The sequence below is a fragment of the Chryseobacterium paridis genome (assembly GCF_016595215.1).
In the GTDB taxonomy this organism is placed as follows: domain Bacteria; phylum Bacteroidota; class Bacteroidia; order Flavobacteriales; family Weeksellaceae; genus Chryseobacterium; species Chryseobacterium paridis.
Genome location: NZ_JAENHK010000010.1, coordinates 634,386 through 692,056, shown reverse-complemented (window position 1 = coordinate 692,056; position 57,671 = coordinate 634,386). Strand labels below are relative to the sequence as shown.

At 35.4% G+C, this 57,671-nt stretch carries 52 protein-coding genes (2 of these 52 cut by a window edge); 18 read left to right on the top strand and 34 right to left on the bottom strand.

All coding sequences use genetic code 11. From position 1 onward, the window contains the following. The 5 genes from bioA to JHL15_RS12585 all read right to left on the bottom strand — a co-directional run. Positions 1-1,168, bottom strand: partial view of an adenosylmethionine--8-amino-7-oxononanoate transaminase gene (bioA, locus tag JHL15_RS12605; protein ID WP_200246207.1) — the 5' portion only. Its footprint begins 116 nt before the window's first position; 1,168 of the gene's 1,284 nt are visible here — the first part of the coding sequence; it begins with the start codon at positions 1,166-1,168; its stop codon lies off the left edge, out of view. 161 nt (positions 1,169-1,329) lie between these two features. Then, positions 1,330-2,325 (bottom strand): biotin synthase BioB, encoded by a 996-nt coding sequence (bioB, locus tag JHL15_RS12600; RefSeq protein ID WP_200246205.1) that lies wholly within the window; start codon positions 2,323-2,325, stop codon positions 1,330-1,332. A gap of 2 nt (positions 2,326-2,327) precedes the next feature. Further along, positions 2,328-2,933 carry a dethiobiotin synthase gene (gene bioD / locus JHL15_RS12595; RefSeq protein WP_200246203.1) on the bottom strand — a complete coding sequence of 202 codons (606 nt, stop codon included), beginning with the start codon at positions 2,931-2,933 and terminating at the stop codon, positions 2,328-2,330. 326 nt (positions 2,934-3,259) lie between these two features. Next, positions 3,260-4,381 (bottom strand): aminotransferase class I/II-fold pyridoxal phosphate-dependent enzyme, encoded by a 1,122-nt coding sequence (locus JHL15_RS12590; RefSeq protein WP_234047763.1) that lies wholly within the window; start codon positions 4,379-4,381, stop codon positions 3,260-3,262. Then, the gene (locus JHL15_RS12585; protein WP_200246201.1) at positions 4,382-4,999 is read right to left on the bottom strand and encodes a hypothetical protein; all 618 of its coding nucleotides are present in this window, start codon (positions 4,997-4,999) and stop codon (positions 4,382-4,384) included. 65 nt (positions 5,000-5,064) lie between these two features. On the opposite strand from JHL15_RS12585, the gene JHL15_RS12580 reads away from it, so the two are divergent. Then, positions 5,065-6,552 carry an aminotransferase-like domain-containing protein gene (locus JHL15_RS12580; protein WP_200246199.1) on the top strand — a complete coding sequence of 496 codons (1,488 nt, stop codon included), beginning with the start codon at positions 5,065-5,067 and terminating at the stop codon, positions 6,550-6,552. A gap of 150 nt (positions 6,553-6,702) precedes the next feature. On the opposite strand, the gene JHL15_RS12575 is transcribed toward JHL15_RS12580, so the two are convergent. From JHL15_RS12575 to JHL15_RS12535, 9 genes are read right to left on the bottom strand one after another with little or no spacing between them, the layout of a single operon-like run. Further along, a complete protein-coding gene (locus JHL15_RS12575; RefSeq protein WP_200246197.1) occupies positions 6,703-7,899 on the bottom strand; it encodes a PepSY-associated TM helix domain-containing protein in 1,197 nt (398 codons plus the stop codon). 2 nt (positions 7,900-7,901) lie between these two features. Next, entirely contained in the window at positions 7,902-10,340 is a 2,439-nt protein-coding gene (locus JHL15_RS12570) for a TonB-dependent receptor (RefSeq protein ID WP_200246195.1), read from the bottom strand. Beyond that, on the bottom strand, positions 10,327-11,715 hold the full coding sequence (locus tag JHL15_RS12565; RefSeq protein WP_200246192.1) for an AMP-binding protein: 1,389 nt from the start codon (positions 11,713-11,715) through the stop codon (positions 10,327-10,329). Before JHL15_RS12565 ends, JHL15_RS12570 begins: the two co-directional genes overlap by 14 nt. A 4-nt stretch (positions 11,716-11,719) precedes the next feature. Then, complete coding sequence (locus JHL15_RS12560; RefSeq protein ID WP_200246190.1) at positions 11,720-11,965, bottom strand: acyl carrier protein; 246 nt, start codon at positions 11,963-11,965, stop codon at positions 11,720-11,722. A 1-nt stretch (position 11,966) separates the two neighbouring features. Further along, positions 11,967-13,370, bottom strand: a complete 1,404-nt coding sequence (locus JHL15_RS12555) for an MATE family efflux transporter (protein ID WP_200246188.1) — start codon at positions 13,368-13,370, stop codon at positions 11,967-11,969. After that, a complete protein-coding gene (locus JHL15_RS12550; RefSeq protein ID WP_200246186.1) occupies positions 13,367-15,184 on the bottom strand; it encodes an IucA/IucC family protein in 1,818 nt (605 codons plus the stop codon). Before JHL15_RS12550 ends, JHL15_RS12555 begins: the two co-directional genes overlap by 4 nt. A gap of 9 nt (positions 15,185-15,193) precedes the next feature. Beyond that, a complete protein-coding gene (locus JHL15_RS12545) occupies positions 15,194-16,513 on the bottom strand; it encodes a lysine N(6)-hydroxylase/L-ornithine N(5)-oxygenase family protein (protein WP_200246184.1) in 1,320 nt (439 codons plus the stop codon). Continuing rightward, on the bottom strand, positions 16,506-18,932 hold the full coding sequence (locus JHL15_RS12540; protein WP_200246182.1) for a GNAT family N-acetyltransferase: 2,427 nt from the start codon (positions 18,930-18,932) through the stop codon (positions 16,506-16,508). The genes JHL15_RS12545 and JHL15_RS12540 overlap by 8 nt, the downstream gene beginning before the upstream one ends. Beyond that, positions 18,904-20,427, bottom strand: a complete 1,524-nt coding sequence (locus JHL15_RS12535; RefSeq protein ID WP_200246180.1) for a pyridoxal phosphate-dependent decarboxylase family protein — start codon at positions 20,425-20,427, stop codon at positions 18,904-18,906. The genes JHL15_RS12540 and JHL15_RS12535 overlap by 29 nt, the downstream gene beginning before the upstream one ends. Before the next feature lie 213 nt (positions 20,428-20,640). Here JHL15_RS12535 and JHL15_RS12530 point away from each other — a divergent pair, with 213 nt between their 5' ends. After that, complete coding sequence (locus tag JHL15_RS12530; protein ID WP_200246178.1) at positions 20,641-21,738, top strand: Fe(II)-2OG oxygenase family protein; 1,098 nt, start codon at positions 20,641-20,643, stop codon at positions 21,736-21,738. A gap of 138 nt (positions 21,739-21,876) precedes the next feature. Here JHL15_RS12530 and JHL15_RS12525 read toward each other — a convergent pair whose 3' ends face one another. From JHL15_RS12525 to JHL15_RS12515, 3 genes are all read right to left on the bottom strand, one after another. Then, positions 21,877-22,875 (bottom strand): S41 family peptidase, encoded by a 999-nt coding sequence (locus JHL15_RS12525; RefSeq protein WP_200246176.1) that lies wholly within the window; start codon positions 22,873-22,875, stop codon positions 21,877-21,879. Between the two features lie 71 nt (positions 22,876-22,946). Next, on the bottom strand, positions 22,947-23,744 hold the full coding sequence (locus tag JHL15_RS12520) for a helix-turn-helix domain-containing protein (RefSeq protein WP_200246174.1): 798 nt from the start codon (positions 23,742-23,744) through the stop codon (positions 22,947-22,949). A 113-nt stretch (positions 23,745-23,857) separates the two neighbouring features. After that, positions 23,858-24,556, bottom strand: a complete 699-nt coding sequence (locus tag JHL15_RS12515) for a DsbA family oxidoreductase (RefSeq protein WP_200246172.1) — start codon at positions 24,554-24,556, stop codon at positions 23,858-23,860. Between the two features lie 542 nt (positions 24,557-25,098). Between JHL15_RS12515 and JHL15_RS12510 the strand changes: the two genes are divergently transcribed. Both JHL15_RS12510 and JHL15_RS12505 read left to right on the top strand, forming a co-directional pair. Next, positions 25,099-25,962 (top strand): alpha/beta hydrolase family protein, encoded by an 864-nt coding sequence (locus JHL15_RS12510; RefSeq protein WP_200246170.1) that lies wholly within the window; start codon positions 25,099-25,101, stop codon positions 25,960-25,962. A gap of 21 nt (positions 25,963-25,983) precedes the next feature. Next, positions 25,984-26,904, top strand: a complete 921-nt coding sequence (locus JHL15_RS12505; RefSeq protein WP_200246168.1) for a helix-turn-helix domain-containing protein — start codon at positions 25,984-25,986, stop codon at positions 26,902-26,904. A gap of 189 nt (positions 26,905-27,093) precedes the next feature. On the opposite strand, the gene JHL15_RS12500 is transcribed toward JHL15_RS12505, so the two are convergent. Then, positions 27,094-28,281: an MFS transporter gene (locus JHL15_RS12500; protein WP_200246166.1), complete on the bottom strand. Its 1,188-nt coding sequence runs from the start codon at positions 28,279-28,281 to the stop codon at positions 27,094-27,096. 155 nt (positions 28,282-28,436) lie between these two features. Further along, on the bottom strand, positions 28,437-29,063 hold the full coding sequence (locus tag JHL15_RS12495) for a chloramphenicol acetyltransferase (protein WP_200246164.1): 627 nt from the start codon (positions 29,061-29,063) through the stop codon (positions 28,437-28,439). 399 nt (positions 29,064-29,462) lie between these two features. Here JHL15_RS12495 and JHL15_RS12490 point away from each other — a divergent pair, with 399 nt between their 5' ends. Next, complete coding sequence (locus JHL15_RS12490; protein ID WP_200246162.1) at positions 29,463-30,308, top strand: NAD(P)-dependent oxidoreductase; 846 nt, start codon at positions 29,463-29,465, stop codon at positions 30,306-30,308. Positions 30,309-30,524: 216 nt separating this feature from the next. Further along, the gene (locus JHL15_RS12485; RefSeq protein WP_200246160.1) at positions 30,525-30,980 is read left to right on the top strand and encodes a PPC domain-containing DNA-binding protein; all 456 of its coding nucleotides are present in this window, start codon (positions 30,525-30,527) and stop codon (positions 30,978-30,980) included. A gap of 24 nt (positions 30,981-31,004) precedes the next feature. Here JHL15_RS12485 and JHL15_RS12480 read toward each other — a convergent pair whose 3' ends face one another. From JHL15_RS12480 to JHL15_RS12470, 3 genes are all read right to left on the bottom strand, one after another. Then, positions 31,005-31,808, bottom strand: a complete 804-nt coding sequence (locus JHL15_RS12480; RefSeq protein ID WP_200246158.1) for a helix-turn-helix domain-containing protein — start codon at positions 31,806-31,808, stop codon at positions 31,005-31,007. An 18-nt stretch (positions 31,809-31,826) separates the two neighbouring features. Further along, positions 31,827-32,228: a GlcG/HbpS family heme-binding protein gene (locus tag JHL15_RS12475; protein WP_200246156.1), complete on the bottom strand. Its 402-nt coding sequence runs from the start codon at positions 32,226-32,228 to the stop codon at positions 31,827-31,829. Between the two features lie 79 nt (positions 32,229-32,307). Then, a complete protein-coding gene (locus tag JHL15_RS12470) occupies positions 32,308-33,096 on the bottom strand; it encodes an SDR family oxidoreductase (protein ID WP_200246154.1) in 789 nt (262 codons plus the stop codon). A 215-nt stretch (positions 33,097-33,311) separates the two neighbouring features. Between JHL15_RS12470 and JHL15_RS12465 the strand changes: the two genes are divergently transcribed. From JHL15_RS12465 to pdeM, 4 genes are all read left to right on the top strand, one after another. Further along, a complete protein-coding gene (locus JHL15_RS12465) occupies positions 33,312-34,328 on the top strand; it encodes a ligase-associated DNA damage response exonuclease (RefSeq protein ID WP_200246152.1) in 1,017 nt (338 codons plus the stop codon). A 181-nt stretch (positions 34,329-34,509) separates the two neighbouring features. Continuing rightward, positions 34,510-36,090 carry an ATP-dependent DNA ligase gene (locus JHL15_RS12460; protein ID WP_200246150.1) on the top strand — a complete coding sequence of 527 codons (1,581 nt, stop codon included), beginning with the start codon at positions 34,510-34,512 and terminating at the stop codon, positions 36,088-36,090. Positions 36,091-36,139: 49 nt separating this feature from the next. Continuing rightward, on the top strand, positions 36,140-38,533 hold the full coding sequence (locus JHL15_RS12455) for a ligase-associated DNA damage response DEXH box helicase (protein WP_200249147.1): 2,394 nt from the start codon (positions 36,140-36,142) through the stop codon (positions 38,531-38,533). A gap of 280 nt (positions 38,534-38,813) precedes the next feature. Next, positions 38,814-39,458, top strand: a complete 645-nt coding sequence (pdeM, locus tag JHL15_RS12450) for a ligase-associated DNA damage response endonuclease PdeM (protein WP_200246149.1) — start codon at positions 38,814-38,816, stop codon at positions 39,456-39,458. A 6-nt stretch (positions 39,459-39,464) separates the two neighbouring features. Here the strand turns inward: pdeM and JHL15_RS12445 are convergent, their stop codons facing one another. Further along, entirely contained in the window at positions 39,465-39,986 is a 522-nt protein-coding gene (locus JHL15_RS12445; RefSeq protein ID WP_200246147.1) for a GNAT family N-acetyltransferase, read from the bottom strand. A gap of 156 nt (positions 39,987-40,142) precedes the next feature. Between JHL15_RS12445 and JHL15_RS12440 the strand changes: the two genes are divergently transcribed. Continuing rightward, the gene (locus tag JHL15_RS12440; protein WP_200246145.1) at positions 40,143-40,874 is read left to right on the top strand and encodes an MBL fold metallo-hydrolase; all 732 of its coding nucleotides are present in this window, start codon (positions 40,143-40,145) and stop codon (positions 40,872-40,874) included. 6 nt (positions 40,875-40,880) lie between these two features. Here the strand turns inward: JHL15_RS12440 and JHL15_RS12435 are convergent, their stop codons facing one another. Continuing rightward, the gene (locus tag JHL15_RS12435; protein WP_200246144.1) at positions 40,881-41,222 is read right to left on the bottom strand and encodes a helix-turn-helix transcriptional regulator; all 342 of its coding nucleotides are present in this window, start codon (positions 41,220-41,222) and stop codon (positions 40,881-40,883) included. Between the two features lie 577 nt (positions 41,223-41,799). Between JHL15_RS12435 and JHL15_RS12430 the strand changes: the two genes are divergently transcribed. Continuing rightward, entirely contained in the window at positions 41,800-42,393 is a 594-nt protein-coding gene (locus JHL15_RS12430; RefSeq protein ID WP_200246142.1) for a Crp/Fnr family transcriptional regulator, read from the top strand. A 21-nt stretch (positions 42,394-42,414) separates the two neighbouring features. Beyond that, positions 42,415-42,873, top strand: a complete 459-nt coding sequence (locus JHL15_RS12425) for a PPC domain-containing DNA-binding protein (RefSeq protein ID WP_200246140.1) — start codon at positions 42,415-42,417, stop codon at positions 42,871-42,873. 16 nt (positions 42,874-42,889) lie between these two features. Here the strand turns inward: JHL15_RS12425 and JHL15_RS12420 are convergent, their stop codons facing one another. The 3 genes from JHL15_RS12420 to JHL15_RS12410 form a co-directional block, all read right to left on the bottom strand. Further along, positions 42,890-43,786 (bottom strand): MBL fold metallo-hydrolase, encoded by an 897-nt coding sequence (locus JHL15_RS12420; RefSeq protein WP_200246139.1) that lies wholly within the window; start codon positions 43,784-43,786, stop codon positions 42,890-42,892. A 181-nt stretch (positions 43,787-43,967) separates the two neighbouring features. Further along, positions 43,968-44,546: a 5'-methylthioadenosine/S-adenosylhomocysteine nucleosidase family protein gene (locus tag JHL15_RS12415; RefSeq protein ID WP_200246137.1), complete on the bottom strand. Its 579-nt coding sequence runs from the start codon at positions 44,544-44,546 to the stop codon at positions 43,968-43,970. A 129-nt stretch (positions 44,547-44,675) separates the two neighbouring features. Further along, entirely contained in the window at positions 44,676-45,899 is a 1,224-nt protein-coding gene (locus tag JHL15_RS12410) for an MFS transporter (RefSeq protein WP_200246135.1), read from the bottom strand. A gap of 197 nt (positions 45,900-46,096) precedes the next feature. Here JHL15_RS12410 and JHL15_RS12405 point away from each other — a divergent pair, with 197 nt between their 5' ends. The 4 genes from JHL15_RS12405 (at position 46,097) to JHL15_RS12390 (ending at position 47,876) form a co-directional block, all read left to right on the top strand. Further along, complete coding sequence (locus tag JHL15_RS12405) at positions 46,097-46,690, top strand: TetR/AcrR family transcriptional regulator (protein WP_200246134.1); 594 nt, start codon at positions 46,097-46,099, stop codon at positions 46,688-46,690. Positions 46,691-46,759: 69 nt separating this feature from the next. Then, positions 46,760-47,218 carry a hypothetical protein gene (locus tag JHL15_RS12400; protein ID WP_200246132.1) on the top strand — a complete coding sequence of 153 codons (459 nt, stop codon included), beginning with the start codon at positions 46,760-46,762 and terminating at the stop codon, positions 47,216-47,218. A gap of 2 nt (positions 47,219-47,220) precedes the next feature. Next, positions 47,221-47,523: a DUF3817 domain-containing protein gene (locus JHL15_RS12395; protein WP_200246131.1), complete on the top strand. Its 303-nt coding sequence runs from the start codon at positions 47,221-47,223 to the stop codon at positions 47,521-47,523. Next, positions 47,520-47,876: a rhodanese-like domain-containing protein gene (locus JHL15_RS12390; protein WP_200246129.1), complete on the top strand. Its 357-nt coding sequence runs from the start codon at positions 47,520-47,522 to the stop codon at positions 47,874-47,876. The genes JHL15_RS12395 and JHL15_RS12390 overlap by 4 nt, the downstream gene beginning before the upstream one ends. A 191-nt stretch (positions 47,877-48,067) precedes the next feature. Here the strand turns inward: JHL15_RS12390 and JHL15_RS12385 are convergent, their stop codons facing one another. The 7 genes from JHL15_RS12385 to JHL15_RS12355 form a co-directional block, all read right to left on the bottom strand. Next, entirely contained in the window at positions 48,068-48,712 is a 645-nt protein-coding gene (locus JHL15_RS12385; RefSeq protein WP_200246127.1) for an NADPH-dependent F420 reductase, read from the bottom strand. Positions 48,713-48,804: 92 nt separating this feature from the next. After that, positions 48,805-49,413 (bottom strand): Crp/Fnr family transcriptional regulator, encoded by a 609-nt coding sequence (locus JHL15_RS12380; protein WP_200246125.1) that lies wholly within the window; start codon positions 49,411-49,413, stop codon positions 48,805-48,807. 88 nt (positions 49,414-49,501) lie between these two features. Further along, positions 49,502-50,923 (bottom strand): cysteate racemase, encoded by a 1,422-nt coding sequence (locus JHL15_RS12375; protein ID WP_200246122.1) that lies wholly within the window; start codon positions 50,921-50,923, stop codon positions 49,502-49,504. Between the two features lie 67 nt (positions 50,924-50,990). Then, positions 50,991-51,947, bottom strand: a complete 957-nt coding sequence (locus JHL15_RS12370; RefSeq protein WP_200246120.1) for a nitrilase family protein — start codon at positions 51,945-51,947, stop codon at positions 50,991-50,993. Positions 51,948-52,774: 827 nt separating this feature from the next. Continuing rightward, complete coding sequence (locus JHL15_RS12365; protein ID WP_200246118.1) at positions 52,775-53,569, bottom strand: AraC family transcriptional regulator; 795 nt, start codon at positions 53,567-53,569, stop codon at positions 52,775-52,777. Positions 53,570-53,650: 81 nt separating this feature from the next. Next, positions 53,651-54,478 carry a tyrosine-protein phosphatase gene (locus JHL15_RS12360; protein WP_200246116.1) on the bottom strand — a complete coding sequence of 276 codons (828 nt, stop codon included), beginning with the start codon at positions 54,476-54,478 and terminating at the stop codon, positions 53,651-53,653. Positions 54,479-54,494: 16 nt separating this feature from the next. Continuing rightward, positions 54,495-57,407 (bottom strand): TonB-dependent receptor, encoded by a 2,913-nt coding sequence (locus JHL15_RS12355; RefSeq protein ID WP_200246114.1) that lies wholly within the window; start codon positions 57,405-57,407, stop codon positions 54,495-54,497. 253 nt (positions 57,408-57,660) lie between these two features. Between JHL15_RS12355 and JHL15_RS12350 the strand changes: the two genes are divergently transcribed. After that, positions 57,661-57,671: the beginning of a helix-turn-helix domain-containing protein gene (locus JHL15_RS12350; protein ID WP_200246111.1), read on the top strand. Its footprint extends 1,147 nt past the window's final position; only the first 11 of its 1,158 coding nucleotides appear in the window; the start codon lies at positions 57,661-57,663; its stop codon lies beyond the right edge, outside the window.

The window sequence follows — 57,671 nt, the reverse complement described above, 5'->3', positions numbered from 1 at the left end:
GCATGATGATTCCACGAAGTAAAAACTCATCATACGTTTTCTTTCCTATTTCATTGAAATAAGAAGTCTGCGCCTCTGTTTTTAGTTCCCAGGCGATGATAGTACCCATTTGGCGTACATTTTTTACACCATGATGTTCACGGAGAATCTTTGTGAAATCGGAATGCTGCTCACTTATTCTTCGTATAGCAATCTGTGTATTTTCTTGTAATAAAAGTTCCATACTGGCCAATGCTGCAGTACAAGCTAAAGGATTAGCTGTAAATGAGTGACCATGAAACAATGTTTTATACTTATCATCCGATAAAAAAGCATTGAAAATTTCCTGAGAACAAGTGGTAATACCCATCGGCATCGTTCCACCTGTCAACCCTTTTGAAAAACACATAATGTCTGGTTTTTCCGTCAGGTGATCGGCTGCAAAAAGTTTTCCGGTTCTTCCGAATCCTGTGAAAACTTCATCCTGAATCATTACAATCTCTTTGCTTCTGCAAAATTTCATAAGCTCACTGAGATCTTCCGGTTGATACATCAACATTCCCGCAGCACCCTGTACAAGTGGTTCATAAATAAAACAGGCAATATCATCTGCAAACTGGCTGATTTCTGCTTTTAGAGCATCTATATTTTCAGAATTAGGAGTATCAATGAAAATAACTTCGAAGAGCATTTCTCCAAAAGGCTGAGTCCAGACACTTCTTCCACTAACTGACATTGCCCCGAAAGTGTCTCCATGATAAGCATCTTTAAAAGCCAGTATTTTTGTTTTTGCTTTTCCTTGATTATAAGCATATTGTATACACATCTTTAAAGCAACTTCTACAGCAGTAGATCCATTATCTGAATAGAAAACCTTTTCCTGATTTTCAGGAAGCAATTTTAATAAATTTTCAGAAAGCTGTATTGCCGGTTCGTGGGTAAACCCTGCAAAGATTACTTGCTCTAATGTATTTAACTGATTGAAAACGCGCTGGGCAATATGCGGATTGGCATGTCCATGTAGAGTAACCCACCATGAGGAAACAGCATCAATATATTTTTTACCTTCATTGTCATAAAGATACACCCCTTCCCCTCTGACAATCGGAATTGCATCATCCGCTGTTTTCATCTGCGTATACGGGTGCCAGTTTACAGCCCGGTCTCTTTTTTTTAATTCGTTGTTCATTTTTGTAAAATGTATTAATGAAGAATTGAAAATGGAAAGTTGAAAGTTGAAAGTTCCGGGTTTGAGAGTTTTAGGGGTATAGAGTTATAGCGTTTACTAAATCTTCTATTATCTGATTTCTCACTTCTCATTTTCCACTTTCCACTTTCAATTTTCAACTATTATAAACTGTTCATCCAAACTTCTTCTGCCCTTTTCTTTGGTCTCAGTCCGAGTGTAGTAAGCATTTGCATATCTTCTGAAACGCCTGGATTTGGGGTTACTAGTAAAGTTTCTCTTTCCCCTGTGAAGATAGAATTTGCTCCAGCCATAAAGCACCATGCCTGTTCTGTTTCGTCCATTTCAATTCTTCCGGCACTCAATCGAACCATTGATGAAGGCATTACAATTCTTGCAGTCGCAATCATTCTTACCATTTCCCAGGTGTCTACTTTTGGATTGTTTTCAAGCGGTGTTCCAGGTACTCTTGCTAATGCATTAATAGGAACAGATTCCGGATGTTTTGGCATCGTTGCTAACGTTAATAGCATAGAAATACGATCTCCATTTGTTTCCCCAAGTCCAATAATTCCTCCTGAACAAACGGTAATTCCTGCTTTCCGAACATTATTGATGGTATTGATTCTGTTATCGAATGTACGGGTGGAGATAATTTCCTCATAGTATTGTTCAGAGGTATCTAAGTTGTGATTATAAGCATATAACCCTGCTTCCTCAAGACGTATGGCCTGCTCTTCGGTTAACATACCCAATGTGCAACAAACTTCCAGTCCTAATTCATTTACACCTTTTACCATATCAATGACGCGATCAAAATCACGATTGTTACGTACTTCACGCCACGCTGCTGCCATACAGAATCTTGAAGAACCAGAGTCTTTTGCCTTTTGAGCATGTTCAATTACTTTTTCAGTAGGTAATAAGGCCTGTACCTTAATATTGGTGTGATAACGTGCAGCCTGCCCGCAATAAGAGCAGTCTTCAACACATCCTCCTGTTTTTATAGATAATAAAGTAGAAATCTGTATCTCTTCAGGATTATGCCATTCACGATGTACAGTAGCCGCCTGATAAATAAGACTCATTAAAGGCTGATTAAATATTTCTTCTATTTCCTGCTTGGTCCAATCATTCCTAAGTTTTGTTTTTTTATCCATTTTTAGTTTTTTAAATTGTTTGCAATAGCTTTTATTTTTTCTTTTGTAATTAAATCAATATCAGGTATCCTGATGATTTTTGTCTTTTCTTCAATGTAATTAAGAATGACACGTTCTGTATCTATAGGAAAAGTTCCATTAAGAATTAGGCATTCCAATAAAAGCCCTCTTTCTTTTAAGGCCATTATTGATAATAAAGTATGGTTGATGCAGCCAAGATAGTTCCTGACTACAAGAGCAACAGGAAGTTTTAACTTTTCTATAAGCTCGATCATAAATTCGGTATCAGATAAAGGAACCATTAATCCCCCCGCTCCTTCTACCATCAATGAATTTGAAGTTTCCGGTAATTGAAAATCATCCACTCTGATAAGCTTTCCCTCCTCTGCCGCTGATTGATGGGGTGATGCAGCCAATTGAAAACGGTGCGTTTCCGGATGACAATATACCTCATGATCAACCCAATCTTTAATTTTCATACTGTCAGAGTAATGAAGATCCCCTGATTGTACTGGTTTCCAATAATCTGCTTTAAAATATTGGGTTAAGATGGCTGAGCAAACAGTTTTTCCTATTTCGGTTCCTATTCCGGTGATAAATAATTTCATGTGTTTAATGTGTTAATGGCAAAAAGGCGAAATCGATGAATGGCGAAATCGCAAAATTGTGGATTTGTAAAATCGCTAAGGAGGTACAAGGTTTTTATTCACTGTTTCTTTCTTTCTTTCTTTCTTTCTTTCTTTCTTTCTTTATGGTTTTAAGCTGCTCACTTTTATATTTTGGGCATTAATTCTTTTTCTACGATTTCACGATTCTTCAATTTAGCGATTTCACCTTTATGCAATTTTGCAAATCAGCTATTTCGCCTTTTCGCCCTTTTGCCTTTCTGTCTTTCCTCCTTTCCGCAATTTTACAAATCACCGATTTCACGATTTTACATATAAATAGCCTCTTTAATCGTCCTAACCAGTTCCATAATCTCCTCTCCTGTATTAAAGCTATGAAGACAGATACGGAGTCTTTCCGTTCCTTCCTTTACGGTTGGACTGTAGATCGCATAGGTGAGTATGCCTTTTTCAGATAATGTTTGTTGTAATGCTTTCAATTGTTGATTATCAGGTATGAGAATAGCTTGTATTGGACTGTCCTCTGAGGAAGGAGTCTTAAGGCCCTGGGTTCTCAAAAAATTAATATTGTGTTTTAATTTTTCAGGTAATTGAGGATGGATCTTAAGGAAATCGTATCCGGTTTTTATAGACATCCATTGTACATCCTGAGCAGAGGTGGTGTAAATAAAAGGAGATGCAAAATTGATGAGATAATCTCTAACCAGATGACTGGTTAAAATTGCTGCTCCATGAGCTCCAAGCGCTTTTCCATAGGTAATGACAGTTGCAAAAATCTTATCCTGTAATTGATATTTTGCCACCAATCCGTATCCGAAAACTCCAAAAGCATGCGCTTCATCAACGATAAGATGAGCATCATATCGATAGGCCAATTCAGCTATTTCTTCTATTGGAGCAAAATCTCCTTCCATCGAATAAAGACTTTCTATACCAATATAACAGCCCCTTCCCTGTCTTTCAAGCTTTTCTTCTAAATCTTTAAGATTATTATGTTTGAATTTTATCTTTTTTGCATGGGATAAGGTGCAGGCATCATGTACTGATCTGTGAATCTGTTCATCCACTATAATTGTATCATTTCTTCCTGGTAGTGTCGAAAATAAAGCCAGATTTGCGTTATATCCGGAAGGAAAAAGCAACGCTGATGCATATTGATGTTGCCGTGCAATATATTCCTCCGTCTCGGTAGCTACAAAACTGTTTCCACTGATCAGTCTTGATCCGGTACTTCCGGATAATAGTGCGGGGTTATTTGTAATTTCTTGAAGTATCTTTTGCTGAAATTCCTTATTTCCTGATAAACCAAGGTAGTCATTGGAGTAAAAGTCAATCCCTTCAGATTTACTTCGTAAAGATCTGAAAGTCCCATTTTCTTTTCTCCTATCTAATGCCTTTTGCAAATGACTTAATTGACTGGAAGACATCATTTAGTTAAGCTGTGCTACTTCCTGTGAAATAGAAGTGATCCACTGATCGTGAAGTGCGTGCTCAATTTTCAGTATTTCATCAGCATGAAATTGCCAGTCCTCTGAAAATTCATTCAGCTGGTTGATCATCTCTTCTAAATGTCCTTCTTCTTCCAAGATAATAGATTTTACCATTATTTTAGAAGATTCTTTGGTCAGAATATCCTGATATACCGGATACAATTCATCTGCACGTACTTCAATAGCATACGTTACGAAAAGGTAAGCTGCATATTTAAGTTCCTCTTTGTTTAGGGTGAAGGCCATTTGTAAATACTTACACGCTTTAATGTCTAAAGAATGAAGATATTGCTTAGTTGCTAATGATGCTAACAGTTCCTCTTTTTCATACGTTTTACAAATATCAGGATTAAGCTTACCAATTTGTTTCTTCAGGTAATAGGCATGACGGTGTTCTTCTGCTGCATGTTTCAGTTGGATCTGGCTGACCTGTGTTGGATGCTCGCAGCTGGAGATTTTTCTGGCACCTGCGTTTTCCATAAAAGATAATGTATTCAGCCATTTTGCATGAGTTTCATTATTCTTTACAATGCTTTCTAAAAGATTATAGAATTCCATGTATTTTTATTTTGGATCAAATGTAGTATATTGCCGGATGGTTAAATGGTGCCAGTTTTAATATTATGGATAGTCCGGTTGAAATTCCTTATCAAAGTTTTGTAAAAATCAACAGAGCATCAGATGCTTCAATTTATATGCAGATCGCTAATCAGCTGATCAATGCCATTCAACGTGGCTTTCTTCCTTTTGGAACCAAACTTCCCGGTACAAGAGCTTTAAGTCAGACCCTTGAGGTACATCGGAACACCATTGTAGCGGTTTATGATGAGCTCTTTGCTCAGGGCTGGGTGGAAAGTATTCCGAATAAGGGAACTTTTATCATCGGAAAAAATCAGGATGAACCCCTGAAGTTTAAAAATTTTGAAACCAATGATCTTGATCATTATCCTAAAACAACTGGTTTTTCGTTTAAAATGTCTAATATCCTTGACAATCCTTTTGAGCATTCTGCCTGTGAATATCTTTTTAATGATGGAGTTCCGGATATCAGACTGACACAAATAGATCAACATTCGAAAATTTACAGCGCTATTCTTAAACGCAAAGGTCACCATAAAATGCTCGGACATTATAACCAGGATGGGAGTGAATTTTTTAAAAAGAACCTTTCCCGCTATCTTAATTTATCCCGAGGATTACCGATTTCTAAAAACAATCTCCTTATTACAAGGAGTACGGAGATGAGTATTTATATTGTTTCAGAAGTTTTATTATCACAAGGCGACACCGTATTGGTAGGTGCTTTAAGCTATTTTTCGGTCAATATGATTTTCCAAAAGGCGGGTGTTAATATCGTTTCTATGCCTATTGATGAAGAAGGTATCATCGTAGAAAATGTAAAAGAAGCTTGTAAAAAACAAAAGATACGCATGTTATATCTTACTCCTCACCACCACTATCCTACTACAGTAACATTAAGCGCACAGAGAAGGCTTGAATTGCTTAATCTGGCCAATGAATTTGGATTCATAATCCTCGAAGATGATTATGATTACGATTTCCATTATGATAAAAGTCCTATCCTGCCATTAGCAAGTGCTGATACCAATGGAATGGTTGTTTATATAGGTTCATTCGGGAAATCCTTAGCACCTGGATTTCGTACAGGTTTTATTGTAGCTCCGGAAAACCTTATGACTGAATTACGAAAATATTTAGGGATTATTGACCGACAAGGAGATATATTAATGGAACAGGTTCTAGGGGAGATGATTGCTGAAGGGGAAATTCATCGTTATCTTAAAAAATCTGTCAAAATTTATCAGGAAAGAAGGGATCAATTTGCCTTCTTGCTGGAGGAATATTTAGGAGATTATATCCGATTTCAGAAACCATCAGGAGGGTTAGCGATCTGGAGTGAATGGAATATTCCAATCAATTTGATGCAACTTAGCCGGAATTGTGCACAAAATAACCTGTTTATTCCTAAAACATTGCTTTATCAGACCAAAGATCTAACGGCAATGAGGTTAGGTTTTGGAAATTTTAGTTTTGAAGAAATGGAACAAAGTATAAAAATCTTATTTGAAAATGTAAAGCAATTGGTCTAGTAATATGTGTCATTTAAGGTGTTACTTCATATCCTATAAATAATTATTGTTCTGGTTATGCTTAAAGAAAATTCTCGCAGATTTTGCTGATCACGCGCCCACCCTATTGATAAATAATAAAGGTTACCCAAAAGGTAACCTTTATTATTTTTATTTTGACAGCGCATATCTTCTTTTATGAATTTTGGTATGCACTTTCTTTTTTGGCTTCTTCTTTTTTCTATTTAAATAAATAATAAATCCTGTGATGGGAAGAGAGGCAGCAATTATACCTGCAAAAAGATATAAGAATCTTCCAATTGTTCCAAAAATACTTCCGGTATGCAGATCATAATTTCTTTCTCGTAATGCTGTCCCATTTCCTATATTTTTGTCTTTGTAGGATTGATGTTTTAAAATTTTGCCAGAATATTGATCAAAATTAAACTGTTCGTTCTGATACTGTTTATTTCCGTAGGTTACTTCAGCATAATAGGTTCCTTCATCTGTCTTTGGAAAGTTGATAAGTGCAGATTCTTTATTGACCAGACTTTTTCCTACCGTATTTCCTACTAAATTTAAAATGTTTTTTTGATGTGTAAATTCTTCAGAAGGTATGGTGCTTTTAGCTTTTTCTGTTTTTACATTTCCGTTCAATGTTTTTTTTACCCATTTGTCAATATCTTCAAAACTCCATATTACTGCAGCATATGAAATAAGAAGCAGAGGGATGACTGCATAAAACCCCAGAACATTATGGCTATCATAATTTATTCTTTTCCAATTAGCCGATGTTTTAATGAAAAACATTCCCTTTGTTGCATTTTTATTGAGTTTGCGGGGAAACCAGATCACCAATCCTGAAAATAGCATAATTGCCAATATAATGGTTGAATATCCTGTAATGGTCTTCCCTATTTTTTCTCCTAATAATAATCTTCGGTGAAGATCCATAACAATTTCAAAAAACTCGGTTTTTGCATTTTCGACTTCAAGGACTTTTCCGGTGTAAGGATCTACATATACTCTATAATAATAAACATAAGAACCCCAGAAGGTCAATGCTTCATTATTCATTTTTAGGGAACGAAATGCATAGCTTCTGGAAAGATCAGAAGATATTTCTACTCTGCTTACTTTAAGGCTGTCTGGTAATGCCTGTTCTGCTTTTAGTTTAAGATCGGAAAGCTGAAGTTTTTCCTTTCCTATATTTTTTACAAAATACTTTTCCGAATAAAATGTGTGTTTTAACTCTTTTTCAAAGGCGAGAATACAACCTGTTACTGCCATTATTACAACTATAAGCCCGGACGTTAGTCCGAGCCATAGATGTATTTGATATATAATTTTTCTAAATCTGGAATTCATTATTAAAACTTAAGAGTAACCTCAGCAACAAAGTTACGAGGCATTTGAGCTACTACAACGCCCTGCCCAGAAAAATACTGAGCATTTCCTAAATTATTCATTTTAAATCCTAGTCTGTATCTTTCTTTTTCAAGAGAAACAGAAGCGTTGATTAAGGTATACGCCGGGAATATGAATTGTCCGGTAGTTGCATTATCTACTGTGATCTGTTCACCCACTCTATTAACTCCAAAACCTACACCTAATCCCTGAAGTCCATCGATTGGAAGGATATAGCTGATCCATGAATTGAATACATTAGCAGGACCAGAAGATGAAGGACGACGACCATCTACGGAAGCAGCAGCTTTTACAAACTTGCTGTCGTTGTAAGAATATCCGGCCATAATGTTCAACCCTTGAATAGGATTTAAAATCGTTTCAATTTCTAGTCCTTTACTTCTCTGTTCACCATCCTGGACAGTAATATTATAGTTTTGTCCATTAAGACTTACAACGTCTGCTCTTAACATATTATTAACTAAGATGTCATAATACCCTACTGTAAAATTGACTTTATTTCTCCAAAGATTTCCTTTGAATCCTACTTCCCACTGATTAGATCTCTGCGGTTTGAAATCTCCACTATAGTCTGCTAAAGGTTGTGCAACCGGAGCTGTATTACTGAAACCATTCATATAGTTACCGTATGCTGATAGATGATTTTTAAGGATCTGATATGATAAACCAAATTTTGGAGACAACGCATTCTGATTGAATGCTCCCGAATTAATATTTTTGTTCAGGTCAAGCTGTCCATTACTTTCATAATGATCAAAACGTAAACTTAACAAAGCAACCAAACGGTCTGTGATATAAACCGCATCTGAAACATATGCTCCATAAATGTTAGAGGATGCAGTATTTCTTACTAAAGGGGCTGTAGAAGTTTGAATTTTTTGTAATGCTAAATCTCTGGATATATTACCATATGTCCCTGTTACAGGTCCTCCTACTGGTGCATTAAGATTTTTGCCATCAATCCTGTCAAATACAACAATTGGAGAAAGGTTATTATTTAAAGATTGATTTAAATAATCTAACCCGACAAGAAGTTTATTTTTGATTTCTCCTATTTTAAATTCTCCATTAAAATTCTGTTGAAAGCTGGTAGAGGCTCCTTCACCATTCTGCCACTGTACATTACGCTCTAAAATGTTATCAGTATCTCCTCTCATAAACTGATACTGGTACAATCCTTCTGTTTTTCTGTAGTTTCTTGAAATCAAAGTTTGTGAACTCCAGTTATCAGAAATTTTGTAATTGATCTCAGCTTTTACGTTGATGGAAGGTGCTTTTAGACTCATATCGTTATTTGAATATGACTTTTTCCAGTCATATCCAAGCTCATCCGGAGTTCTTGAGGTAAATGCTCTGTTTCTTGGCAAAAAGATGATCGGCGTGTTAGTTCCTTCATAGGTATAAATTTGCGCACCAAGATTGAACTTTAATCGATCATTCACCTGATAGCTGAATGTTGGAGCTACAAACATTGATTTTCTGAATTCTGAATCCCTAAATCCGTTCTGGTATTGGTATGCCGCATTCAAACGGAATAAAGTTTTTCTTGAATCCGTGATCGGTCCATATACATCAGCTGTTACACGATTAAGGTTATAACTTCCCAAAAGATAAGAAGCTTCACCCCCAAAATAGTCTTTCGGCTTTTTCGTCACCACATTAATTAATCCTCCAAAGGAATTAACTGCACCACCGTATAGTGTACCGGAAGGGCCCTTGATTACATCAATACGCTCGATATCAGCAGGATCAATTTCCGAGTTGGTGGTAGCAGGAACACCATCTACCATAGAAATTCTGGTAGGAAATCCTCTTAAATTATAATAAAAACTTCCATCTCCAGCTCTTCCTGGGCTTCCCTGCATTTTTGCAACACCTGCAACGTTTTTCAATGCTTCAGAAACATCATAAACAAGTTGTTCTTTCAGTATTTGCTGATTAATGCTGGTGTACATCTGAGGATTTTCCAGATTCTTCAGTGGCATTTTCGCAACAGAGGTACTGTCTTTATCCAAAAATTTATTTCTGCTTACAGCATATACTGTAATTCCTTCAATGACGTTATTTTCTACTGCGGCATAAATAACTGGGATTTCATAAACATCTTTCTCAATACGGATGGTTTCACGTGTAAGTTCGATATCGTTCAAAACCACCTGAAGCGTATATTCTCCGGGTGGCACATTTTCAAAATAATATTCTCCTGAATTATTGGTTTTTGCCTGATACGGCGTATTCACTAATCTTAAAAGTGCATTTTTTACGGGCGCTTTATCAGACAGCATGATCTTACCATTTACACGTTCACTCTGCTGGGCAGAGACAATCATTGGAAAGCTAATAAGAAATAAAAGTAATATAAGGGTTCTAGATGTTTTCATGCTGTAAGTTTTGTAATAGCGGATAGTTTATTTTACCGTTTTGTGATAATGGAAATGATTCTATGTATTCGGTGCGAACGTATTGCGGATTGATACGCAGTTTATTCTTTATGGTTTCTGTAATAATCTGGGGATCGATTTCATTGTTGTCATAAAGAACAATGATCTTTTTGTCATTGGAATTCAAGCAGACAAACGTATTTCCTTCCAGTTCATTTTTAAGAATAAATTCAACTTCATCTAGATTAAGACGAATTCCGAAAAGCTTCATGATCCGTTTTATTCTTCCTGTAATGTAATATAATCCGTTCTCTCCTATCCTTCCAGTATCTCCTGTATGAAGAACTGAAGATTGTTCATAAGAAGAGAGATCTTCCAGTTTATTTGCATAGCCACCACAGATACTTGGATGTAAGAATAATAATTCATCTGTTTCCGGATCTATCTGAAAACTTCCGCCCTGTACAGGTGTACCGATAGAAGTTTCTTCTTCAAGAAGTCCTTCTGTGGTAAGATAAGCCATTCTTCCTCCTGCTTCTGTCTGTCCGTATTGGGCAAAGAATTGTTTTTCAAATTCATGACAGTAATTGAAGATTGTTTTTCTCAGCTCAGCATTGATCACTCCACCGGTATGGGTCATATATCTCAGGCTTTTGCTATCCTTTCTGAAGAATCCTATCCTATTCAGGTTTTCATAAAGATATGGAACACCTCCCAATGTGCTGTAACCGTGTTCTTCCATTTCATCCCAGAATGCTTTCTGCATAATGTCTTTATCTGTGCATACTATTTTACCAGCTTTCATACAGTTCGTGGTGAAAATAGAAAATCCGTACACGAAATTAATCGGTACGTTTAAAGGGACTACATCAGATTCCAGAATAGGCATGTACTGAAGGATGCTTATTGCATTTTGATAAAGACTTTCATCAGAAAGTTTCACAAGCTTCGGAACGCCTGTCGTCCCTGAAGTACTTAAGAGGATCTTAATCTCTGGATGAATGGTAACTTCAGGTTTGTAATCTTCTTTAACAAAGATGGAAACGGTTTCTGAGAATTCTTTTAAAAGATATCCAGGAACCTCATCTCTTGAAGGATCAAAGATATATTTTGGACGGTATTCAGCCTCAAGACGTTCTTTGAAATCTATATGCAGTTTTTGTCCTAAGACTGCAATAGCATGGGCTGTTCCATAGAAATTAAGAAGAACCTCAATACTTGACAACTGATTGTCATTGTATAAAAAGATCAGTCCTTTTTCTACAGGATTTAGGCCTAATGACCGGTACAGTGTTCCTATTGGTACACTTTTGCCGCTGGAAGCCTCTGTGAAAGAGAGGCTTCTGTTGGCAATTACATTTTCTAAAATTTTCATATACTTAGTTTTCTACGAGTACATCGTATTTTTTCATTTTTTCACGGATTTTACCGACTGTTCCCATTTCGAGAATGTCATTAAAATCAAACTTTATCTGATAGAATTGTTCCAATGCTTCTACGATAAGTAAGTGAGACATAGAATCCCATTCAGGAATTTCCTGATACGTGAGATTTTCGTCTACCATTTCCTTTTTTACAGCAATTGCGGAAGCAATTATTTCATAAAACTCGTCTGTTGTGTTCATTTTAAATTTTTATAGTTTTCCATTTACCATTTTTGAAGATCATTAAGAATAAAACAGCCAATACGATTTCCGAAGAAACAATAGCTGTAAATATTCCTTTCAGTTCCCAGTGAAATCTTATTCCAAGGAGATAAGCTAAAGGAAGCTGAATGACATAGAACATGATCATATACAGCAGAGTTACCTGCATAATATTTCCTGCCGCATTAAGAGCGCGGCTGATAACCATTGTAAAGCCTAATAAGAGATAGGCCATAGATACTACATGAATGTATTGCACTGCGTATCGGGCAACTTCTGATTCTGAGGTGAAAAATGTGACTACATGCTCTGCTGCCAGCTGCCAGAATAGTGCAACCGCCACAAGATAGGTCATATTGATACCTCCGGCTCTCCATACTGTTTTTTCTGCACGATCAGGGTTTCCGGCTCCCAGATTCTGTCCGGTAAGAACCCCGGCAGCATTTCCAATCCCCCAGGCAGGCATAGTTGCTACTGAGGCAATTCTCTGGGCAATAATATAGCCTGCAAGTGCAGTGGTACCAAAGGTTGCAATAATTTTAACCATAATCAGCCAGCTTGAAGCAGGAATAATATACTGGACCAAACCACCAAAAGTAATCTTCAGTATTTTCTTGATCAGGGGCAGATCATAATGAAATTTGACCAGAATATTGATACTGGTTTTACCTGAAAGCAAAATAAAGAATTGATATAATACTGCAAGTAATCTTGATAAAACAGTAGCATAAGCTAATCCCATCAATCCATAAGCAGGAATAAAACCAAGTCCGAAAACAAAGATTACTGCAAATACCATACTTGAGATATGACATAACCAAAGAGATTGCATCGCAAGTGCCGCGTCCCCAGCTCCTCTGAACAATCCATTAATGGAAAGACGAAGGATAACCAATCCGATACTTAAAAACACCAGTTTGGAAAAAAGCAGTCCATGAGTTACAATATCCGGTTTGATTCCAAGGAAACTGATGATTTCAGAAGCGAAAATAAATGACAGTCCACCAATTAATAATGCAAAGCCTGTAGCCAGCAATATGATATAATGGGCAGTCCGGCTCATACCTTCTTTATCTTTCTCCCCTGCTCTCCTTGCAATTAAAGTTGCCGCAGCTATACCCAATCCTATGGCAATAGCATTCGCAAAAGTGATGTAGTTATCTGTAATCCCTACGAGCCCAAGAACTTTATCTCCAAGCTTTGCAATAATTAAAAGATTAATACTCACAAAAACAGATTCCATCACAAGCTCCATAACCATTGGAATGGCCAGGCTGAAGATAGAACGGTTGATACTTCCAGTAGTCAGTTCGATTTTTTTTCCGGCTAAAGCTCCGTACGCAAATACAGAGCCTTCTTTTACAAGATGCAGAAACTTTCTCATACCGCCGCGACCGAATTTTTATTGGCTATCTGATATAAAGGATTCGGCAATGCACCATCTTTTCTTGGAATAGCAAATGCTTTGTTTTCGCTGTATCCATTATTTTTCAAACGCAGACTATTGATATAGAATCTTTTGAATGTGGGAACATACAAATCGTATTTCTCATATCGTTCCTCCAAATGGCTATTATGCTGTTTATAATTTTCCACACATTCATGAACAAGTGTCCAGAACTCTTCTTCTTTAAAATCAGAGTGTGTATGCAAGACATTGGATAAGTATCTGAAGAAAGCATCAAAAACTCCAAGAAGAATAGACAACGGAACGTTTTCTTTGTTTGAAGATTGTATTAGTCCGTCTGCTAAATGATCTGGCAATTTTTCTCTGGCTTCTGCAGTTAAAACAATATCATCCACAAAATCTTTAATAACGATTCTCTGTGGTATACCGTTTTTCAATACAACCATAATATTTTCTCCGTGAGGTGTCACACAAAGAGAGTGTGTATAATAGATGTGAAGCAAAGGAGTAAGATATGCCTCAAGATAATTGGTGATCCAATCTTTGATACTGATCCCTGCTTTTTCTGCAAAAGCCTGAACCAATGGAACACCCTCTTTATCTACATAAAGCAATGAAGCCATCGTAAACATTTCCTCATCTTCTTTTAAGTAAGAATCAGCACTTTCACGCCATAAAGCTCCTAAAAATTCATTATACTGATAAGGTACACTGGCAATTGATCCATACTGAGGATGTAGGTAAGCTATAGAAGCTTCTTCTCCTAAAAATATAGTTCCTTTTGTTTCAAGATAAGAATCTCCTTTTATTAATCCCTTTACCCAATCTGTAATAGATGGAGCTATTTGCATTTGCTTAGGAGAAAGTCCTCTGATGTTTCCTGTACTCAGAATTGATACTGCTGTTTTCAAATATCTTTTTTCAGGATGCTCTACATTAAATAAAGTACGGATGCTTTGTTGAGGACTGTAAATATCATTTCCTTCTCCTAATAGAATAAGAATTCCAGAAACAATATCTCCTGCAAAGTGAATTTTCAGTTTATTCTCCCATTGCCAAGGGTGTACAGGAATTAAATTATAATCCTGAACAGATTTTCCTTCATTGATCAGCTTTTGTTTAAAACTTTCATACAACTCAGTTCCAATTTCAGAATTATAGAATGCCTCCTGATCAATATGTTCTAAAGAATGAAAAGAAGATCGGTCTTTATGAGCAGCTAACCATAAAACTTTTAAATTTTCATTAGCTTCAGGGGCAAATTTTTCAAGATCGGTAGGAGAAAATCCTAGTCTGCTTTTATTCACGATTACCCAAGGATGTCCTGTCATTTGATGTTCTACGGTCTGATAGTTACTTGACGCTAAATCTTTTGAAGACATAGTTCCGGCAGATAATATCAATGCATCACAATATAATGTATGCAGAAGTTCCTCTGTATATCGGGCTAACGTATTGGAATCAAGATCGAATACCGACTGCATTTCCAAAAAGAATTTTGGAACATCGATTGATGAACTTATATTTCCGTTTTCATGTCTTTTGATGCTGCTTTTATCAATATGCCAATAGTCCATAAGTCTTTTCTGACCTCTGAAGCTATAGGTTACATTTTCTTTTCCTGTTTCCAATCTAAAGACAGTATATCCTTTTTCATCTTCAAAATCAGCTGTTGGTTTCAACAGTTCTTCATGCATTAATTCTGCAATGCTTTTAGCCATTAGATCAATGTTGGCTTGGTTCCAGTTTTCCTGGCTGATTATAGTAGTATTATTTAATGTGTTGTTCATAATAGGGTATTAAATTTGAGCTGTTGTTGGTATAGAAGAATATTTTTCGACATCGAAATCCTGGAAAGCAATTTTCTTTTCAATTTTATAATGCTCTCTTCCCAGAATATCATTGATGATATAAGAATTACGATAAGCTGCCATTCCTAAATCAGTAGAAATATAGCTATGCGTGTGTACTTCTGCGTGAAGCACGTAAATCTCACCACCATTATGGTCTATGGAATAGTTTCTGCCAACAGCAAATAAACCATTGGAATCTCTTTTAATCCTTGATTCTATATTCTGTAAAAATGAAGGTTCATGATAACGGTATCCTGTTCCTATTACCAGATAATCTGCTTCCTGCTCATAAGGGATATCCTGTTCTTTCTGTGTAAATTCCAGTGTCAGACGAGCAGGATTACTGTTGTCTACCCTATCCAGTTGGCTGTTTGGAATGATGGTAAGCTTTGGATCAGCGTTATCAATATTCAGATCGTAGATGAAATCATAGATCTGATTGATAAGATCGTAATTGATACCCTTGAACTGTGCCTGTTGCTTGCTTAAGATGGTTTTGCGTGCTGCTTCATCTCTGCTGTAAAAATAATCTACATAATCAGGAGAAGTAAGCTCTAATGTAAGTTTTGCATATTCCATCGGGAAGAATCGATCCGGACGGGAATACCAACCCAATTCAGTGTTTTCATTACGACTTTGAAGCAGGTCATAAAAAACTTCGGCAGCACTTTGCCCTGAACCGATCACTGCTATTTTTTTACCTTTAGCTAAAAGCTCTTCCTTTCTATATAAATAAGAACTGGTATGAAGAATACGAGAATCTTCCTTTGGTATAAAAGAAGGGATATGAGGCTGAGTTCCTGTTCCCAGTATTAATCTTTCTGCTTTATAAACTACTGCTTCTTTTGTTTTTGTATGAAGTGTCGTGATCAGATAAAGACCATCTTCATAGATAATATCTACAACCTGCGTAGAGAAACGGCATTGTGGCAATTGATCTACTACCCATTGGCAATAACGGTTATATTCTTTACGAGGGATGAAGAAATCTTCTCTGATAAAGAATTTATACAGCCTGTTGGTTTCCTTTAAATAGTTCAATAAACTCAGAGGACTCGTAGGATCTGCCATTGAAACACAGTCACACAAAAATGGTGTCTGTAATGTTACATGGTCAATCATTAATCCCGGATGCCAGTCGAAGCCATCTCTTTGGTCAAGAAAAAGTGTTTTTAATTCAGAAATCGGATTGGATAAAGCGGCCAGCCCTAAGTTGAAAGGCCCGATACCTATTCCAATTACATTATATATTGTATCATTAGTCATGTTTAGCAATTTTTGCAGTGATTTGTACATCTTTGTTTTGAGGGAATTTTTCCCAATACCATTCTCTGTAGCAGAAATTAAGATTTGCCGTTTTGTGTGGCATTTCAATTACCTTGTCTACTTTAAAACCGACATGTGCTTTGTTCATCATCGATGCGCGAGAATCCACAGAACCTTCGCCAACCATTTTTCCAACTTGTGGCTGAGCAAATACATAATCTACCATCGATTGTGTTGAAGGAGAAACATATTTTTTCTTAGGATCCGTAGGAGCTATGAACTGATGCGTTCCATAGTCTGTAGGCAATACATCATAATAGTCCCCTACGATATCTTTGCATGGCCAATACACTTCAATATTACATGAAGGTTCATCATTGCTGAATACGATATAACTATGTCCCTCATCGTTGGGTAGCATCAGGCGGTAATAGGTTTCCAATTCATCTATTGGCCAGTTCATTTGCCAAACTTTTACAGCGTGCTCCCTGTTAAACCATTCATGAAGCATTTCAAGATCTTCATTAAGGTTGATTGGACGCATGGTAATTGTAACATCTTCTTTCTCAAAATAGCGTCTCAGGACAATATCCTCTCCTCTCGGATTGATCAACTGGTCTGAGAAGAAATATTTGTGAAGAAGATTCGGAACTTTAGCATAGGAAATTGCTGATGCATTCACTCCACCGTTTACATCAAGAATAGCTGATTGCAAGTTTGATTTTGTTAACCAGTAACGATTCTTTAAAGCATATGTGGTAAGGTCCGATGGGTTGGTTTTATGAAGTTGTTCAAATTCTTTATATAAAATATTAATCAGTTTTCTTTCATGTACCCAGCCTGTTTTACCTAATGAAGCTATCAATGCGGCCAGATTACTTACCAGAAGATGATGTGAAATGATATCTAAAAGACGCTCATCTTTGATGAAAAGATCATTGATCTCCGGATAATCTTTTGAAAGATCAGCATACTGTGGTCTTGAACTTTCTCTTAACAGGTATCCTTGTGCATCTCTTACAAAAAGAGTCTGTGGAAGCAATTGATCATCCAGTTGGATAAGCAAATTCTGCTGATGCGCTTCCGGAGCCATTCCATAGTGAGCAAATAAGTGATTTAAAGGAGCAATCAATAATTGAATATACTTCTCAAACCAAATCGTTATTGATTCTTCAAGACCTAATCCTACTTGAGCAGAAACATCTTCAAAAAATCGCTTTACGAAGGTTTGTTGATCTACGAGTTCATCCTGACACAACCTTGCTAGAAGTAATGTTTTATCATTTGGCGAAAATGGGTTTTCACGGATCAGCAGGTTAAGGCTGTCGATATTTTTACCATTATGATAGACGCCCAATGTTATAGGCTCCAGAAGAAGTTTGAATTGATCAAAATCTTTTTCAAATGCAGAAGCTGCATATTGACGCCATAAAGCAGATGCGTAACCTCTTTTTAAATCCTTTTCGGAATTTATTCTTATTGAACTTGTTAAAAGAACGTTTAAAGAAAACTTAGGCATCCACGAGATATTAGGGCTGTACATACTTCTTATGGAAGACGTTGAATAAAATTCCTCTCCCAATACGCCCACGTGAATCAAAGAGCGGTTTTTGATCATCTCTGCACCATCTTGGGAAGATAACAGATAACTTGATTCCCACGGATGGCATGGTACAGTATAAAAATCAGAGATTTTTTCATCCCCTGTGAGATATTTTTGTTCAAGATCCTCAGGTAAGGAAACAACGCTCTTTAGGAATTCATTATATGGAATTTCTAAAACAGAGTTTTCTTTGACACAACTTTTGTGTACCAGAAAATATTCCAGCTGAATTCCCTTATTGAATTCCGGACCGTAAAGAAGCTGCTCTTCTTGAGAGAATCCCATTCTCGCTTTAGTAAAAGGATGGAGATTATGTCCTACCGGAAGTCTCTGCTCAGATTCCAGAAAAGAATAGGTTACAGCATCATTTTCCTGTGATCCCGATTCCATTATTAATTCAAGGTTTCTACAGCTGCTCTGAATTCTTGTAGCAAATAACGCAAGTCCCTGTTCGTTAAATTGTTCAGAAAACTCTGTATAAACCAGCACGATCAGCTGATCGATATCTACTTCAAAAACAGTTTGGTTTTTATGATCAACCGCCCATAAAGACGTTCCATAATCATGAAATGCACTTTCAGAACGATAAGAAACAGGAGCAAATAAGAAGAGATCACTTTTCTTTAATTCAAATCTTATATGCAATGGATAGCCACTATTTCCCAGTGCTTTAGCCGTTAATGTATCGTATTTTGGAGTTCCTTCGTAAAATTTTCCATTCCCAAGTTCCCGAAGCATACCGTTTAGCAGGATCCTGCTTGCAATTTTCTGTGCTTTTTCCGTCAACTTAGTTTGTTGTTCCAAAGTCTTCTCCATGTTTTTTTATTGTGTTTAAAATTTGGTGAACGTCCTCTGTCGTTGTAATAGGATTCAGGAAAGTAAATTTGAGGTAGAACTGACCATCAACTTTAGTGCTTGCTACAAGGATTTCTCCACTGTAGAACAACTTCATTTTTACATGTAAGTTTAAAGCATTCAGATCCTCAATGTCAGATCTCAAATAACGGAATACCAATACACTAAGATCTGTATGAGTTAATAATTCAAATTCCTGATTTTCAGTGATCATTTCTGCTACATCCTTAGTAAGATCAATGATCCTGTCTGTATATTCGGCTAATTGTTCCTGACCCATCATTCTCAAAGTAAACCATAGTTTTAAAGCATCAAATCTGCGGGTACTTTGTATAATAGATTTATTGATTTGTGCAGGAATCTCCTCCTCATCCATTTCTGCAGGATTCAGATAATCTGCATGGTGTTTCAGGATTCTTAGTTCTCTTTTGTTTTTAACGATGAAAGCACTGCTGCTGATTGGCTGAAAGAATGATTTGTGATAATCTATTGTCACAGAGTCTGCTTTTTCTATACCATTTAATAAGTGACGGTATTTGGCACTTAGCAATAAAGCACAGCCATACGCTGCATCTACGTGCATCCATATATTATGTTGTGCTGCTATATTAGCGATATCTTCCAAAGGATCTACATTACCAAAGTCTGTAGTTCCTGCTGTAGCGATAATTCCGATAGGAATATTTCCTAAAAGAATCTCTCTCTTCATGTATTTTTGAAGCATTGTAATATCCATACGGAACTCATTGTCGGTAGGAACCTTTACAATAGATTTTTCACCCAATCCCATGATCGATGCATTTTTTGAATTGCTGAAATGGGCTTTATCCGAAATGAAAATTCTAAAACGGCTGGCTTCAGGTGGAAGACCATCTTGTTTTATATTATGATTTAGATTCTTTTGAGAGAAGACATCTCTCATCATTACCAATCCCATTAGGTTACTTTGTGATCCACCCGCTGTAAATACACCATCACTTTCTGTAGTATACCCTAATCTTTCTGCAGTCCAGTCGATCAGTTTTCTTTCCATGAAAGTACCACCGGCACTTTGGTCATAAGTATCTTGTGAAGAATTAATAGCGCTGACAAGGATTTCTCCTGCTAATGCCGGAATAACAATAGGACAGTTAAGATGGGCAACATATTGTGGAAGGTGAAAGGCAGTAGCATGTTGTACATAAATTTCATCTACTTCCTTTAATACTTCTTCATAAGAAGAAAGTTTTTGGTTCAGATCGATGTGCTGAACCATCTTTTTCATTGTTTTAGCTTCTATACCGCTAAATGGTTTGTCGTTTCTATGAAGAAATGTTCCAACCAGATCTAAGGTGTCATGGATTGCGGAACGATAGTGATCATAATTATCTTGATGAAAAATGTTTTCAAATTTCCCCGAAAAGTGATTCAAAGTATCATTTATCACTTCCTCGTGAGGCAAAATTTCGTTGTTCATATATTTATTTATAACGTTGATTGAAAAAATTGTGGAGTTTTATCTATCTAAAAGACATGGTTTATCTTTCTCGTAATCAATACGTTAAGTTTTATTTTTTTGCATTTTTTATTTGGTACTTAATTAAAAATTCATAAATTTGACAACGCAATTGTTATTTAGAATAATTAAAAACAAATATAATAATTTAATCCTAACACAAAATTTTTTTTAATGAATTCTCTAAAAATTCTTGAAGAAAGCAGTTTGACTATGGAAAGAGTACTTCCTGTAGCCATTGAAATTACAGATAGTGAGCGTAAGATGATCAAGGATGCTGTAGATCATCTTGAAAGAAAATATGAAACTTTTGAAAATAGAGAGTTTGTAATGCAGGTTCATCAGCTTGCATCATATTTCCTACCGGAAAGACTATTAAAAGTCTTAGCATCATTTGCCAGTGATTTTTCCAAAGATCAATATGGTGCCCTTATATTCCAGGGGCTTTTTGATATTGATCAGGAAAAAATAGGTACTACCCCTGCCAATTGGCAATCGGCAGATTATTCAAAATTTAATCAATATGGGTTTGCATGTGCATTATTACATGGAGCTCTTCCCTCTAAGCCTGTACAATATTACTCACAGCGTAAAGGAGGAGGTTTGATCCATGCGATCATTCCAGATGAAAAAATGCGTGAAACCCAGACAGGGTCTGGATCAGCGACTGATTTATATGTACATACAGAAGATGCCTTTCTTAAACATCAGGCTGATTTTTTAAGCTTTATGTATATTCGTAATGAAGAGCAGGTACCTTCTACTCTATACTCGATCCGGTCACATGAAACGATTCATGAAGAGTATAGGCCTTTGTTTGACCCGATCTTTAAAATTCCTAAAGATGCTAATTTGCAGAATGAAGCAGATGAAATAGATACTTTAGATGCTATTTTGTATGGAAATAAGGAGTTGCCATTTATGAGATTTGATGCTGCAGAGCAATTATTTAATCCTGATATCAAGCAGACAGATATTGCTCATCATGCACTTAGTAAGTTCTGGCAGGAAGCAAAAGATCTGATCTATTCAGATTTTACTCCACAATCAGGAGATGTTATCATCGTAAATAATCACTTATGTGCCCATGGAAGATCAGCTTTCCGTGCCGGAGTAAGAAATATTAATGGTGTAGAACATTCTTGTGAAAGAAGAATTATGCTTCGTATGATGAGTAAAGTAAGTCTTATAGATATGAGAGGACATACCCTTAAAGAAGATCCATTCTTTGTAATAGAAGAACATTTGGGGAAAAATTTCAAAGACTTCTAATCATTTAAAGATTTAAATTTTATTATAAAATCCTTTCTGAACTCAGGTTCGAAAGGATTTTTGTTATGGGTGATTTCGAGAGCCTCAGCCACCCATAAATATCTGAAGAAGTTAAAATTTAATTTAAAATTATTTTATTCATTCTTTTTCTAGTTGACGAATAAGATTTTCCAATTCATTTTCACTCAATTCTGTTTGAACTTTATTTTTCAAAATATCTTTAAGTGCCAGAAGATGTGCAGTCTTAAAAGCTTTTTCAGAAGTCGTTTTTATGTCCGGACTGACTCCAGTGTGTTCCCAGTTTCCCACAGTTTTCTTTGCTGTTATTTTACCGACAGGAACTACTAAAAGGTATTTGTTTCCAATGATAAATTCATCTACAGGATTGGCTGCTCCGCCTGTATTTTCACCGATAACTTGTGCTAATTGATATGCTTTTAAAAAATAGGCTAATCCTTCAGCAGCCGAAAAAGAGTATTTACTGGTAAGAATGTAGATTTTCTTATTAAGGTATTTTTGACCAGAGACTTTTGATTCGGTATTATTTTCTACTGTTTTGCCTTTATCTCTGAAATAGGTAGAATATAAATTGGCTTTATCTTTAAAGAAATAACTGCAAAATAATAAAAGCATTCCGTTATCCCCACCTCGGTTTTCTCTGAGATCAATAATCAGAGAATTGGTATTAGCTACAAAATTCATTGCAGATTCTAATGTTTTGGAACTTGAACTGGGCTCAGCAAATCCTTTAAAATTAATATAACCAATATTTCCATCCAATCTTCGAACATTTTCAAAGCCAAAATTCTCAAGACTATTATGGAAATTATTTGATTTTAATATTTCCTTTGCATCTTTTTGTTTTTCAGGATTAAAATTTTCAAGGTATTTCACAAAAAAATGCTGGTCTTGGGATATCGTTGTTAGTTGTTTCGTCAGTTCTTCGGCAAGATTTTTTCCATTGAGAGATTCTAAGTTTTTTAACTGAACTTCAGAATCCAGTTTTTTATAAAGATCTTTGTCTACATAGTGTTCTTTGACCTTTTCCAAAATTTCTTTTATGATTGGGGAATTGGTATTCTGACAAAAAGAAGATAAAGAGTAAAGTGAAAAAGCAAGAATGAGTATTTTTTTCATTGGGGTTAAATTTAATGTATGGCAAAAATACTTTCGGAGGCAAAGTGAGAATTGTAAAAAAGGAAACTCACTTAAATAAATAGCCAGACATTATTTTGTTCTGTATTTACTTTTTTGAAAAAAATGCTTGGAGTTATTTGAGTAAGCTCTTTAAAATCTTTGATAAAATGAGATTGGTCATAAAAAAGATTTTCATATGATAATTCTGTAAGGTTTTTCATTTGTTTATTTTGCATCAATGCATTCCGAAAGCGATATACTTTCCGGTATTCAGATGCAGGTTTGGCCACATAACGTTTAGTGATTTTGTTGACATACTGACGAGTTATTCCATTTTTTTTGGCGATGTCCAGGATACTCAGGTCACCTTCAAGATCCTGTATAATCTTTTCTACTGAGGATAAATCCTTTTCTACAAATTTTGAGAGCCAATAGTTCTCCAGTTTTTCTATTTGCACTTCTCTGTCAGATTCATTGAGGATGATATTTATTGTTTCCTGAAAATATGGAATATGAAGAAGCTCTTCATCCAGAAGTGCACTGTTTTCACTATTGAAAAAATGATAAATTCCTAATGGTTTAAAGTAAAGAGTGATTTCATTAATCGGTTCTGCATAAAATATTTCTGTAGAACTGGTACAACGCGAAACAATATCAGCCATTAAGTTTTTTGTGGGTGAACGGAAAATTTCTAGGCTGTTTTCACTTGATATGATTTCAACATCCTGACAGGCAGATAAAATAAAAAAATTATTAGGAAATGTAAGGTACCTGATAGATTGATTGGATTCATCTTTAGATATAAAATAATATCCCTGAATGTATTTTTTGAGTACTGGATGAACAGGTTGATAAAAATGAATTTCCATTGGTTATTGTAGAATACTGTAAAAATACAAATACAAAAGAAAAACCTGAAGAATTTCTTCAGGTTTTATCTATAAGTATATAGTCCTCTTATTTTCTAAAACAGGATATCATATTAAATACTACATCCATCAGGTCCGCATGCATTTTCCCCATTTGAAAGATCTTGAAATGGAGAAACTGTTTCTTTATAGGTCTGTTGAAGTGCGTTCTCAAAAGTTTCAACCGGTTGAGCTCCTGAAACAGCATATTTACCATTCAGAACAAAGAAAGGAACACCAGTAATCCCGTTGTTTCTCGCCTGTTGAATGTCTTCATTTACTTCCTGATTAAACTCTTCAGAAATTACTGCCTGTCTTGCCTCTTCTTTATCGATACCTAATGAATCAGCAATTGCGACTAAAGTATCGACATCTCCTACATTTTTACCATCAATAAAGTGAGCAATAAATAAGGCTTCTTCCATTTCATTAGACTTGTTGTACTTTTTAGATAAGTGCAAAAGCTTATGAGCTGCAAAAGTATTGGTGATTAAAGCTGTTTCAAAATTAAAATCTATTCCTGCATTTTTACCCATTTGAGTTACCTGACTCATCATTTGATTAGCCTGAGCATCAGGAAATCCCTTTTTTTCTTTAAAATACGTCATGGTATTTTTAGTTTCAGCAGGATCTAATGTAGGATCCAACTGGAAACTCTTCCACTCTACTTCTACCTGATCTTTAAATGGTAATTTTTCAAGTGCCTGTTCAAAATTATTTTTCCCGATATAACAAAACGGACACATAACGTCCGACCAAATTTCTATTTTCATTTTATTTCTTTTGATGTATTTTACTCCTGCAAAGTTACCGAAAAATTTTAATGTAACAAAATTTATTACATTTTGTAAGCGCTTGATAATAAGTTCTTCTGTCTTTTTTTCTATCCTACTCTTTAAGCCTATCATTAAAAATGCAAGTAGCCCAAAACCAAACCTAATCCTTAGCTAGAAGTACATTGATATACTGCAAACTACCGAAAAATTACATCAAGATAAAATTTGTTTAAAAGTTGATAATTTAGGATTGGAAAGCTGGGTATTCCAAAAATACAGTACAAAAGGTAAAAAAATATATTAAAAATCAATATACTTTTAAAAATGGCAAAACGGTTAGTATTCTCATTACATAGAAAAAATTCTCAATCGGGCTACAATAATCCTCAATAGAACTACATATTAAATAATTTGATGACTGAACTTTGCAACATCAATGTAATAAATAATATAGAATTATGGAAAATCAACTTTCGGCAAATGCCCAAATCATTTCAGTAAGCCCAATTATATTTCAGGTAAAAAGTCGCCAAGCCGCATTGGAAGTTAAAGTTACCGCTCCCGTAAATGGAGTAAATCTTCCCGTAATTATTTTGTCACATGGTCACGGTGCGTCCAATTTTCTTGCTTCTTATAGAGGTTATGCCCCTCTTGTGGACTATTATGCAGCACAGGGTTTTGTGATTATTCAACCCACCCACCAGGATTCAAAGACATTGGCACTCGACCCCACCGGGCAGGAAGGCGCTCTGTTTTGGAAATCGAGAGCAGAAGATATGATATTTATACTCGATAATATCGAAGAAATTCTTTCAATTATTCCCGGTTTAAGTGAGCGAACAGATAAAAATAGTGTTGCTGCTGTTGGACATTCTTTAGGTGGACATACTGTATCTATGCTTGCTGGTATGCGTGTTACAGATCCTGTTTCAGGTGAAGTGGTAAGCAAGGAAGAACAGCGCATAAAAGCATTTGTGGTATTTGGCGCTCCCGGTTCTGGTGAAGGTGCGGCACAATTTATATCCGAACATTATCCTGTAATTGGTGGAACTAATTTTTCTGAAATGAAAAATGATATGTTAGTAGTGGCAGGTGATCGAGACCAAAATCCTATGTTTTCTGATGAGGAATTCTGGCGTATGGATGCTTATTATAAAAGCCCTTCTCCAAAATCCTTACTAACAATTTTTGGTGGAAAACACATGCTGGGTGGTATTTCTGGATATGATGCTTCAGAAACGTTTCAATATGATGAAGAAAATCCTGAACTTGTAAATTTTGTGAGTAAAATGACGGCAGCATATATTTGGTCAAAACTTTATCCTCAAAATAAAAGTTGGGAAAATACCATAAATGAATTGGCGATAAACGAAAACCCAAAAGGTAAAGTGGATGTGAAATAAATTTAAGTAGATTAGCTTATTATGAATAAAAAAGAGAATGGCTTGCAAAAGTTTAACTCTTTGTCAGATGTACATAGGATGCTTGGCTTGCCAAAGCCATTGCATCCTTTAATAAGTTTGATTAAGGGTTCGGAACAAAATAAGGATGTGAAACCTCCGGAGGGCATGCACATACTGAATTTTTACAAAATTTCATTTTCCACTGACATAACCGGTCGAATAAAATACGGTCGGCATCATTATGATTTTGACGATGGTGGATTATTGTTTGCCTCACCCAATCAAATAATTGGTTACAAAGAGGACTATGTAGAAAAATTACCTGATTTTGTTTTACTTATTCATCCTGATTTTTTATTAGGATACCCCCTCTCAAAAAAAATAAAACAATACGGATACTTTTCGTATTCGGTAAACGAGGCTTTGTACTTATCAGAGAAAGAAAAAGCAATTATTGTTTCCGTATTTGAAATTATTGAAGAAGAGCTTAATAGCAGGATAGATGAATTTAGCCAAACGGTTGTTATTGCACAGATAGATTTATTACTAAGCTATGCCAGCAGGTTTTACAAAAGACAATTCATTACCCGCAGGCAAACCAACAATGATGTATTGGAAAGACTGGAAACGTTTCTGGACGATTATTTTAATAGCAATACATCGCTTACTAATGGAATTCCTACCGTTCATTATGTTTCAGAGCAGTTATGTATTTCTGCAGGATATTTGAGCGATTTGCTCCGCACTCACATAGGGCAAAATGCCCAACAATACATACAACACAAATTAATTGAAAAAGCTAAAGAAAAACTATCCACAACCAATTTATCTGTTTCTGAAATTGCTTTTGAGTTAGGTTTTGAACATTCACAAAGTTTCAGTAAATTATTTAAAGCAAAAACAAAACAAACACCTCTTGAATTTAGGGCAAAATTTAATTGAGTCATTCGATTATTTTCTTCCTTCACAATAAATAATATATAAATCAACTCATTAAGTCTTAAAGTATACATTTTGTTCCATTTTTGGTTTGAAGCTAAGTCGATGCATTAAGATTAGCACAAAATTGAACTACAGAAGGTAGATCATAGAAATTAGAATAAGTTGAAAGAGAGTATTGTTCAAAAATATTTATGAAAAATGGCTCACTTTCTTATTGAATAAAATATGAGCGATCAAAGCGAGTATACCAAAACCTGCCCCAACAAAACATACCCCATTCCACTGTGCATAATGCCAGGCTATTGAGGCAAGCCACGTTCCAAGTGATCCTCCAATAAAATAACAAACCATATATACTGTATTCAATCTGTTAACCGCATTGGTTTTAATTAAAAAATAATTGGTTTGGTTCATAATATGACTCGATTGGACTCCAAGATCCACAAGAATAACACCTACAATCAGTCCCCAATAGGTTTCTCCTGCAAAAAAGGTAAAAGCCCAGCTTCCCAATACAATCAGTAATGAATACAGAATGATCCTGTTCAAATCCATAAATTTTTGAAATTTCCCGACTTTAGCGGCAGCTAATGCACCAACCGCCCCTGCTAATCCGAAACTTCCAACCACTGATGATCCGGCATTAAATGGTGGTTTTTCCATATGAAATGCCAAAGATGTAAATAAGGCACACATGGAACCAAAAGCCATTGCTCCACGAAAGGAAGCCAGTTGTAAAACAGGTTGTGTTTTTGCCAGGTGAAAAACGGAACGCATCAACTCCTTATAAGTTCCTTTAAAATTAGGGAGTAGATTCGGAAGCATCTTATATACGGCGATCCAAACAATTACCATGACACCAGCTGCAATACCAAACATAGCTCTCCAGCCACATATTTCTCCCACTATTCCACCCACGAAACGAGATAAAAGAATTCCCATTAATAAACCCGACATCACAACCCCAATATTAGATGAGCGCTCTTCATCTGAAGAGAGTTCGGCGGCAATAGGTACAAAGAGTTGTGGAATCACAGAAGTCATCCCAATCAATAAACTGGCCGCATACAACATCCACAAATGGGTGGCAAAAGTCATCCATAGAAGTGACCCAAAAACCAGCAATAAATCAATTAGTATCAACTTTTTACGAAAAAATTTATCTCCTAAAGGAACAATTAAAAGCAGTCCTAATGCATATCCTATTTGGGTAAGGACAGATATTTTACTTGCAGCACTTTCAGAGACACGGAGATCATCAGAAATAAGAGCTAATAAAGGCTGGTTGTAATAATTGTTGGCAACTACCAATCCTGAAATGACGGCCATTAGCCATATGACAGTACGGGAGATACCTGGAGAAGCGCTGGTCTGCATAGTAAAATTTTGATTCAAATTTAATGATAGGATAATGAATTTAACTGTATTTTCCGATTGTTAGAACTAAATATATAATTTATACAATCAATCGGAAAGTACAGTTTCTCTTTTTTGAACTTTCAAAGTTTCTGATTATATAAAAGCTTTAATCGTTATAGATCCAGCTGATTCTGAAATTCTTCAAAATATCTCGCAAGATGGAGACCATCTGCTAAACCGTGATGAGCTTCTACAGAAACTGGTAAATATTTCTTACCATCACGAACACTGAACTTACCGAATGTGATCTTTGGAATAGATTCTTTGTTGTCAAAATTGGTAGGATGTAATAGTGCACTGAAAGAATTCCATGGAATGGTAGAATGTCTTATCAGAGCCTTAGTTACTGTATCCGTACTTAATCTTAATCCCGATGAATTTTGGACAGCGGTAACTTCTTTTTGAAGTTCTTCGTTAAAAGTCTCAAATTGTTCCGAAAAAGGAATAAATGAAAATCCAAAAGTTCCATCTGCCCTAGCAATCGTACTTCCGGCGTGAATGACATCAAATAAAACAACCTGGTCATCAACAATTCTCATTTTTAATTCATCAACGGAGTTTACGGCAGCCATGGATTTGTGAAGATAGTATGCAAAGAAAGAATAACCGTTTGCTTTTACTGTATCATATGCTTTTGTACAATCAACTTCAGCAGTGAAACCAAAGTATGGGCTTGCCATTTTTGAGAAAAATTCGAAATGTTCTTTTCTGTTCCATTTCTCAATGTCTATAATCTTCATCTATTTACTTCTTATCATTTTTTGCAAATTTCTGTAAGTTTTTTGATTATAAAAAATTGTAGAGCGAGAAATTACACTTCTATTTGTAAAATGATAAACGATTATTGCCAAAGGACTAATATGTGTATACAGATTACAGCATTGATTACCAAAATTACTGCTTTCTGCTTTTCGATGGTTTGTTCCATTTTATAATGCGTAAATTTGATTGGATAAGTTGATAGTTTCGGGATACGCGATGCGGGTTTGAGGGTTTGAGGGTATCAGAGTTTTAGGGTTTGAGGGTATTAGAGTCTTAGAGTTAATAAGTCTACTGATAGATAACTTCTAATCTCTCCATTTTCAACTTTCCACTTTCAATTTTCAATTCATCATTAATACATTAATACAAATACAAGCATGGAAAACGAAAAAATCGGATTTATAGGATTAGGAAATATGGGTCATCCGATGGCCAAAAATTTAGAAAAAGCTGGATTTCCGTTGTCTGTTTATAATCGAAGTATTGAAAAAACAGAGGACTTTAAAGAAAAATCAATAGTACGCAATAGCATAAAAGATCTGGTTGAAAACTGTGATATTATATTTACTATGCTGACGAATGATACAGCGGTTAGAGCAGTATATGAAGAAGTATTTTCCTCAAATATTCACGGGAAACTCTTTGTGGATATGAGTACTATTTCTCCTGAAGCAAGCAATGATATCGCTTCTGCTGTCAAAATAAAAGAAGCGGGCTTTATTGACGCTCCGGTAGCGGGAAGCACAAAACCGGCTGCTGATGGAACATTAATTATCATGGCTGGTGGTTCTGAAAAAGATCTGGAGCGCGTAGAACCTTATTTGCAAAAGCTTGGTAAGACAATCAAACATTTGGGAGAGAATGGAAAAGGGATTGCTGCAAAACTATCGGTAAACTACTTTATATCCGCACTATATCAGGGTCTTGCCGAAACTATTTTATTTTCAGATAAGTTGGGTATAGAACGTAAAGATATGCTCGATATCATCAATGAAAGTGCCAGCGGAAGTGGGGCTACAAAAGTAAAAACTCCCCTATTGATCAATGAAAATTATGCGCCTGCATTTGCATTAGATCTGATGTTGAAAGATATTCTTCTGGCGAATAAAGCCGGAGCAGACTATCCTTTATCTAAAACACTAATCGATACCTACCAATCTGCTCATGATGCCGGATTGGGAAAAGAAGATGTAATTGGAATTATTAATTATTTAAAGAAATAGTAAACATTCAGCGAGGAATGGCTGAATGGCAAAAAGGCAAAAAAGCAGAAAGGTGAAACCGCTAATTTGTAAAATTGTAAAATCGTCAATGAATTGTTTTTTAACGACTGGTTCTACAGTTTTACAAATTAACAATTTTGCAATTTTACATTTTTTTGCTTTTCAGCCATTTTGCACTTTTGCCAATCAACTACTTCACTTCTAATATCGAACCACATGAATACAGAGATTTTTAAGGGAAATAACTGGACAGCTAAAAAAGTTGATCAAACTTATATTGTCAGTATAAAAGACAGGTCAGGTATTGTAGAAGCGCTGACAGACTTTGTAAAGAATCAGAATATTCAATCAGGACAAGTAACGGGAATAGGTGCTGTAAGTGAAGCAACACTTCGCTTCTTCGTGCCTTCTACTAAAAATTATGTTGACAAAACATTTCATGAACAGATGGAAGTCTCTAATATTTCCGGAAATGTATCTGAAATGAACGGTCAGCCACTACTCCATTTGCATATTACATTAGGAAGACAGGACTACACAGCTTTGGCTGGGCACCTTTTGGATGCGAAGATCCGCGGTGCAGGAGAATTTATTTTTTATCCTTTAAATACAAAGATGGTAAAAGTGAAAGATGAGGAAGTTGGAATCAATTTTTATGATTTTGAAAAATAAGCAGGTTGTCTTTTATTTCGTTCACTAAATTTCAGTTGTTGTAAGACCATACTTTTCCTTAAATGAATAATAAAAGTGAGATAGGTTTTCAAATCCCAAATCAAGATAGATATCTGTAGGCCTTTTATCTTTATGCTTAATAAGATAATAAGCTTCCTGCAATCTTTTTTCCTTTAACCATTTTTTAGGAGACATATTGAATGCTTTCTGAAAATCACGTTTAAAACCTGAAAGACTGCGCCCCGTTAGTTTTGCAAAAGCATCTATCGAGAGATTGAAAATGAAATTCTTGTTCATAAATTCCTTTAAATCTATTTTATGAGGGTCAGAAAAATCGAAAAGCAAATTTTTAAAATCAGGATTACTTTGTAATATCAATTCAATAGCTTCTTTAACTTTTAAGCCTGCGAGATTGGAACTGATCGTTTTTGTTTTATCAATGTAAGGAGTAAGAGAAAGGAAATAATTTGAAAAAAAATCATCTGACTCAAAAAATATTTTCTGTTTAGTATGAAACGGACCGTTTGTTTTCAGTTTATTCTCAGCCGCGTACTGTTGTAATGTTTCTTTATCAAGCGCAATGGAAATAAATTGATAAGGGGTGTTTTCCGAAGGATATTTTATGGTTCTGATCAGTTGGTTCTTTCTGACAAGAATTACCATATTCTCTTTAATGATTGTCTTTCCCTGATCATGAAAAGCATGAGTCTCTCCGGAAAGCTGAAACCCCAAGAAATGATCCGGTATAAATTCCTCATGCCCCCGGTGTTTTTCGAAAGAACATGAGTACACCAGTTTGTCAAATAATATTTCAGATTGTGCCTCCATTATACAAATATGCAAAATTTAAAAAATAGCTGCAGCTCCCTCGTTTGCAATTTCTTTATCCTGTTCAGGGGTTCCACCGGAAGAAGCAATAGCACCTATTATATTTCCCTGTTTATTTTTAATAATAACTCCACCTGCAATAGTAAGAATTCCTCCATTTGAATTCAACATGCCATATCCGTGGATATCTGCACCGGAGACTATAGATCCCATTACATCAGTGTCAACACCAAACATAACTGCTGTTTTTGCTTTTTTAATAGCAAAATCAATCACTCCGTACACACTGTCTAAACGGGCAAAGGAAACCAAATGCCCTCCCGTATCCACAACAGCAAGACTTATAGGTATGCCGAGTGTTTTTGCCTTTTCAATAGATGCATTTAATGCTTTTGTGGCTTCATAATAAGTAATATTCATTGGACGTGTTTTTTAAGTTTAAATAGATAAAATGAAAGCGTGAACACAAGTATTCACGCTTTCTATGAATAGAGTGTTTTTAGCTTTTTACATTCCAGGCTTCTGTCTGTAATTGTTTTACAAAATCTTCTGTTTCTTTAGGGTGTAAGTTTCTGAAATTGCTATGCTCATCCAACGTAACATTTACAATTACATCGGCCATAGATTGAGGATCCAATTGATGAGCAAGTGATTCTGAAGCTCCTGCAAATGCTGATTCCGGAGTGAAATTTACGTTAGGATCATACCATCGGATAATAGAATCTACTCCTCGGTCATTAAACCCGGTTCCAAATACCCCAGGATTACAGGTCGCTATTTTGATGTTAAAAGGTTCAAGCTCTGTTTTTAAGCCCTCAGCTATTGCTTCCAAAGCATGTTTTGAAGCACAGTAAGCGGCCACATAAGGAACAGTCCATAAACCTCCCATCGAAGAAGTAAATACAATTTTCCCGCTTTTCTTTTGAATAAATTTTTTAATGAATCCCTGAGCGAGTTCCAATGCTCCAAATACATTCACCTCAAACATAGAGCGGATAATATCTAAAGGCTGTTCAGCTATTGGCCCTCCCTCCATGATTCCTGCATTGCTTATTAAAATATCAATATCATACTTCTTTAAGATATAAGCGATATCCCTTGAATTGGTCACATCCAGCTTGTCAACGGTCATTTCCACTCCCTGCTCTTTTGCTTCACGTATCAGATCACTCATTTGAGGATATACTTGTGCTGTAGCGATTACATGATGTCCTTTTCTGGCTAAATCGAAAGCCGCAATTTTTCCAAATCCACTTGCAGCGCCTGTAATTAAAATTGTCTTACTCATTTTGTATTTTTATAGGTTAGTATTGAATCAAATTTCAGATTTATATCAGCTCTTGTTATTGGTGAAAAGTCCAATATTTTATTGCTGGAAAGCTCACACTAAAAAAAGATTATTTTTCATTATTTATTAACGATTGGTCGGCTTTTTGAAGGATAAATTAAACCAAAGCGCTAGAAAAACATTATATTGTTTATAGCTAACAAAATACACTTCATTTGAAACTAATTACATTCACAAAAAAAGGGATATATTGTCCACAAGGTCAATTTTACATTGATCCCTGGCGGCCTGTAGATCTGGCGATTATTACACATGGACATGCCGATCATGCCCGTTGGGGAATGAAAAAATACCTTTGCCATCATTTTACCAAACCCATTCTGTATCAAAGAATAGGACCAGATATTGAATGCCAGAGTGTCGGTTATGGTGAAGTAACGAATATCAATGGGGTGAAAGTTTCGTTGCATCCAGCAGGGCATATTATTGGTTCTGCACAGATCAGATTAGAATACAAAGGTTATGTGAGCGTTATTTCAGGGGATTATAAAGTTCAGGATGATGGATTAAGTACTCCTTTTGAACTGGTGAGGTGTAATGAATTTGTTACTGAAAGTACTTTTGGTCTTCCTATCTACAATTGGCTGAATGTAGAAGATCTCAACAAAAAACTTCAAAACTGGGTGCTTAGAAACAAAGAAAATGGTAAAACCTCTGTTTTTATAGGTTATTCTCTTGGAAAGGCACAGCGTATCATGAAGGCTGTAGAAGGATTAGGAAAACTTCATGTTCACTATTCGATTGGTAAACTCAATGAAGCTTTTGAAAGTGTAGGAATTCAGCTTCCGGAATATGAGATCCCAGACTTTAGGGAAAACATCAAACATCTGGAAGGCGAAATTGTAATTGTTCCACCCGCTCTATTAGATAGCAGTATCATTCGTAAAATACCGGGAGCTGCAACCGCAATCTGCTCCGGATGGATGCAGGTTCGTGGAGCCAGACGATGGCGAAGTGCTGATGCAGGATTTGCCATGAGCGACCATGCAGACTGGAGTGGATTATTACAGGCTGTAAAAGCTACCGAAGCTGAGATCGTACATGTAACCCACGGACAAACGGAAGTTTTTTCAAAATATTTAAATGAAATAGGTATTAAAGCTGATGTTGTTCAAACACAGTTTGGAGATGATGAAGAAGAGAGTGATAATGAATTGAAAGTTGAAAATTGAAAATGGAAAGTTGAAAATTATGAATTCAGGATTTCAAAAATATGATAATACAAAACAAGATTTGATAGGCGAAAAACAAAAAATGCAATTTTTTAATCGCTTTCAACTTTCAACTTTCCATTTTCAACTCATCACCAACGCTCTAACCCGTAACTCGTACCCCGAAACCAATTAAGAAATCATGAGACATTTTGCAGAATTGATCAATGCTCTCGAAAGCACCAATAAAACAAATGCTAAGATCGATGCCATCATCGATTATCTGGAACGTGCTCCTGATGAAGATAAAGTCTGGTTCATTGCCTTATTTACAGGAAAAAGACCGAAAAGAAACGTCAATACAAATCTTATGAAAGAATGGGCTTTGGAGATTACAAAATTACCATTCTGGTTGTTTCAGGAGAGCTATTCTTCTGTGGGAGATCTTGGGGAAACGCTCTCATTGATCCTTCCTCAACCGACCGGGAAAATAGATCGTACCCTTTCCCAATGGATGAATGATATTGTTAATTTAAAAGATAAAACAGAAGCTGAAAAAAAAGCATTCGTGTTAGAATCATGGAATGGTTTAGATTATACAGAACGGCTCATTTTCAATAAATTATTAGGAGGAAGCTTTAGGATTGGTGTTTCAGATAAAACACTTATCAATGCTTTGACAAAATATTCAGGACAGGAATCGAGTGCATTAATGCACAGTATGATGGGAAAATGGAATCCTGGTGAAATCTCTTTTCAGGAACTGATCTCAGCTGAAAAAGTAAATGCCGACAATTCACGTCCTTATCCCTTCTGTCTTGCATATCCACTAGAAAAAGAGCTTGCAGAATTAGGAGAACCGGAAGAATGGCTTATCGAATACAAATGGGATGGAATCCGGGGACAGATCATCAGAAGAAATGATGAAGTATTCATCTGGTCCCGGGGCGAAGAGTTGGTGACAGAACAGTTTCCGGAAATTGCTGAGGCTGTAAAGGCTATGAAGGGGAATTTTGTTTTAGATGGAGAGATACTTGCGGTAAAGGATGGTAAAGTTTTAAATTTTAATGAATTACAAAAAAGATTAAATCGTAAAAATATAACCAAAAAGATGCTTACTGATATTCCTATTGAAGTATTTGTTTATGATTTGATCGAGTTAGAAGGAAACGATTTACGTGAGAAACCGATCTCTGCGAGGAGAGCAATGCTGGAAGAATTACTTCTGAATGAAGATCCTGAAAAAATTCACTTATCCAAAAGTATTGACTTTAAAGAATGGAAAGAATTGGATCAGATCAGGGAAAACTCAAGAGACATTAACAGTGAGGGATTAATGCTGAAGCAAAAAGATTCTCCTTACCATTCAGGACGTAAAAAAGGTGATTGGTGGAAATGGAAAATCAATCCAATGACCATTGATGCTGTATTGATCTATGCCCAAAAAGGAAGTGGCAGGCGGAGTGCTTATTACACCGATTATAGTTTTGCCGTTAAAAACGGAGATTCTTTAGTTACGATTGCTAAAGCTTATTCCGGTTTGACAGATAAAGAAATAATGGAAGTCAGCCGTTATGTAAACAAAAATGCAATTGAAAAATTTGGCCCTGTTCGTACAGTGAAAGCTGAGTTGGTTTTTGAGATCGCCTTTGAAGGAATAGGTTTCAGCAGTCGTCATAAAAGTGGTGTTGCTCTGCGTTTCCCAAGAATTGTAAGATGGCGTAAAGATAAAACGGTAAATGAAATAGATGATTTGGAAGAAATAAAAAAACTGATACAATAAATTGAGTGCTTTCGAAAATACCAACGGATTTAAGATCATTCAGCAATGGATGGCCGAAAAAGGCAATTCCCCATTTAAATTTCAGACCGACACCTGGTGGAAATTTGGAAATGGATATAGCGGTATGGTGATTGCTCCAACAGGGTTTGGAAAAACGTATTCTGTTTTTTTAGCATTGATTATAGATTTTCTTAATTCCCCTGAAAAGTATAAAAAGGGACTTAAAATGATCTGGATCACTCCCCTCCGTTCCCTGTCTAAAGATATTGCAAAAGCAATGGAAGAAGCAATTAATGAGATCGGATTGGATTGGACTGTAGGTGTAAGAAATGGAGATACTGATCCTAAAGTAAGGCAGCAACAGGTAAAAAGTATGCCTGATATTCTTGTGATGACTCCGGAAAGTCTGCATTTACTCCTTGGTCAGAAAGATCATTCCAGATTTTTCAGGAATATGCATTGTATTGCCGTTGATGAATGGCATGAACTGCTTGGTTCCAAGAGAGGTGTAATGGTAGAACTGGGAATTTCACAGGTCAGAAAATACGTTCCAAGATTAAAAATATGGGGAATTACTGCCACGATTGGAAATCTTGATGAAGCATTGGAAGTACTGATTCCTTATGACATTAAGAAGATTAAAATAACGGCTAAACAGCATAAAAAGATTGATATTATCCCGGTTTTTCCGGATGAAGTTGAGATCTTACCCTGGGCAGGACATTTAGGAGCTAAACTTGCAGATAAAATCGTCCCTATTATTCTGGAATCAAAATCTACTATTGTCTTTACGAATACACGGAGTCAGAGTGAAATGTGGTATCAATTATTATTAGATGCCTATCCTGATTTTGCAGGACAGATTGCTATTCATCATAGTTCTATTGATACTCATTTAAGAATATGGATCGAAGAAAACTTAAGTAGTGGTAAATTAAAAGCAGTTGTCTCCACTTCATCTTTAGATTTAGGTATTGACTTCAAACCTGTTGATACTGTGATTCAAATAGGTTCTGCGAAAGGTGTTGCGAGATTTCTGCAACGAGCCGGAAGAAGCGGGCACTCTCCTTTTGAAACCTCTAAAATATATTGTGTTCCTACCCACTCTCTGGAACTAATTGAAGTAGCTGCTTTGAAAGAAGCAGTCAAACAAAAGGTAATTGAGCCTCGCGAGCCTCAGGTTCTGTGTTTCGATGTTTTGGTTCAGTTTCTGATGACTTTGGCAGTTGGTGATGGTTTCTATCCTGAAGAAACCTATGAAAGGATTAAAAAGATCTACACTTTTCAGGAGATCAGAGATGAAGAATGGAAAGAGGTGATCGATTTTCTGACCATTGGCGGAAGTGCTTTAAAAAGCTACGAAGAATTCCATAAAGTTGTCATTATGGAGGATGGATTATTGAAAGTCACCTCCCGAAAGATAGCGATGCTCCACCGGATGAATATGGGAGCAATTGTAAGTGATGCTATGTTAAAGGTTAAATTCATTTCCGGTGGATATATCGGTATGATTGAAGAATACTTTATTTCAAAGCTCAAAAAAGAAGAAAAATTTATTTTGGCAGGAAGAGTTCTGGAAGTTGCAATGGTAAAGGATATGACCGTTTATGTGCGTTTAGCGAAAGGAAAAGCATTGGTTCCGAGCTATCTTGGCGGAAGATTGCCTTTGAGCTCAAATTTGAGTTCTTTCCTAAGGGAAAAGCTTTCCGGAGCATTAAATCCTGCTTCTTCAGAAAAAGAGCTTAAATTTTTACATCCTTTACTCGTTAGCCAGGAAAGGACTTCCCATATCCCGAGAGAAGATGAATTTCTGATAGAATTGATCAAAAACAGAGAAGGTTATCACCTGTTTATGTATCCCTTTGAAGGCCGATTGGTACATGAAGTAATGGCGGCATTAATTGCCTTCAGAATTTCTAAACTCGCTCCCATCTCTTTTTCAATGGCGATGAATGATTATGGTTTTGAGCTGTTTAGCGATAAAGAAATTCCTTTAAATGAAGATAATTTACAGAAAATCCTGACTCGTGACAACCTGATGGTAGATGTTATTTCAAGTATCAACTCCGCTGAAATGGCACGCAGAAAATTCCGTGATATTGCTGTAATTTCAGGAATGGTTATTCAGAATTTCCCGGGACAACAACGTTCCAATAAAGCTTTACAAAGTTCGGCGGGCCTCATTTTTAAAGTGCTGGAAGATTATGATCCCAATCATTTTCTGGTACGACAGGCGTATACTGAAGTTTTTAATATGCAGTTACAGGAACAGCGACTGGTAGAAGCTTTTAAAAGAATAGAAAAATCGAAAATCATTCTTAAATATTCCAATACATTTACCCCGTTAAGCTTCCCCATCAAAGTAGACAGCCTTCGGCAGACTCTTTCAAGTGAAGGTTTAGATGCGAGGATACAACGGTTAATTCGTCAGGTTGATAAATAGTTGTGAGTTATGAATTTGCAGGATAATAATATAATTGAAAATTGAAAGTGGAAAGTGTAAAATGGAAAATGGAAAACTTGAAAAATTATAAATTTTAAATTATCAATATTCTTTATCAATTAAAAAACATAAAATAAAAACTGAGCACCTCCATTACCTACCGCTTTCAACTTTCAATTTTCAACTTTCAACTTATAATATATAATCCCTATCTTACAATTCAATTACTAACTTCCTAAACCCTAAACCCTAAACCCGCAACTCGAACCTCGAATCTCCCATGAACATCGCCACAAAAGCCATCACGATTACCACTGAAACCTTTATCCTAACCAATCAGCGTGCTGTATTTTGGGAAAAGGAAAAGGCATTGATCTTGTCTGATCTCCATATTGGGAAGACGGCTCATTTTAGAAAAAATGGTATTGCTTTGGCCAATCATGTGATGAAAAGTGATCTTGAAAGATTGTCTGTTCTCATTGCCTATTTCCAGCCGGAAAAATTTATTATTGTGGGAGATCTGCTTCATGCTGGAAATAATTCTGATGTAGATGAATTTTGTGTCTGGAAGAATCAATATCCTGATTTGAAATTTTTTCTTATTGAAGGAAATCATGATCGGATCTCTACAATATTGGAAGAAAAATTATGCATGGATTTTAAAGCTGATCAGTTTGAATTAGGAAATATCCTCTTCATTCATGATTTTGATAAGACCAATCCAAAATTTCAAATTACCGGGCATATTCACCCTGGGTTTGTTATCAACTCTACGGTTAACAGCATCCGCCTTCCCTGCTTTGTACAAACTGAAAATCAATTATTGCTTCCTGCTTATAGTGAATTTACAGGACTGGATACTAAAAATATTCCTAAGAAAGGTAAATTTTATGTTTTTACGGCAGCTGAAATTTATGAAATTTAGAGTTTTCTATTCAATGATTTTTTTCATCATAAGATCGGTCTGTTCATCATTTCCCAGGCGAAAAATATGTTTATCAAATTCTACAAAACCATTTTTCTTATAGAAATTGACTGCCTTTAGATTCTCTTCCCAGACTCCTAACCAGATGTAGGATTTTTGTTGCTCTTTTGTTACGTTTAAAGCTTTATCATACAACAACTGCCCTACTTTCTTACCATGATGACTGCTTTTCACATAAATACGCTCGATCTCAAGTGCAGACTCATCCTTAAGCTCTGTCTGAGCAGAACCTGAATTGAGTTTTAAATATCCAATCGGCTGATCTTCCTCCCAGGCAATAAAGAAAAATGAATCTGGATTTTTTAGTTCGTCTGTTAGTTTTTCTTTATTGAAACTCTTTTCGATATATCTATCCATTTCTTCCTTTGAATTATCCTTAGAAAAAGTTTCCATGAAGGTTTCTTTCGCAACAGCCTGAAGTATTTCAAGATCTTCTAAAAAAGCTTTATTGATTATGATTGAGCTCATATCTACAAATTATTTATTTCCAATAGTACAAAATTACAAATAGATTGTAACAATAACGAAGATTGGAAGTACTTTCAGGGCGTCATCGGTTTTACCGATAGTTGACATCGAAAAATAAAGTTTTCAAAATGTAGAAATAATCAGGAAATTTGTAACATGAAAATTATCCCTCTAAAAGAAGGCAATTTTGTAGCCAGTCCCACTAAAGATTTTAGCCTTTTAAAAACTGATAAGGTGGGTCTGTCTGAAGGAATAAAAATGTCTGTACAACCTTTTCTTATCATTACCCAAAATGACTGTATCATTCTGGATACTGGTTTGGGATGGAAAAATGAAGAAGGAGAAACCGTTATTTATAAAATTCTGGAGAAAGAGAATATCAAACCGGGTCAGATTACCAAGGTTCTTCTTTCTCATTTGCATAAAGATCATATTGAAGGAGCTGTGCAGAACACCGAAAATGGGATTTCACCTACTTTTCCCAATGCGGATATATACATTCAGAAGCGGGAACTGGAATATGCAATGGAGAATAAAGGAAATCCTTCTTTTGATTTTGATGCCCTAGAAAAACTCATTAAGCTGCCCAATATTATTTGGATGAATGATGATAAAGGACAGATTACAGATGAAATTTCTTATGAAGTAGTGGGTGGACACACTCCTTTTATGCAGGTTTTCTGGATCACAGAAAATGAAGAAATTGTTTTTTACGGAGCTGATGATCTTCCACAGGAATCTTACTTACAATATCATCTTGCATTCAAAAGTGATTTTGATGGAAGAAAGGCAATGGAATTAAGGATTGCCTGGGAAAAAGAAGCTAAAGAAAACAATTGGAAAGTATTGCTGTATCACGATCTTAATAAAGCATTCATTCAGCTCTAAGACTAATTATAAATTATTGAACCACTTATAAATATCCACTTCAGAAGGAATGGACAATTTTTTACGCAATCTGTTTTTCCGGTTCTGGATGGCCTTTGGAGTTACGAAGGTATACGTGGCAATCTCTTTTGTAGATAAATTTAGTTTCAGGTAAATACAAAAGATAGACTCCGAATTTTTAAGATCGGGGTTTATAGCGGCTATTTTTTCAAAAAAATCGGGATAAACTAATCTGAATTTATGGAGTAGGCGTGGTGAATTTTCTTTGGCTAATGCTATAATTTCATCTTCAGCAAAAATCTTTTTGGTTAAATCTTCTAAATTAAATCCGGGTTTTTCGTTTTTCATAATTTGTTCTCATCTCTGCTAAGGTCTGCAAGAATTATTTTTATTATATGTTGCAGAATTACATCCTTTTTCTACTATTATTATCTCCAATATTCTTGACTTTCAGCAAAATTTCACTGATAAGATGAACAGTAGGATATCTCTGTTGAAGTTTTTCAAAATTTACTGTTTAGAATTTCAATGCCTATTACAACTGGGTCTGCCTTAACAAAGACAAAGAAAGAAAAAATGATTAAATTTTTCTTCAATTGAAATACCACATAGATACCACGCGGTTGCCCACCTGTAAAAGGCTTAATTCTACTTTAATTGTTTTTTTAATTTCATTGGTTTTGTATGTGATATTCAAATGTACATACAGATGATGCTTACTTTTTATGATTATAATCAATGTTTTTTGCAGTTTATTATTCTTTTAACCTCCTACTGTAAAGTCCTAAAAAATAAAAAGTGGTATAGATGTGGTATGTTGTTTTTAGGAATTTATCAAAAATTATTTTCTCTTTACTAAACAAAAGATTGTACCAGGGCTGACTTAACCTCGTGTGTAATTTTTAATCTATAAACTGGCATTAATATGATAAATAGAGATCTATTGCTTTCGTACGGGGCAGAAATTAAAAATTATAAAACAAACGAAGTCATATTTCGTGAGGGAGAATTTTCTACCTATTACTATCAGATAGCTGACGGGAAGATAAAACTCAATAATTACACCGAGGAAGGAAAAGAATTCATCCAGAATATTTTTTCAGATGGACAAAGTTTTGGAGAGTCCATTTTGTTTGTCAATAAGCCTTATCCAATGAATGCGGAAGCATTAATTCCTTCCAATATCATCAGATTGCCCAAATCTGAATTCTTAATTTTATTGAAGGAAAATCCTGAGATTTCAACCAATATTCATCATTGTCTTGCCGAGCGGATGTATTATAAATATATTATGCTTTACAATCTTTCTATCCAAAATCCGGCTTCTAAACTAAAATTATTGATGGATTATCTTAAAACTTATGATGATAATAAAGAACCTTATTCCTTTCAAATCCCTTTAACCAGGCAGCAATTGGCTTCTTTAACAGGGTTACGTGTGGAAACAGTAATTAGAGTCATTAAAAGTATGGAAAAAGAAAATAGCTTAAAAATTGTGAACCGAAAAATTTTCTATTAAATTTAAACAAAACTAACCATCATGAATTCACAAATTGTTACCGGCAATCTATGGACTGCCCACAAAATAGAAAATTACTATATAGTAAGGCTTCAGGACAGGGCTAACGTTATAGAAGCTCTAAAAGATTTCATTACATATGAACATATTAAGTGCGGAAAAATTTCAGGAGTAGGCATTGTAAAGGAAATGACTCTTCGTTTTTTAGATCCTACAGTAAAAAAATATCTGTATACCCACTTAAATAATCCCATAGATGTTCAGGATATTTCAGGTTGCATTTCAGAATTTGAAGGAAATATAGAATTGTCCTTAAACGCTACCATGGATTGGAAAAATGAAACCACTTTATCGGGACATTTAATGACAGCTATTGTGTATGGCTGTACAGAATTCCTTTTTTATGCTTTAAATAATGAAGAAGATCTTGCTGAGAAAGAACTCAATCTTTGCACAACTAGCTTTTGGAGCTCCAATTAATATCATTTAAAATCTCTCAGATCCTTATTTTATGAGGATCTGATTGCGCTTTAGGAATCCATTGAAAGCCATTTTGTGTTTTACCTATATATCCTATTCCAGGCCATGGAAGATGGCATGTAGTAACGACTGTATTATGGGTATGACAATGTTCTAAAATACGGTTTCTGGTCGCAACTCCTTCTTCAAAATTCACATCCCATTGGGTCCCCCACTCTGGATGCGAAATCAATAAAGAGGAATGAACGACATCAACGAGATGGGTAATAGACTGATCACCAGAAAATACATGAAAGATGATATGACCTGGAGTGTGCCCCGGTGCAGCTTCTGTTTTTATACAGGAAAACAAAGTATCTCCCGGCTGAAATAGAGTAAGATCATTTTTAATGCTCTCTAGGGTGTCGATCTGTATTTTTCCTGTAGGATAAGAAGAGGATGGCATCTTGCTTTTAGAAAAATCTTTTCCTTCAGAAGTCCAGAAATTATATTCCGTAGCAGAAAGATGATATTGAGCATTCGGATATCTTCTTGCACCATCTTGAGTAATTATTCCTCCGATGTGATCTCTATGAGCATGAGTGATCAAAATGTCTGTAATATCGCCTGTAGAAATATCGATTTCTGACAAACTGTTTTGTAACCAACCTGCATGTACGGGATCGTGGTGCCCTTCTCCTGTATCAATTAAAATACAACGATCTCCTTTCTTGATGAAAAGTGTGTTGATAGGAATTTCATAATCGGATTCAGATAAATACAACCCTTTTAATGCATGTTGAACGGTTTCCTTTTTTATCTCAGGGGCAAGAATTGGTTGTGGATTCCCGATTCCAAAATATCCGTCTGATACAATATAAACATCCAATTCACCCATCGGAATTTTAACCGATGCACTATTTTCTGACTTCATGAGTATTCTGAATTTAATTATTCCCTAAATCATTGATTTAAATAAGAACCACCAGCTCATTAAAGAACTGGTGGTAAGCTGATTTACTTGTCTACAAAATTAGATATTTTTTAGGATAAATAATCTTATATTTTGAAAATTTAAAGATCATTTTATAATCACAAGATCTTTAACAATACCTTTAAAATAAGAGTTTCTTAAACGCTTCTGCAGCTAAATGTACCTGTACGGCCCAATCATCTGCTGCGTCACTTCCTGCATCATCAGAAATATATTTCAGACACAGAAATGGAATTTCCTCTTTCATAGCAATTAAAGCTAAAGGATAGGCCTCCATATCAACGATATTGTAATCCGTTTCTACGTGATCCATTTCAAAGCTATCTCCACTTCCACATGTACCCTCTTTCAGCCCATCCATCTTTAATCCATATGCTAAAACCGGTGGGATTCCAGATAACGGAGTTTCATATTTTTTAAATCCAAGCCCTCTTACGTCCATATCACGTTGAATAAACTTTGTACAGCAAACGATATCTCCTTTACCAAAAGTTTTACTTCCGGCAGAGCCTAAGTTGATAATAAGTTTGGGTTTTCTTGAGTGAATTTCCTTTGTCAGTGCAGAAGCTGCGTTTACCTTCCCTATTCCGGTGATCAATTTTTCAGTGTCATCAAAAAGATCTGCTGCTTCAGATTCCAGAGCAAAAACAAAAAGGACATCTGATATAGAATAGGCGTGTTCAGAATTGATTGTTATCATGGATCAATAAATTTAGAAATAACGGTTGCAAATATATTATAATAACAAGGAGCATTCATTAAAAAGTATAAAAAAGACTGTTCAATTTGTTGAACAGTCTGATATTTTAAAATGATATAAAGATTATCTTCAAAGCTTTCTCCCAAGACGAATGCTATATAATGTAATAAATACTGTAATGACAAGGAATAATGCACCAATCCAAGGGGTACTTCCTATTCCTAAAGATGATGTTACAATCAGTCCACCAGCATAGGATCCGATAGCAATACCGATGTTGAATGCTGCAATATTAATTCCTGATGCCACATCTTCAGTTCCCGGAAGTTCTTTTTCAGCAATTTGCACAACTAATAACTGTAATCCCGGAACACTGGCAAAGGATAATGCACCAAGAAGGAATAATGTAATGATACTAAATACAGGGCTGTGTACGGTGAAGTAAAAGGCAAATAGAACAAGGCCTTGTGCTATAAACATCCATAATAATGCTTTCAAAGGATTTTTGTTAGCCAGTCTTCCACCAATCAAATTACCCAAAGCGATCGCTATACCATAAATCAATAAAATAAGGGTTACGACGGATTCTTTTAATCCTGTAATTTCCTGTAATATCGGTGATAGGTAGGTGAAAACTACAAAAGTCCCTCCATATCCCATTGCTGTCATTAAAAAAGCAAAAATCAAACGTTTATTAGTCAATACTTTTAATTGCTGTTGCAAAGAAGCTGTTTTCCCGTTTTGTAAATGACTTGGGACAAGGATCATACTGGCAAGTAAGCCGATAATTCCTAAAATAGCAACTCCGATGAAGGTAGCACGCCATCCAAAATGCTGTCCGATAAATGTTCCAAGTGGAACTCCCGTAACGATAGCCAAAGTAAGCCCTGCAAACATAATGGAAATTGCAGTTGCCCTTTTTTCTTCAGGAACCAAAGATGCCGCAATAGTAGATCCAATAGAAAAATATACACCATGAGCAAAACCAGTTAAAATTCTGGCTAAAATTAGGGTGATAAATCCGGGTGCTATGGAAGCTAAACCATTCCCGATGACAAATAATATCATAATAGAAACCAAAAGCGTCTTACGCGGAACTTTTCCCGTTAATGCAGTCAGTACAGGCGCTCCAATAGCCACTCCTATTGCATACAGACTTACCAGTAATCCAGCAGATGGAATAGATATTCCAAGATCTCCGGCTACTGTAGGCAAAAGACCTACAATTACAAATTCTGTAGTTCCTATACCAAATGCACTGATCGTTAATGCCCAAAGTGCTGCGGGAAGTCCCTTTCTTATCTTTTTGGTTTCTGTTTTATATGGAACAGAAAGTTCATTTTGTTCGTTCATTGTATTATGTTTTTGATTGTTATTTTAACAGGACAAAGTTCCGATGAATTATTGTATTATAAAAATTACTTAAATAGTAGTTTATTATCAGAATAATGATAGTATTATTGTTTTGAAAATCAGATATTGGATATAGAATCGATTTGAAATGAATAAAAAAAATTGTTAATTTGTAAAAAATACCAACCAGTATCTCAATGAAAAAATCTGAAGCAACCCGATTGAATATTCTTCAAAAAGCATTTGAATTAATCTATTCTAAAGGCTATCAAACCACGAGTATAGATGAAATAATTGCGACAACACAGGTAACAAAAGGAGCCTTTTTCTATCACTTTAAAACAAAAGATGAAATGGGATTGGCTATTATTAATGAATTACTGAAATCTGCTTCCTTTAAAAGTACCTTCATTGATCCTTTTCAAAATACCAATAACCCATTGAAAACGATTTATGAGTTGATGGATACTCTTCTAATGAAGGATGAATTCCTGAAAGTTGAGTATGGCTGTCCTGCATCAAATTTTACACAGGAAATGGCACCCTGGAATGTTGAATTTACTAAAGCGCTCAACGATCTTTCAAAGCAATGGGAAGAGGCGATGATCTCAGCTATTGAAAATGGAAAGGAACATGGAACAGTAAATAAAAAAGTAGATTCCAAAGGAGTTGCTATTTTTGTAATGTCAGGGTATTGGGGATTAAGGAATTTAGGAAAATTGGAGAATAGTAAATCAGTGTATCTAACTTATTTAAAACAACTTAAAGCTTATTTTGAAACACTAAAATAATTTTTTCTTTAAAAACATACTAATTAGTATGTTTTTATTATATCTTTGTCTGCGTATTAAAAATAGTATATGTACCAAACACTTACTTTCCTCCATTCTACTTTCAGATGGTTGGTTTTATTAAGTCTTATTTACGCAATCTTCCGAGCTTACAAAGGCTATACTTCCAATACTTTATTTTCTAAAACGGATGATTCGGTCAGGCATTGGACCGCAACCATTGCTCATATCCAGCTAGTTTTAGGGATTACGCTTTATTCTCAAAGCCCAATTGTATCGTACTTCTGGAAAAACTTTAATACTGCTAAAGAAAGTTTTGATCTGTTATTTTTTGGGTTGATCCATATTTTCCTGATGTTGGTTTCGATTATTATCATAACAATTGGGTCTGCATTAGCAAAACGCAAAGAGACCGATAAAGAAAAGTTTAAAACAATGCTGATATGGTTTTGCCTTGGATTACTTATTATTTTCATAGCGATTCCGTGGCCCTTCTCTCCTCTTGCAAACAGACCTTATTTCAGATAATTATGACAGATTTATTTAAAACCAAAATCGGACGCCTAAGAATCCTTGCTATTCTGGAAGGAATCTCGTTATTAACTCTTGTGTGCATTGCAGTTCCAATGAAATATTGGATGGGAAACCCTTCTTTTGTGAAAATTATGGGACCTGTTCATGGAACATTGTTTCTCCTTTTTCTTCTTAATACCTTAAGTGTAGGTGTAGAACAGCATTGGAAATTTAAAGAAATAACATGGAAGGTTCTATTAGCATGTTTTATTCCTTTTGGAACATTTTATATTGATAAAAAAATTCTAAGTAAGTTATGAGAAATGTATTGATTCTCTGTGGTGTAATTCTAAGTATTTATATCATCTATCGTGTTTACAAGTACCAAACATTAGATGAAGGATTGCCTCAACTAATAAAAAAAGGAGCTGTGATTCTTGATGTAAGAACAGAAAAAGAATACGAAACAGGACATATTAATGGTTCTGTAAATATATCTTTAGGAACCATAAGAGAAAGATATACTGAACTTGATCCCAATAAAACATACATCACCGTTTGCTCACACGGACTTAGAAGTGTAAAAGTCGAACACATCCTAAAAGAAAAAGGATTCAAGAAAGTGTATAATGGTGGAGCTTGGAGTGATTTGAAGAAAAGTTTAATTAATTGAAAGTGGAAAGTGGAAGGTTGAAAATTATGAGATTCGAGATACGGGATACGAGGTTCGAGTTTATTTTATATTAACATACGAGTTACGGATGTGTAGTATATTTTTCTAATTTCAATTTGTAAATCTAGCATCTGATATCTAACTTTCCACTTTCCACTTTCAATTTTCAGCTCTCAACTTTCCACTCTCTTTTAAATTTTTTGTTTTGCTTCAGACAACGTTACAAGTTTTCCTAGCGCACCAAATTCATGAAGATCTCCAAAAACCTCAATTCTTATAGATTGATCAATTCCTCCGATTCTTAAAGCTTCAAAACCTGTATCATGAATTAATTTTTCAACCTGAGCATCTATACCCGTATCATCTGTAGCGTAAAAAAGAACAGATTGTTCAGGAGTCTGATAAGCTGCCTGGGATAAAGTTCCTGCCCCAAGAGTTCCTAATGCCTTAGCTAATTTTGCGCCTTTTGGTAAGAATGCAGCATTGATTTCCCCTGCAGATTCCTTTTCTCCAATGATTTTTTTAAACCCTCCACTTTCTGCCGGTGCAATTGGATTAGAAGGATCCACAATAATTTTACCTTCCAGATCTGCAGCATATTCTTTCATAAATCCACCCATGGTTCCAAAAGGGATTGCTAACACTACAATATCTGCATTTTTTACAGCAGTTGGGATATCGTTGGCTTCTGCTTTCCATTTTTCAGAAAACTCTTTTGCCTTTTCTATGTTTCGGTCTGCTGCAATAAATTGAGTGTTGGATTTTGCAAGATTTCCACCTACGGCCTGACCAATATTTCCTAAGCCTATTACGGCTACTTTAGATGATGTTGTCATAATGATTTCTTTTTTAAAATTTATAGTACAAATGTCTCCAAAAAGAAGGTCCTGTTCCAATAAACTAATTTAAGAAATACTATTGATCTGGTTTAAGATTTTGGCTTAACCAGTCTGTTTCTCAGTCTGCTAAGGAATTCAGGAGTAATTCCTAAAAAGGATGCAATCTGTGTTTGAGGTAAACGATTAGCCAATTGAGAATAGGTTTGCATAAAGGAAAGATATCGCTCTTCAGCTGTAGAACTTATGTTCTGTAATAATCGATTCTGTAAAGTAACAAAACTATTTTCAAGCAAAACCCTGAATATTCTATCAAATTTCGGGGCATTTTTATAGAGTGTAATTAAATTTTCATGACTGATCTGCAAAATCATAGTATCTTCTAACGCATCTATATTAAGCTCTGAAGGAAGTCTTTTATGAAAACTCCGGATATCATTCATCCACCAGTTTTCAGGAGCAAACTGGATAATATGCGTGTTTCCTTTTTCGTCTATTTTGTATAAGCGAATACATCCACGAACTACAAAATTGAATTGATTGCAGAGATCTCCCTCCTGAAGAATGTACTGCTTTCTCCGGTATAACCTGGGTTTGAAAAGTTCCGTAACCAGCTGACGTTCGTCTGCATTCAAAGGGATAATACGGTTAAAATAATCAATTAAAGGTTCCACTGAAGCGAGTACAAGATTTTCTTTCATATTGATTTTCCTTGTAACAAATTTACTATTCCTTGATTAATTATAGCTGTTTGTCTCATCTCCTTTTTAAAGAAATTATAATTCTATTTTATTCTGCTATCCTTACACATTCTTTTGCAAGTATTAAAGTTGGATCAACAAGAGGAACTTCTTTATTATCATTAATAAGAAACTCCTGATCCTGAAACATCAGAGGAAGCTCTGTGCATCCCAGAATAATAACATGAGCATTTGAATTCATAAGATACCTTGCTGCTTTTAGGATATTGTTTTTGCAAGCTCCTTCTGTATAACCAGCTTTAACCCCCTCTTTTCCATAAATACTTTCCATTACATATTCCTGGTGTAATTCATCTGGAATAACAACCGTAAGACCATATCTGGCAAAAACCTCATGGTATACTTTACTTTCAATAGTTCCGGTGGTAGCTAGAAGACCAATATTAATTGCATTTCCGAATGTTTTTATAATATACTCAGCCGTTATATCCAGCATATTGATAATAGGAATAGTAAGATGGGATTGGATACTATGAACAAAAGCGTGTGCAGTATTACATGGAATTGCAATGGCATTGGCGCCCTCGGCTTCCAATTGTTTACAGGTTGAAAACATGGCAATAGTCGGATCAGTATCATTATAAATCAGGTGTGCTGTTCTATCAGGGATCTGAGGATTTTGTTCGACGATCATTTTGATGTGATCCTGATCTCTTTTAGCTGAAGTATTTTTAATAACCTTATTCATAAAATCTACAGTAGCAGAAGGACCTACTCCACCTAAGATTCCAAGTTTGAATGGTTTTATATGTTTCTTGTCGTTATTACTCAATGCATAATCTGCATAGATCTGATTGATATCAATGATTCGTACACCTCTTTTTCTTAACGAATCTGTAATGAGTGAGATCTCTGTAATGCATGGAAGTATGATGTCACAGTGTTCTTCAAGTTCACAGCAAATTTCATAAATATGCTCTAATGGAAACCCATCCAATATTCCGTTTTTTATTCCTTTTTCATTATATATGGCATCCATTAATTGACCTTGCTTCTCAGGAAAAATCAATTTATAATCACTAAAATAGGTTTGAAGGATTTCTGATTCTTTGATGAAATTGGACGTTAAAATACCAATCTTAGAACCTTTTTTATAATGATCTTTTAAATATTTTAAAATGGCATCGTAAAGACTGAGTATTGGTATTGAGATCTCTGTTTGAAGTTCATGTAAAAAAGAATGGCTGGCAAAGCAAGGTAAAAGAATCCTGGTCACATTCTGTTCTTCAAATCTCTTGCAGATATTATAGGTGTAAAATTTTCTTGATTTAATATCTTCTTTATGATGTAAGGGTACATCCATCTGGTTATAAGGTTGCTGCTCAAATATAAAATGATAGTTCAATTGGTTTTTAAGCACCTTTCGAGATTTTAATAATTTAAAAAATAAATCACCTCCAGATAATGTACCCAGACCTCCAATTATGGCTAATTTTTCTTTCGTTCCCATGATTTCTAGTAATGAAAACAAATTTAGATAATAAATTGGGTGAAGTCTTTACAATTATAAGTTTTATTTACTCTTTTTGTGGGGTAAGCCAGACCACCTTCTGTTCAGAGTGATGATCCTGTCCAATGATGTCTTTGTATAAATCAGGTCTTCGTGCTTTAATATAACGATATCCACCAGCCTGTGTCAGTTTTTCAGGATGAATAATTGCTGTAACAAAGCTATCTTCAAATGAGCGGCATTCTGAAAGAATATCTCCAAAAGGATCAATAATCATAGAACATCCATTCTTTAGTTGGTCGTCATCCATTCCTATAGGATTTGAAAAAACAACATATACTCCGTTATCATAAGCTCTTGAAGGAAGCCATTTCATCAACCAGTCCCTTCCCTTCATTCCATCAAATTCAAGACGTAATGAGGTAGGATCAGTTTCTCTGTTTTCCCAAAGTATTGGATCTACAAATCCGGCTCCTGGTCTTGAAGAAGGAGTACACATCGTAACATGAGGCATAAAAATAACATCTGCACCCAAAAGTTTGGTTGCTCTCACATTTTCAATAATATTATTGTCATAACAGATTAAAATTCCAAACTTCCATCCGTGAATCTCAAAAACGCAATATTGTTCTCCTGCTGTAAGATGAGGATTAATAAAAGGATGCAATTTTCGATACTTAGCTACCAATCCATTTTTATCAACACATACATACGCTTTAAACAGATTATCGTGTTCATCTTTTTCAAAAAGACCTGCTAATAGGGTAATATTATTTTCAGATGCTATTTTTTGTAATCTTTGAATACTTTCACCACCAGGAATTATTTCGGCAATCTCAAGCATTTGTTCTCTGCTGAGCTGTCTCGCAAAAGTATATCCGGTAATGGAGCATTCGTGAAAAGCAATGATGTGTGAGCCTTTAGCAGCGGCTTCCTTACTTAGTCTTTCTATGACTGAAAGATTATATGCTTTGTCACCACTTTTGTTTTCGAATTGTGCGGTTGCAATTTTAAGATTGATCATACTTTTTTTTTAGCAAAATTAGATGGCTTGAAGAATCTGAAATTGTAAAAAACCGCCATTAATGAAATGGGTTGAATTTCTATTTTTGATTGACGATGTGTTTTTTCTCTCGCTGATTTTGCAGATTGAGCAGATTTTTCTTCTTTATCGCAAAGATTTATTATCATGATGGATTATTGAAGGTTGCAAATATTAGCTTTGCTGATGAAGCTTACGGAATAAAAATCTTTGATTTTTCAAAACTTATGTGTTCTTATTGTGCAGCATTGAATATTAAACTTAAAAACAGTTTACGTGTTTTAAAATTTTCTGTTATTAATAATTGTAATTTGAGATTGCTTCACATTCGTTCGCAATGACAACGTGTTAAAAAAACTTTTGTGACTTTTGTGGTTGGCTTTAGCTAAAATTATATTATTCTAGGTTTTGGCTAAAGCCTTTTAGAATGGTTATCTTTTTTAACGGGCTAAAGTCCGTTCCTATTGATTGTTTTATCTCTCGCGGATCTTGCAGATTGAGCAGGTTTTTTAATTCTTATCTTTATATATGTAGTTTAGATTCCTTCGCTTCGCTTCGCTCTGAATGACAAGGTGGAGATGACGACATGATTGGGAAAAACAAAAATTATGCGCCCATGTAATTGAAAAATCTTTGATTTTTTTTAAAGCTTATGTGTTCTTATTAAGCAGCATGCATAAAAACTTAAAATAGCTAACGTGTTAAAAAAACTTTTGTGACTTTTGACTACGTCGAACCTTCGGTTTGTGGTTTAATCTTATTCTCTCGGATTGAATAATCTGCTAAATCTGCGAGCCAAAAAAAGCTCACTAAAGCTCTATAAAATTGACAGCAAGTTTATTTTTCGTTTTCAGATATTGGCTTGGCGTCAACCCTATCATATTTTTAAAATCTTTAATCAGATGTGATTGATCAGAATATCCTGCTTCATAGGAAAGACCCGTCATATTCGTTTTGTCGGTATCATTCTTCATCAGACTTAAAAAATGATGCAAGCGTATAATGGTATTGTACTTTTTGGGAGATATTCCAATATGGCTTTCGAATTTTCTTTCGAGATGACGTTCAGAATATCCTGTAAAATGCTCCAAATCCTTTAAGGATGTAGTTCCTTTATTTTGAAGAAGATACTGCTGAGCTTTTATAAGCCATAGATCTGAAGTCTCTTTTTTAGAAATCAGTTTTAAAAAGTATGCATTTAAAGCATTAATAATGGACAAAGGATCTTCTTTATTATAAAGGCTTTCCTGGAACGGAATCAATTGATCTTTTAAGATATCTGTAGCTGCAATGATCTCATTTTTAATTTCTTTAGCAGCAACATTAAAAAGCAGATTAAAAAAATAAGGCTGAAAAACGACTGCAAGTAAAGAGAATGAACCTTTTGTTATAAGATCTTTATAGTGCGTAGGCTGTCCGTAAAAGAAAGATAGTGGTAGATTTTTCTCCATACTATCATGTATATTCATATCTGCAGAAATGATAAGACCCGTATTTCCGTCAGCAAATAAGCGCATGTTTTTACTATCATTCTCAGGATTTTCTAAAAAGATATAGTGTTTGATATAGCAGGCTAATTGCTTTGGTGGAGAAATTTGCATCATTCAAAATTAATTAAAAATAAACAAATAAGCTGCCTCATATGGGAGACAGCTTATTCTATTTAAATCTAACTGAGTGTTATCTTAATGGGTGTATTTCTGCTTTAAAATAACAATTTCATTAGGTCCGATTCCCATTTCTACCTGGAAGAAATTTTCAACACTTCCGTATTTTTTATTGATCGATGCGAAGAAATTTTTGATCAACTCTGGTCTTAGCTCCATTTGTTTTTTAATTTCATCCTCGCTCATTCCTGCCATTTTGGAAAGCCCAGAGTACATTTGTTTCATAGTCGGGTTTTTCGCAAGATAAAAATTGGAGGCTACATAATCGCTTTCAATTACCTCTTGAGGAACTCCTAATACCTTTAGAAACAAAGCAGAAGCCATTCCTGTTCTATCTCTTCCACCTGTACAATGATACAAAAGAGCTTCGTTTGGTTGAAGGGTAAGTAATTTTACAAACAATGGTCTGTATCGTTCCCCGAAATATGGTAATCCTCCTTCCCCATACATGTCAAATAAAAAGTTCTTATCCTTTAGAAACTTCACCATATCTTGTGGTGTTGGAAGATTATTACTTCCCGCAGGACAAAGAAGATAGTTTGTATTTTGAGGGAGTCTGTCCGGTGCTTTCTTTGCTTCTTCAATACCTCTGAAATCTACAACGGTTGCAATCTTCTTGTCTTTAAAAGTTTTAAGATCTTTATCTGATAATTTATCAATGGCGTCGCTTCTGTATACTCTACCCAATACAACTTCTTTACCTTCTGCGGTCTTATAACCTCCTGTATCTCTGAAATTATAAGCTCCATCCATTTTTACGACACGACGGAGACTGTCGCTGATCTGTGCATTTGCTGTTGATCCTAATGCAATCATCATTGTCATTGTTACTGCTAATTTTTTCATGTATCTTATTTTAATTTTAAAATATTTGCCAACGAACACCCATTTGTCCTCTGCTTCCATACCATTCGTTTGAAGTCACTCTTTTTTTGTTATCACCCATATACAACCTTAAACTTTCATTGCTCAGATTGTTGAGTTCAATAAAGATTTTCACTTTTTTACTGATGTCATAGCTGGCAGAAAAATCAACCGTAAAGTTTTTATCCGACCAGATATAATAATCCGGACCTAATTTTTGGTTGATGGTTTCTACGGATTTACCTCTGTAATTTCCAGCAAGACGAATCATCAGCTTTTTGCTTTCGTAATATAAAATAGCATTAAAGAGATTTTTAGACTGATTAGGAAGAGTGGTTTTATCAAAGTACTGAATGCCATCTGCAGTTCTTGGTACTTCTACTTTTGAATTGATGAATGTATAATTAAATTCTACCCCAAAGCCATTCCAGAATCCCGGTAAGAAATCAAGACGTTTGTTGATCCCTGCTTCAAAACCGAAAAGATTGGAATCCTGAAGGTTTTTAGATTGCGTGACCATATAATCTGTCCCTCCGATATTTAACATTGAAGTATCTGAAAAAACAATATTTGAAATCTTCTTGTAAAATACCCCACCTGAAAGAATCCCAATGTTATTGAAGTAATATTCACCCATCATATCAAAATTATGACTGAACGTAGGTTTTAAATCCGGATTTCCTCTTGTAATGGTAAAAGGATTTGAAGTATTGTCAATGCTGGATCCCGGTGACATATCCCCAAAGTTTGGACGAATGAATGATCTCGTATAGGCAAATCTTAAACTTGCTTTTGGTGAAAGATTATAACGCAAATGAAGCATCGGTAAAAAAGCATTATAGTTGCTTTCCACAACAGAAGGGCTGATTACCGTTGTAGCTGGAGTTCCTTCTTTGGTCGCTTTTGCTCCATTCAGGGTTAATCTTGTTGTTTCATTTCTAAACCCACCTACAATTTTGAATTTCTCACTGGCTTTTATTTCTGCCATCGCATAGGTTGCAAAAACAGATTCTTCTCCTGTATAAACACTTGTAGCATTGGATTCAGCACTTGAGAAATCTTTGAATCCGAATTGTTGCATAAACTCAGGTGAAAACATCTGAAAAAGCTGATCTTTTGTAGGTGGATTCATCACATATGCATTATAATTTCCATTCATGCCATTTAAAAAACCGGTTCCTTTTGGTGGATCTGTTGTCGTCAGTTGGGAAAGGCTTAATAATGCTGGGGAATTTGGAATTCCTAAAGAAGCACCCGGAAGAAAAACAGCATTGTATCCGAATGTGCTTGTACGGTCTTTGTCACGGTATTTAGCTCCAACTTTCAATGTTATGTTAGAATTAATATCATATTTTAAATTCACCCTTGCAATCTTATCTCTTTCATTATTATCCAATTTTGAAATCACCAGCTGAGATAATAGTAATTTATTCGGATTCATCTGTTCATTCGGGGCTTTCACATCTGATCCGTAATCCAGATACTCTCCTCCTATTCCATTGGGTGAATCAAATCCCCAATACCGTTTTCCATCACTGGAAAGATTATTGAATCCACTGTTTATTTTCTGTCTGAAAGTTGAGATCGGAAGTCCTTTGATTTCATTTGTAGGAGGCGTATCCAGAAAATATTTAGCCTGATAATCACTTAGCATCCAATCCAGACTTAATTTAGAAGAAAGACTGTGTTCACCTCCGAGTTCCATTCCATACAATTCAGTCTGGTAGTGAGAATATCTGAAATTATACTGATAACGATTGTTTGTATAGTCTACATAGGATTCGTAAACAGGACGAATATCATCAAACTTATTAAACATGCCCCTGAAATACACTTTGTTATTCGCATTGAATTTATACTCCAATCCACCATTCAACCCTATTGTTCGTCGGGTTCCCATATATCTTTTCATCATAATGGTACTGATGGATTTTTTCTGAAGATCGCTAGCTGCACCCGTATTATAAGTAACATCAAATGAATCTGCTCCCCATTGTCTATCCCAGATAGCACCTGATAAAAGGACTCCTAATTTATTCTTGAAAAAACGATCCCCATACACGATGGATCCATTATACGTTCCATCCTGAGAAAATGTATTATAACCTCCGGCACCACTTACACTCAGTGTCTTCTTTGCAGGAGCGGTCCTTGTTATAAAATTTATACTCCCACCAATGGCATCGCCATCCATATCTGGAGTAATTGCCTTCGAAACCTGAACAAACTGGATCAATTCAGAAGGGACAACATCTAGTACGAAAGAACGATTTCCTAAAACATTGGCGCTCGGTAAACGATTTCCATTAAATAAAGCCGAAGTCCAGGCAAAAGGAGTTCCTCTTACCGTTGCCTGATCCGCTTCCCCGTGATATCTTGCTACAGCAACTCCCTGAACCCTTTGTACTGCTTCAGCAGCATTTCGATCCGGAAGCTTTCCAATAGCATCGGCTGCAATAACTTCCATAATCGCGTTGTTATTCTTTTTTATTTCATAGGCCTTGGCTTGTGTTAAAGCATTAGATCTGGTAAATACTACTTCCTGTATATTTCCTATCTTATCTTTGGTAGATTTTTCTTCGGGAGATATCGTTATATAGCCGATGTCATTGGTTCCTTCCTTAATGACAACCGGGAAAAATTGGGTCTCGTAGCCAATGTACTCTACTTTAAGGCTGACCTCACCCAATTTCGGTGATAGGATATTGAAATCTCCGTCTAAGGATGAAACTGTTTTATTTTCAGCATCTACAATAGAAATATTAGCTCCAGGAAGAGCACCGTTTGTTTTGCCTACAACAGTTCCTTTAATAGTTTGTGCGTGAATGGCTCCAAAAGAAGCCAATAAGAAAAAAGCAGATACCTGAATGATTCGTGACTTATGTTTTGAAAAACCAATAGAGTTGTTCATCGTTTTTTTTTGACAAAATTGGGCAGATTGTTACGCTCTATCGTCCTTCAAAAAAAATCACAATTATAAACGTGTCACTCGTTGGATTGAGACTTAAAATATCTTGATTTACAATTAGTTAATTTAATTTAACTAATTGTTATTTATTTATGAACCATATATTAAGAAGTATAAAAAAATTGTAATAGATAAATAATAACTCCACAATGAATAAGTTTTCTTTTTGTATTTATTTTTGTATAAAACCTAAGGGATGCAGTATAT

Excerpts from the sequence above, each read along its gene's own strand:
- bioB (WP_200246205.1), bottom strand. The coding sequence starts at position 2,325 with ATGGATAAAAAAACAAAACTTAGGAATGATTGGACCAAGCAGGAAATA.
- bioD (WP_200246203.1), bottom strand. The coding sequence starts at position 2,933 with ATGAAATTATTTATCACCGGAATAGGAACCGAAATAGGAAAAACTGTT.
- JHL15_RS12590 (WP_234047763.1), bottom strand. The coding sequence starts at position 4,381 with ATGATGTCTTCCAGTCAATTAAGTCATTTGCAAAAGGCATTAGATAGG.
- JHL15_RS12585 (WP_200246201.1), bottom strand. The coding sequence starts at position 4,999 with ATGGAATTCTATAATCTTTTAGAAAGCATTGTAAAGAATAATGAAACT.
- JHL15_RS12580 (WP_200246199.1), top strand. The coding sequence starts at position 5,065 with ATGGATAGTCCGGTTGAAATTCCTTATCAAAGTTTTGTAAAAATCAAC.
- JHL15_RS12575 (WP_200246197.1), bottom strand. The coding sequence starts at position 7,899 with ATGAATTCCAGATTTAGAAAAATTATATATCAAATACATCTATGGCTC.
- JHL15_RS12570 (WP_200246195.1), bottom strand. The coding sequence starts at position 10,340 with ATGAAAACATCTAGAACCCTTATATTACTTTTATTTCTTATTAGCTTT.
- JHL15_RS12565 (WP_200246192.1), bottom strand. The coding sequence starts at position 11,715 with ATGAAAATTTTAGAAAATGTAATTGCCAACAGAAGCCTCTCTTTCACA.
- JHL15_RS12560 (WP_200246190.1), bottom strand. The coding sequence starts at position 11,965 with ATGAACACAACAGACGAGTTTTATGAAATAATTGCTTCCGCAATTGCT.
- JHL15_RS12555 (WP_200246188.1), bottom strand. The coding sequence starts at position 13,370 with ATGAGAAAGTTTCTGCATCTTGTAAAAGAAGGCTCTGTATTTGCGTAC.
- JHL15_RS12550 (WP_200246186.1), bottom strand. The coding sequence starts at position 15,184 with ATGAACAACACATTAAATAATACTACTATAATCAGCCAGGAAAACTGG.
- JHL15_RS12545 (WP_200246184.1), bottom strand. The coding sequence starts at position 16,513 with ATGACTAATGATACAATATATAATGTAATTGGAATAGGTATCGGGCCT.
- JHL15_RS12540 (WP_200246182.1), bottom strand. The coding sequence starts at position 18,932 with ATGGAGAAGACTTTGGAACAACAAACTAAGTTGACGGAAAAAGCACAG.
- JHL15_RS12535 (WP_200246180.1), bottom strand. The coding sequence starts at position 20,427 with ATGAACAACGAAATTTTGCCTCACGAGGAAGTGATAAATGATACTTTG.
- JHL15_RS12530 (WP_200246178.1), top strand. The coding sequence starts at position 20,641 with ATGAATTCTCTAAAAATTCTTGAAGAAAGCAGTTTGACTATGGAAAGA.
- JHL15_RS12525 (WP_200246176.1), bottom strand. The coding sequence starts at position 22,875 with ATGAAAAAAATACTCATTCTTGCTTTTTCACTTTACTCTTTATCTTCT.
- JHL15_RS12520 (WP_200246174.1), bottom strand. The coding sequence starts at position 23,744 with ATGGAAATTCATTTTTATCAACCTGTTCATCCAGTACTCAAAAAATAC.
- JHL15_RS12515 (WP_200246172.1), bottom strand. The coding sequence starts at position 24,556 with ATGAAAATAGAAATTTGGTCGGACGTTATGTGTCCGTTTTGTTATATC.
- JHL15_RS12505 (WP_200246168.1), top strand. The coding sequence starts at position 25,984 with ATGAATAAAAAAGAGAATGGCTTGCAAAAGTTTAACTCTTTGTCAGAT.
- JHL15_RS12500 (WP_200246166.1), bottom strand. The coding sequence starts at position 28,281 with ATGCAGACCAGCGCTTCTCCAGGTATCTCCCGTACTGTCATATGGCTA.
- JHL15_RS12495 (WP_200246164.1), bottom strand. The coding sequence starts at position 29,063 with ATGAAGATTATAGACATTGAGAAATGGAACAGAAAAGAACATTTCGAA.
- JHL15_RS12490 (WP_200246162.1), top strand. The coding sequence starts at position 29,463 with ATGGAAAACGAAAAAATCGGATTTATAGGATTAGGAAATATGGGTCAT.
- JHL15_RS12485 (WP_200246160.1), top strand. The coding sequence starts at position 30,525 with ATGAATACAGAGATTTTTAAGGGAAATAACTGGACAGCTAAAAAAGTT.
- JHL15_RS12480 (WP_200246158.1), bottom strand. The coding sequence starts at position 31,808 with ATGGAGGCACAATCTGAAATATTATTTGACAAACTGGTGTACTCATGT.
- JHL15_RS12475 (WP_200246156.1), bottom strand. The coding sequence starts at position 32,228 with ATGAATATTACTTATTATGAAGCCACAAAAGCATTAAATGCATCTATT.
- JHL15_RS12470 (WP_200246154.1), bottom strand. The coding sequence starts at position 33,096 with ATGAGTAAGACAATTTTAATTACAGGCGCTGCAAGTGGATTTGGAAAA.
- JHL15_RS12460 (WP_200246150.1), top strand. The coding sequence starts at position 34,510 with ATGAGACATTTTGCAGAATTGATCAATGCTCTCGAAAGCACCAATAAA.
- JHL15_RS12455 (WP_200249147.1), top strand. The coding sequence starts at position 36,140 with ATGGCCGAAAAAGGCAATTCCCCATTTAAATTTCAGACCGACACCTGG.
- pdeM (WP_200246149.1), top strand. The coding sequence starts at position 38,814 with ATGAACATCGCCACAAAAGCCATCACGATTACCACTGAAACCTTTATC.
- JHL15_RS12445 (WP_200246147.1), bottom strand. The coding sequence starts at position 39,986 with ATGAGCTCAATCATAATCAATAAAGCTTTTTTAGAAGATCTTGAAATA.
- JHL15_RS12440 (WP_200246145.1), top strand. The coding sequence starts at position 40,143 with ATGAAAATTATCCCTCTAAAAGAAGGCAATTTTGTAGCCAGTCCCACT.
- JHL15_RS12435 (WP_200246144.1), bottom strand. The coding sequence starts at position 41,222 with ATGAAAAACGAAAAACCCGGATTTAATTTAGAAGATTTAACCAAAAAG.
- JHL15_RS12430 (WP_200246142.1), top strand. The coding sequence starts at position 41,800 with ATGATAAATAGAGATCTATTGCTTTCGTACGGGGCAGAAATTAAAAAT.
- JHL15_RS12425 (WP_200246140.1), top strand. The coding sequence starts at position 42,415 with ATGAATTCACAAATTGTTACCGGCAATCTATGGACTGCCCACAAAATA.
- JHL15_RS12420 (WP_200246139.1), bottom strand. The coding sequence starts at position 43,786 with ATGAAGTCAGAAAATAGTGCATCGGTTAAAATTCCGATGGGTGAATTG.
- JHL15_RS12415 (WP_200246137.1), bottom strand. The coding sequence starts at position 44,546 with ATGATAACAATCAATTCTGAACACGCCTATTCTATATCAGATGTCCTT.
- JHL15_RS12410 (WP_200246135.1), bottom strand. The coding sequence starts at position 45,899 with ATGAACGAACAAAATGAACTTTCTGTTCCATATAAAACAGAAACCAAA.
- JHL15_RS12405 (WP_200246134.1), top strand. The coding sequence starts at position 46,097 with ATGAAAAAATCTGAAGCAACCCGATTGAATATTCTTCAAAAAGCATTT.
- JHL15_RS12400 (WP_200246132.1), top strand. The coding sequence starts at position 46,760 with ATGTACCAAACACTTACTTTCCTCCATTCTACTTTCAGATGGTTGGTT.
- JHL15_RS12395 (WP_200246131.1), top strand. The coding sequence starts at position 47,221 with ATGACAGATTTATTTAAAACCAAAATCGGACGCCTAAGAATCCTTGCT.
- JHL15_RS12390 (WP_200246129.1), top strand. The coding sequence starts at position 47,520 with ATGAGAAATGTATTGATTCTCTGTGGTGTAATTCTAAGTATTTATATC.
- JHL15_RS12385 (WP_200246127.1), bottom strand. The coding sequence starts at position 48,712 with ATGACAACATCATCTAAAGTAGCCGTAATAGGCTTAGGAAATATTGGT.
- JHL15_RS12380 (WP_200246125.1), bottom strand. The coding sequence starts at position 49,413 with ATGAAAGAAAATCTTGTACTCGCTTCAGTGGAACCTTTAATTGATTAT.
- JHL15_RS12375 (WP_200246122.1), bottom strand. The coding sequence starts at position 50,923 with ATGGGAACGAAAGAAAAATTAGCCATAATTGGAGGTCTGGGTACATTA.
- JHL15_RS12370 (WP_200246120.1), bottom strand. The coding sequence starts at position 51,947 with ATGATCAATCTTAAAATTGCAACCGCACAATTCGAAAACAAAAGTGGT.
- JHL15_RS12365 (WP_200246118.1), bottom strand. The coding sequence starts at position 53,569 with ATGATGCAAATTTCTCCACCAAAGCAATTAGCCTGCTATATCAAACAC.
- JHL15_RS12360 (WP_200246116.1), bottom strand. The coding sequence starts at position 54,478 with ATGAAAAAATTAGCAGTAACAATGACAATGATGATTGCATTAGGATCA.
- JHL15_RS12355 (WP_200246114.1), bottom strand. The coding sequence starts at position 57,407 with ATGAACAACTCTATTGGTTTTTCAAAACATAAGTCACGAATCATTCAG.